This is a genomic window from Petroclostridium sp. X23, from assembly GCF_030013905.1.
GTDB lineage: Bacteria > Bacillota > Clostridia > SK-Y3 > SK-Y3 > X23.
In genome coordinates this window covers 4,440,700-4,498,370 of the sequence record NZ_CP124862.1, presented here as the reverse complement: position 1 = coordinate 4,498,370, position 57,671 = coordinate 4,440,700, and the positions used below count along the sequence as shown (strand labels likewise).

The window sequence follows — 57,671 nt, the reverse complement described above, 5'->3', positions numbered from 1 at the left end:
TTGAACTATATAGCTGATATTCACGCCCCATTGTCGGCCATTTCCAACATGCTGTATAACCTCACTTTTTACATCTCCCACTATGATCCCGATTTCTGATATGCCCGTTTTAGCCATTGCCTCTATCGCATAATAGATCACCGGCTTATTGGCCACAGGAATTAATTGTTTCGCTTTCGTAAATGTAATGGGCTGAAGCCTTGAACCTGTACCGCCACATAGAATCAGCGCTTTCATAAAACTCACCTTCTTCTACATTTTCTTTCATATTTATCATATGACAAAAAAAAAATTATGTTACCTTTACTTAAAATAAAAGATACCAGCCACGATCTCTGGTATCTCTCTTTCTAATATTCCATATATACTTTTTGCCCATTACTCATACTCTCTTTATATAATGCTTTTATTTTTATACCGTATTCTTCAGATACCTGTTTTACCTTGGATAACTTATGTTGTTTAAACCGGAGTGCATAGCTGCAGCCGCCCTTAGTAATAGATCTGGGTGTATGCACGACTCCTACGTACTCTCCATCTCTGGGCATATTTCTTTTGACCCTGTTAGCCAATGTCACTGATGAGTATATTGCCAGATAATAATCCATATAATTCACTCCTCTATAAATTGTTTATTATTTGAATGCAGAATATTCTATCTCATTTATTGATAATTCATATTATGTAATATCTATATAAAAGTGAACTGCAATTATCAAAGATTACAGCAAAAATAAACCTCTACCGGCTAACTGTAGAGGCAAATAATTATTGGGCAAAGCTTACTTTAGTTCTTTGCATCCTTTTGAGTATAGCAGATACCCTCCCATCTGTTCCATTATTCCACTTTGTTCTTGCTCATCCAGACTCTGTAGATATAATTGTACAGCCTGTGCCACATTATTACCCCCATTAAGATATACTAAAAAATCAAGTGATACCATATGGGCAATGGAATACTCCTTTTGGAGTGTAAAATCAGACTGCTCAAAAATATGTTTCATGGTTTTAACAGGATATTCGACCCCATACCGCCAGATGTTTGCAGATTCTGCAACCCATTTCCCTAACCGGTAAAAAAAGCTTTGTGCATTCGGATTAAATGTATGAAATTCTTTAGCAACCCGTGAGAATTCTTTTGTGATAGCAATTTGATCTTCCAACCGAAAGTGTTCCATGACCCCGCCATTCCAGACAATGTCAAAAGTACTCTCTTTAAAAGGCAATGGCTTTGTCAGGTCTGCTTTAATAAAATTCGCTGCAGCACCGTGTTGATTAAAATATTTCTGTGAAACCTCCAAAGCTTTATCTGAATAATCCAACAACGTAACCTCAGCACCTTCAAGAGCAAGTCTTAAAGAAATACGTCCTGAGCCTGACCCCGCATCTAAAATCCTTTTCCCGCTAAAATTCCCTATCTCTCTTTTTAGTACTCTATAAATCTCCGCCGAAAGATTATCCCACTCTACCAATTCCTGCTGCCAGATCTTATCCCATATTTCACTCATTAGACCCACCTTTCTTTCGGGCAATGCAAAATAACTCATGTCCCTGAAAATCCGACTGTAACCGAACCATTAAACTCATTGATTCCTCGAAACTTGTAGATTTAAGTGAACCCACTCGTTGATTGCTAACTGCTATATCCGTATTTAAGCGATTCAACTCTTCTCTTGAAAAAAGCGAAATAACTTTAAAAGAGGACTTATCCATTAACATTGACAGGTTATCAGCAGAGTAATGAAACAAATGGTCCGGCTCCGTAAATATGGGCGAAAAATGTTTGTAAAGACTATTGGTTAATGAATTTCTATTGGGTACACTAAACATAATGAGTCCATCAGAATTGAGCCGTGACCATAACTCCTTCAGAAAACTTACCGGGTTGGCTATATGTTCCAATACATGCCAAAACACGATTACATCAAATAATTCCGATTGCTCAAAAAGATTTGCATTCCAAAGATTATTGATCAAATGTAGTTCATATTTATCTTTCGCGTATTGACAAGCCTTCAGGGATGGTTCTAAGCCAATTGCGTCCCAACCGGCCTCTTGTGCCAAGAAAAGGAATTCTCCGGTACCGGCTCCGATTTCAAGAAGTTTTCCTTTCCTTTGGCAGAAGATTTCCAACAACATAGTATTAAAAGTGGCATGCTCAATAAAAGTATTTCTTAAATATTTATGGCGCATATTCACCCAGTTCAAATCATAAACTTCAGATATTAATTGATTAACATCGGCTTTATTACTGCAATTCTGAAAAACTAATCCACAATTATTACAGACTATCAATGAAAATTTTTCGTAATCATAAAAACCGGCTGTAAATTCTGAATTACATAGCGGACATGTATCTGTTCTTTTCATTTGGATGGTAGACGAACCTATCTTTTTATTCATTTCAGTATTATTTTCTTCCATTTCAACCACCTCAATTAAACGAAACCTCATTTAAAGTTTTCTATACTTTTTCATAATTTTTCACAATATCTCGAAAGAACGTCTCAAACGTTGAATCACTCTTGAAAATTTCGGATAGCTGTTTAAATCCATATCCACCATATTGGTAAAACAATCCATTTAAATTCAAATTAAAATCCTGCCCTCGATCAACAAGAGTTTTGCGTTGTACCATTGCCGCATGATATACCCATGATTTCAAGTACGCTTTTGGTTTCCAGTTCACACGCAATCCCATATAGTATATGTAACCCAAAATCAAACTCATATCCTCAAAGCATTGCTTCCCTCTAAAAAAACGGCAGTCGTATCCTCCAACCGCCTTTAATACATTTGATCTATGTATAACAGGGTGGACAAATCCTTCCCGAACCTCTTCTTTCTCCAGTTGTTTTAATAGAGAAAACAACTTTGCTTGTTCCTGTGGCACTGCTACTTTCTTTGTATCCCCATCTATTGGATATAATCCTCCGTCTTCTATTACAATACCCGGTGAGATCATAGGTTCATTATTACTTTTTAAATAATCGATTAAGGAATGGTGCCAATTCACAGGAAAAATCATATCAAGATGAATCTCCGCGATAAAAGGCACGTCACAATAATTATTCCAAATATATTCAAAGCAAATTTGCCTCGCTTGTGCTATTCCAATGTTTTCTCCTGAACCAAGGATAACCGATTTGAAGCGGTATGCAGACAAAAAATCCTTAAGATTTTCATTGGTTAGACATCCTTGGTTATACATTACAATAACCGTATCTTCCGACTGTTGAAGACTTGTAAAACAATCTTCTGCCATCTTTAAATCATAATCATAATATTCCGGTTCTTCCCGTATAAAAAAAGGAAGCGTATAAATCATTTCCATAAAAAGTATCCCTCACTTTATTGTATTACTCCCATTTTATAAGATTTGGATTCGGATCTAAAATCGTTCGATATTGGTTCATGTTTCCATACTTTCCTTCAGGATCAAGCTCCATATATCGTTTATATTTTTCTCTTCTTAACGCTTCCGTTGCCCACCCGTAATGTTTCAGCCTGATATTGCATTGACACCCTTCCAGCATATTGATATTATTGGGAAACCTGCCGCAGTGCTGGGGTGTTTCGTGCCATGTATAATTGAAGTTGGGCTGGTATCTCACTAAGAATGTCCTGTAGTATTTATGCGCTTGCCAGTAACTGTCTTCCCTATAGTGCAAATCATCCCAGAAATCATAAAGCCGGAAGGAGTAATAGTCAAAAGTAGGCTGATCAATTAATTGATGTATGAAATCAATGATGCTGTCTTCAAAAATTTCATCGGCATCCAGACATAAAATCCAATCAGGATTTGTACTAACCGTCATATCCCACAACTGTTTGCGCAGAGAAATTTCATTGCTGAAATTCGACCGTTTATTTGAAACAACATGCGAAGGTATGTCCTTGAGGATCTGTCTGCACACTTCTACCGTATTATCCTCACTTGCGTCATCTAGAATTACTATATTGTCAACATATTTCACTGCATGAGATAGTACTTTGTGGAGATATTTACCGGCCTCATTACGGACCAACATGGCGAGTGTCACTTTGTTGTTCAAACTTTTATTCGTTCGCTCCCGGTTTTCCAACAAGTCGGCAAGAGAAAGACCCAATAATCCAGCCCCTGTAGCATTTTTCAAAGATATAAAATCTATTTGCCATATAGACCTGTTTGATTCCTTTAAAATTAAATCACAAGAAAAACTTTTTTCTTTTTCACCTTGTTCTTCTATATATTTTATACTAAAATCCGCTGTTGCTTTTACCGTTCCTTCTGCTGCTTTCTCGACATCGACATCGATACTCAACGGAAAAGCTGCACACCTAATTCTATTCTTAATTAAGCAGCTGACATCTGCATCCTGTTTCTGCATCAATTTTCCAATATATTTTTGCGTGAAAAATCTATGACCTTCAAATCCGGTTACAATGCGACAATCACATGAAAAATATTTCTGAATAAAATCTTTAATTGTATTGGATATATCAGTCTGACTAACGGCCCTTATGGCTGATACCTGTCCAGGTTCAGAAGGTGAGCCGCTTTGCGGCGTATTTTCTTCTTGCTGTCCTTTTTTGTACCTCTCTATTCCATCAAGGTCACTCAGCCGGTAAATATGATATGCAGGATAGTTGGTATCTACAAATAATTCAAATCCCAGCGCTGCCGCTCTAATGCAAAAATGGCGGTCTTCTCCCCAGAAAGATACATTATGTATTTCTTGAAAACTCACCCCCTTTTGTATAGCTTTTTTGCTTATCAAAGTACAGGCACCTAAACCACCGACTTCATATATCCCCGGCTTTTTCAACTTTTGGAGAAATCCATTAACCCGTATACTGCTTTCTTCCTGTGTCAATTTCTCTCCTCTGCCTTGCGGTATTAATGAATATTGATCGTACAGCCATACCTGCGGTAATTCAGCTGAATCCGGCTGCCATTTTGTCCAAAAGATTTCAGATATAATATCTTTTTTAGCAGAAATCAGGCTTTTCAATGTTTTCGGATGTAAAACAAGATCAGAATCTACTAAAAATATATAATCGTAAAACTTTTTTTTACCATAATCAATAATTCTGTTCTTATAAACCGCTACCTTCCATATTAAATTCTCATTCCATTGATGGGTTTTTTCGGTACAAATATATTTATTACAGGTATCACCTTGTTCAATGATTACTTTTCTCTTGTCTTTTGAAGAAAGGATTCTTAAAGAAAGTGTTGTTGATGAAAAGTCTTTTAATACTTTCTTAGATAAGTCGTTATCATTATCATCTATAAAAAAATAATCTACATGAATATTATCTTTTTCCAGTTCATCTAAAGATTTTAGAAATTCCTTTAAAATGTCCGGTACTTGCCGTACAGGACTTCCGATCAATACTTTATATTTCATCCTCATCTTCACTACTCCCATTTTTTGTTCATTGTTAGGTGTTCTGCATTTGAGAATTCCTAACTTATATCTTTCTAGCCTATATGAACTAGAATTTTAATTCCGAACTATTTTAGTAATTTATCGGATTTCTTTATACAATATTTCCACGCCTGCCGGGTCAATTGCACTCAATTCTTTTATAGATCTTAAAATCTCGTTTACCGCCATTTGCTTAAATCCGTAATTGTAATATAATTTTCCCAGTTCCAGAAGTACCTTGTTAGAATTTATAACATTCAGCACATTCAATAATTTTTCAAATGTGTCAAACTCCTGAATTTTTAACAGTTCAGCTACTATCTCCAGTGTTGTTTTGAGAATCTTATCATGATCGTCTTCTTCTAACAGAATCACTTCTTCTTTACCTAAGAAAACATTGTATAGTTGAAGGTATATTCTATATAAAAAATCTTCACTGCTTTGTTTGATACGATTAATTACAGCTTGAATATGATTTAGATCATTGGTAAGGCTGGATATAAATATATATTTCAGGCTTTCTTGATATTCACTGCTTTTCTCAGGTAATTCAGTAAATATTTTAACCGCTTCTACACCCTTTTTTTGATAAAACAGATTGGTACCAAGCAAAAAATTTACTTGACTATTGTTTTTATCCAGGTCTCTTGCTTTCTCCAAATATCCCATTGCTATGTCATAGAGGCCTTCACTTATTAATACACCCGCAATTAATAATAGGTTAGGTACATATTCCAAATTGAAATATTGAGATAACCTATAAGATACATATCTTTTGTTTTCATATAATATATTCAGTATCTTACCAATTCTATAAACCGAACTTTGTAAGGATGGATTTATCCTTAATACATTTTCAAAGCATTCAAAAGCTTTTTGGTAATCCTCTATTTGTAAGTATACTTCACCTAATGCCTGATAAGGCCGGTAGGTCCCACACCCATCAAGAAACTCCAATTGTATAGGCGTAGGGCCAAGTTCTATACATTTTTTAAAACTTTCTATAGCAGAGATATACTGTTTATTTTTAAAATAAATATGTCCTCTTATTAACTCCAGATCTGTGAATTGAGGATACGCCTTTAGTCCTTCTTCTATAGCCTTTAAAGCATTGCTATACTCCCGCAGTTCATCAAAACACATGATACGTCTAATCACTAACTTGGATGAATACCCTGCATTAAAATTCAAGTTCCCATACACTCTGTCAAATAGTTCCAAAGCTTTTCTCTGATCTCCTAAAGCGAAGTATTCATTTCCCAGGTTAAATAGATGAAAACGGTTATAAGGGTCTTTTTTCAGTTCTTCTTCAATAATAGAAATATTCCTTTCCCGCTTGTTTTTCTCTACCGCTACATTGCTTAGATATCCGTAATGAAAAATCTCTATGTCTTCACTGGAAAAATCATTATAGTCCAATTTTCCATTTACCCGGGTCAACTGTTCGTGAATAGCACCTGCAAACCGGTATTTTTTATTATTTTTCAGCAGCCGCAAATTAAGATTTGAAACGATATCCTTTCCGGGCTTTTCTCCTGTAAAACTTAAAGTTTTAAAAAAATGCCCATCTTTTACCGAGGTATTAACAAGCCGGATAAACTTGTCATAGTGTTCTTTATTAAACTCGTCATCACCATCCATCAATAGTATCCAGTCTTTGCTGGCATGCTGCAGGGAAAAGTTTCTTGCATTGCTAAAACTATTATCCCATTTGTAATGCTTTATGATTGCATCCATTTTACCGGCAATTTCAACGGTTCGGTCTGTAGAACCTGTATCTACAATAATCATTTCGTCCACAAGTCCTTTTACACTTTTCAGACACTTTTCCAAATATCTTTCTTCATTTTTTACAATCATACATAAGCTGACAGTCTTTTTTCTTTCCATAATTCTCCCCTTCAATATCCCTCCGGATTGAATTTTCCTTTCTCTATGTTAATATATGAATATAGAGAGCATAACGTTCAATGAAAATAAATTAAGACATAAAACTAAGTTAAAAAAGCTCAGCCTTATGTCCTAACCCATTTACAGATTAATTAGTATGCTGACTGGCTAGACCTGTGCGTTATAGTATACATCGAATGTACAGGTTGCACCACTTGTTTCATAGAATAAGCGCGTATACTGCAAGAATCTTTGTGCTACAAGTGCAGCTTTATTTCCTGATGTTACAGCTACTGTACCGCTTGGATCATCTGCAAAATAGCTGTCAGTGGTTGTCGGGCTAATTTGTAATTGAACGGTTAGTGTATTCGATCCCGTATTATAGACATAGAAGGAATACATACTTTGCTCTCCGGTATTTTGTTCAAATATACCTGCTGAGTCGGTAACTCCCTCTATTGTAGTAGTGCTTTCAGTAAACAGACGCGAAGCCATCTTTATGCTATCTGTCGCTGCTGACAACGCTCTGATATCAAGATCTTCAGCAGTTACTGTTACCACCGTGTTCCAGATGGTAATACTGTCTGTTGTTCCCGTGATCGGTCTGATATCCAAATCTTCGGCTGTGACCGTTACCACCGTATTCCAGATGGTGATACTGTCTGTTGTTCCCGTGATCGGTCTGATATCCAAGTCCTCAGCTGTTACTGTTACCACAGAGTTCCAGATGGTGATGCTGTCTGTTGTTCCGGTAATCGGTCTGATATCCAAGTCTTCGGCTGTGACCGTTACCACGGTATTCCAGAGAGTAATACTGTCTGTTGTTCCCGTGATCGGTCTGATATCCAAGTCCTCAGCTGTTACTGTTACCACAGAATTCCAGATGGTGATACTGTCTGTTGTTCCCGTGATCGGTCTGATATCTAAGTTCTCAGCAGTAATTGTAACCGTTCCAAGATCCAACCTACCACTATCATCTGTAAGAATAGGTACAGTATTACCATTACCGTCCACACCGCTTATCTGGGTCTTAAGTTGATCGGCAGTTCCATTAAATACTATATTATTTGGCATTATTATTCACCTCCTTTCGGGGTGCAATAATCATTATCTGATATATTTTATGTAACTCGAGTCATATTTGTGATGATTTTCTATATCGTTTCACAAAAAAAGATGCTATAAAATCTATAACATCGTTTTTCATACTTTCCATATATGAAATAGTGCTACTGCTGTGCCTGATACCATATCTTTACTCTTGATAATTGGCTACTATCAGTATTTTTTACCGCTAAACGAGTATATTTTGAAAATACTGCGGGAATTGCATGCAGCATTTCACCTGGCTTTATATTGATCGCTACACCACCATAATCATTTGAATAATTAATTCCATCCGGGCTGATTTGGATTTTAGCAGTTACCGTATACATCCCTTCGTTCTTTATAAAAAAAGTAACCATTTTGGTTTTTGATGTATCTTTAGTCAGCGAATAACTATAAGAAGAATCCGTATCCATCTCCTCTACTGTTTCAATAAATTGTGTTGAAATTACTTTGCATTCACATTTGCATCTGAATATATATTTTATTTCTACAAGCGGCGCATATGATTTATGTAAATCAGTTAGCACCTTCGCATAGGTCGCATTTTTACTTTCGCGATTTTTTAAGATTAGTCCATAATTAACATGCGTTTCATCATACCATGCTTTGACAATAGAAGTGATATCAAAAGTATACTCACCACATGCTCCTATGTCTTCAGTGCTTCCTGATACAGACCCATCAAATGCAGGCTGATTATTCCATGTTACACTATCTATCAACCAATCATTTGACAATAGGTATGGAGTTACTAGATTTGACTGGCCTATTCCGCTAGCGGCAATATATATTTTAAGACTGGCCTGAACGATTGTTACATCATCCGGAATCGTCGTTATTGGAACTTTAAAAAGTATTCTATAAATATGGCTTGTATCAAATCTTCCTAAGCACATCGCAGCAACGTTACTGATATTTTTATCCGTATTATTTAAGTTTACCTGTGCAAGACCTAGTTGAGGTTTAATAGTGAGCGACTCCATCATGCATCACCTCCCTTTTTTATCATGTTGGTGTTCAGCAAAGCTGAACCCCTTGATTCAACTTGATTTTATCAACTGGAAACAATTTTCTTCACCTCACAGCCCTCAAACCTGCTAAAATAGAGAATATTTTAGAAAGGGGCTGATGTCATTGCTTCCACCAAACCAGAGTCACCTGGCTTATAAACTTAATTTATTTCTATCTGTCAGTGAGACTGACAGCATTGCTAAGATAATATCAAAGATTGATCTATCTCGTGTTTATGACTTCTGTTTACATTTTTATTCACAAAATCCTGCAGGACGTATTGCACTTTATCGCCCTCAAGATGCTTTAAGGTCTTTACTTGTGATGTACCTTGCTGGCTTTACATCCATTAATAAATGGGTCAAAGAACTTAGGGATACACCAAGATATGCTTATCTATCAGGTTTCTCTCCTGACAAGACGCCCTCTAAGGCTTATTTCTCTTGGTTTATCTCTAATCTTTTCGGCGATGAAAACGTTGAAGATGTCATGCTTCAAGGTTCTCTAATCCGTAAAATATTTGAATTGTTATTTGTCAAAGAATCTATCGAATTAGGAATCATTGATCCCCATGATAAAGTAATCTTTGACGGCTGCAAGGTAAAATCTTTTTGCAAACAAAAGTATGTTCCTGAAAAATATTGTAGATGCTATGCCAGTAATATAAAACCCTTTAAATGCTCTATGTGTACTGACTCCGAAGCCACAAAAGGTTATGATCATAATCTTGATGAATATCTAATGGGATACGGTCTGCATTTTGCAACAACTCCTATGATAGATAATCCATCTAAATGCCTACCACTAACATTCTTCGTCGAAGGTGCTGATGTCCACGATGTTAGAATGACACCACATCTAATAATGCATCTTTATCACAACTTGAAAGTTGACTTTCATTATGTCATTGCTGATTCGGGATACGACGCTTATTATGTTTACTGGTGGATTAGTTTACTAGGCGGTAAGCCTATTATTGCAATTAATCCAAGAAATTCTCAAACTCCAACACCTACTAATGAGTTTGGTTTGCCTGTTTGTGCTGCTGGTCATACATTTTACTATTGGGGTATTGATAAGAAAAAAAGACGACTAAAATGGCGGTGTCCAAGAAAAGCTTCTAAAAAATTGGCTGAAAAACTAAAGTGTGATCATCCATGTTGTGATTCTGGCTATGGCAAGACAGTCTATACTCACATTGAAGATGATATTCGTTGGTTTACCCAAGTTCCCAGAGGCTCACAACTCTGGAAAGACATCTATTCAAGAAGAGCACGTATAGAATCCGTTATTGGAGATATTGTACTCAACAACGGTCTTAAATCTCCATTATTTAGGGGTACCAAGAACTTCTTCGTGAGAACTGCCTTAGTTTGCATGCTCCAACATGCAAAAGCCATAGCCATAACCCTTGAGAATAAAGAATACCATAAGACTGCTGCATAAACTACAGGAAAAATATTCTTACTATTCTCTTGCATAGGGAATCTCCGACCATTTTTAGATACCAAATTATTCCTATCATCCATTCTTTAAATTTTCAAAGTACACATGAACATAGTTTATTGCTATAACCTAAAACTTTAACATTCTATACCATTTTGTTGTTATTTACTGAACATCTACTTATCATATAAGCCGATCTAATTTATGAATAGGTATGCTTCATTACCATAATATTGAACTAAAGATGTAAATATCCCTATTCAAATATTTTGTCTTTATATCTATTAGAAATTTTTGGTTAACAATTAATAATCTGCTTAATATATATACTATTAAACTTATAGAAGGATGTTGATTAAACATACTAAATATAATGACACAAAATAAAAAAAGTCGAAGGCATTCTCCTAATACCTTCGACTTTTTATCTCTTCCATCTAACTAAGGAATGACGAAATAATAATTTTTATCAAAAAATCTCTCGCTTGAAAATCGGGTATTATTATTCCGTCATTCCTAAATACTATTTTCCTATAAACATTTGCACATAAATTTTTCCGTATTTCGGACTATCTACAATACCAATACCTATATAATTGTAACTTGTATTAAGTATGTTCTTTCTATGTCCTTCAGAATTCATCAAAGCAGTATGTGCTTTTTCAACCGTACTATTTCCTGCAAGGTTTTCCCCGGCCGATTTATAACTGATTCCAAATTGTTTCAGCATATCAAACGGCGATCCGTAAGTAGGTGATTGGTGCGAGAAATAACCTTTATTTACCATATCCTGCGCTTTAAGCTCTGCTACCTTCAGCACTTCCATATCCATTTTTAAAGGCTGTGCTCCCACTTTTGCTCTTTCGGCATTGATCAATTCAAGCATTTTCTGCGCTTCCGGATCTATCTGTCCGGTAGTATCTCCTGTACCGGGAGCGGGTGTCTCCGGTGCCGGTTGTGGTGTCGGTTGTGGTGCCGGCTGGCTGGTCGGAGGATAATAAGGTTGTAAGTACTTACCTGAAGCGACGCCTACCACGTCATTATTAAGATGTATAATATACCAATCTCCAAGCTTGCCTATACAATCTACGATTTGATTTTTGTAAACAACACCTACTTTAGTAAAATACGTTGCAGGCCCGGATCTCACATTCAGCCCGGCTGCGGTAACCTTTAGCTGTGCCGGGATATTGGTTCTGCTGAATGGTGTTTTTGCAATTGCTGCTATGGTAGGCGATGCACTGCCTACAAATATGGCGCACAGCAATGTTAGAATCACTAAACATGTTAGTGCTCTTTTCATTCCAAATCACTCCTTAACATATATTGTTAACTCATCATTAGTTTGAACAAAATTTAACTTTTTATTATTTTTTTTATTGCTAAATTATTGAAGAATCCAACAACGTAAATTAAACAGTGATTAAAAAATAAAAAAAGAAGCCCTCATGTAGGCTTCTTAAATGAATATCAATATTAAATTTAATATGCTTTTCCCCAGTAGACCATGTGTTTCGCAGGTTTTCCGCAGCATACGCAGTGTTCTGAAATCTGTTCTTGCTCAAACGGGATGCATCGTGCTGTTGCACTTGTTTCTTCCTTGATTTTATCCTCACATGCTCTATCGCCGCACCACATTGCTTTGACGAATCCTGTTTTTTCCTGCAATATGGATTTGAATTCTTCCATATTGGCAGCAATATAGGTTTTTTCATCTCTCATTGTTCTTGCTTTCTCCAATAAGTCCTTCTGCATTTGCTCTAATAACTGCAATAGTTTTTCTTCAATCTCATCCAACGATACAAAGATTTTCTCTCTTGTATCTCTTCTCACTAAAACAGCTTGATTCTTTTCAATATCTTTAGGTCCTATTTCAAGCCGAACAGGTACACCCTTCATTTCATATTCACTGAACTTCCAACCCGGCATTTTATCACTATCATCAATTTTTACTCTTGCCACTTTTGCCAGTCTATCCTTCAGTTCGTAGGCTTTTTCTTTCACACCTTCTTTATGTGCGGCAATGGGGATAATAACTAATTGAGTAGGCGCAATTACCGGAGGAAGTACTAATCCGCTGTCATCTCCATGTACCATAATTACAGCTCCTATCAACCGTGTGGTCATTCCCCAGGAAGTTTGATGAACATATTGAAGCTGATTATTCTGATCCGTATATTGGATCTCAAAAGCTTTTGCGAATCCGTCTCCAAAATTATGAGAAGTCCCGCTCTGCAATGCTTTCCCGTCATGCATCAAACTTTCAATCGTATAAGTAGCTTTTGCGCCGGCGAACTTTTCTTTTTCCGTTTTTTGACCTTTCACCACGGGAATAGCTAAAGCATTTTCGCAAAAATCCGCATATACATTCAACATTTTAATGGTTTCTTCCTGCGCTTCTTCAGCCGTGGCATGAGCCGTGTGACCTTCCTGCCATAAAAATTCCAATGTTCTTAAAAAAGGACGCGTGGTCTTTTCCCAACGCACAACTGAACACCATTGATTATATAATTTCGGAAGATCTCTGTATGAGTGTATGATATTCGCGTAATGATCGCAGAATAATGTCTCGGAGGTTGGACGTACACAGAGTTTTTCTGCCAACTCCTCACTTCCTCCATGGGTCACCCAAGCAACTTCAGGCGCAAAACCCTCAACATGATCCTTTTCTTTTTGAAGCAGACTCTCAGGAATAAACATAGGCATATATACATTCTCATGCCCTGTCTCCTTAAATTTATTATCGAGAATTCTTTGAATATTTTCCCATATTGCATATCCATAAGGACGAATAATCATACATCCTCGAACGGTTGAATAGTCTACTAGGTCTGCTTTTTTTACAATATCCGTATACCACTGCGCAAAATCTTCTTCCATTGACGTAATCGCTTCCACCAGTTTCTTTTCCTTCGCCATCATACCATCCCTTTCATAAATTCATAAATTGATCATTAAAAAACCTCGCATCCCAAAAAAGGGACCGAGGTTAACGGTGGTACCACCCTGATTGACACAATAATATGTATCCTCTCAAACCTATAACGGCAGGATACCGCTGCAGCCTACTCATCATTTCGGTGCAGTACTCCGGGGCGGGTTCAAAATGCTCTTATGGAAATCTTTCAGCAGTGATTCCCTCTCTGTAATAAGATCATACTTTTACTATTCCCCATCATAGTAATTTTTTTATAAAGACATTTTCCTCTATTAAATATAAAATAAAAGCCATAAGCTGTCAAGGGGTTAATTTAGGGTGAAGATTCTAGTGTGCCCCATAACCGCCCTCTAGTCTTTTGGAACATAAAAGGGATTGAGTCATAAATAATTATGTTCTCAATCCCTCTACTCTTGAAGTTTAATTTGACTTAATCCTTAAAGTTAGTTATTACACCCTTAGAATAACTCTAATCTTATTTTTGCTTTTCTACGACCTTGTATACTTATTAATACAATAGCTTGTAAATCAAGTATAATACTCTCGCTGCCTCAGCACGCGTCAGGTTGTCTTGCGGTCTTAACTTGCCGTTACTTCCCTGAATTATACCTGCTGCTACTAATTCTGCCACACTGTCTTTAGCATAAGCGGCAACACCTTCTGCATCTGCATAAGTTGATAAATCCGCTTTCTTAGTCAGCGTCTTTCCGGATATAGAAAGTGCCCGGTCCATTAAAACCATCATATCCTGTCTGGTAATTTGCCCTTTAGGATTAAATTGATTTTGCCCTGTTCCAGTTGCAAGCCCTAATGCTTTTGCCGTGTTCACCGCTTGATAATAATAATCAGAAAGTGCAATATCATTAAATCCTGCCTCTGATTTTGCGGTCTTATTAAGTACACCCACCAGAAGCTTTGTAAAATCTGCCCTTATAATTTTGGCATCGGGTGAATAAGTCTTTTCAGATGTACCGTTGATGATTCCTCTTACTGCAAGTGCTTCTATCTCTTTCTTTGCCCAAGATCCTTGGATATCATCAAAACTCTTTACTGCATAAGCTACACCATATTGACTGAAATGAGTAACTGAAAATGTCACCGTTCCTGTAGCTGCATCATATCTTCCGCTTGGAACTGCATGCAGCTCTCCTTTTCCATCAACATAGTAAACTATAATATTATCGGGACTTTTCAATTCTTCTGCAGTTGGCGTGTATGGAATAGATATGGAAACTGGTGCCTCTTCATTACTCCATTCTATACGATTGCCATCCAATGCGATATTTATTTCAATGACGGGATGATTGCCTATGGTCTCTTTAACCTCTGCGGGTAATTGAGACACATCTACGCCGGACACATTGATTTCAACGTTTTTTGCATTCCCGAGCTGGTCTTTCGGAATCATATTGACCGGAAGCCTAACCGCTGCGGTAGGCATATTTATCTTAATCAGCTTATCTTTTTCTCCGGCACTAAATATCTGTGCAGGAATTTCAGTAGAAAATTCCTTCGCGTTACCGGACGATTTAACATCTATTTCAATGGTTTTCATACCGTTCTCGTCGCTTTTTGCCTGCGCAAATGCCTTATTTATGGCAGCATTATCAAGCTTAACGGTTGCTTTTCCATTGCTGATTTGGGGCGTTGCTGAAATTGTCCCATTGACAGGCTGCGTTTGAGTTGTTACGGCTGTGCCAGAACTATGACCCGACCCACCGGTAGGTTCTTCCTCTTCTTGTTCCTCTCCCGAGTTTTTGCGTTGTACAGTAACTTCAGAATTAGGATTGAAAGGGGTTTCCGCCGCGTCATGCGCACTAACATAGGTTGTAATACTTGCTTCTTCCATCGTAATGGATACAGCTGCGCTGCCGGTATATTGAAAATGTACTGTACAAATATCTATATTTCCGCTGAATTTGTTTTCAGATGTGTAAAAACCAAAGTAATGGATTCCGTTTTTCTTATAGATCTGTACTTTATTAAGGGTTTTATCTTCTATTGTATCACTATACTCAATAGATTTTATTTCTAATCCATCTTCTAGCCCAAGCCCGAAAAGTGCACCATTAAACAGTTCATCTTTTTCCAATAATATATCCACCGAAAATTCATTTGAATTGGCATCTAATGTAATACTGTTTGTTGAGAATTCAACCTTTGATAATGCTTCTGCTGCTGCACATGTACTGAAACAAAAACTTAACAATAATATTACTGCTAAAATTGCTTTCCTCACAATAAAATCACCTCATTTTATACTTTGAACAAACAATGAAATATAGCAATACAGGAAAGAGCCAAATACTCTTCCCTGTATTTGCTTAAACTTAATGTTAACGTAAAATATTTGCAATAATAATCGAGAAATCTGTGATATTAACCACACCGTCAAAGTTTACATCGGCACGTTCAGCATCGCCACTCCAGTTTTGGTCGTTTGAATCTGCCATAAAGTATTCCAATGCTTTGGAAAGGTCGCTGCTGCCTAACTTTCCATCCTTTATGATATCGCAGATTATTTTATATGCTCTGACGGTAACGGCTGCTTCTGCTGCATCGATATTTGATGTAATTTCTTCATTAACTCCGGCTGATGCGGTTATTGGTTTTTCAATGCGCAAAACAGCTTGTGTTACCCCACTCTGCAAATCTGCAAGTTCAAAAGTTAATTTCAGTACATCCTCATATTGGGCAGCAGAAACCGGCGTTACGGATCCCGCTACTATTCTTACCTTATTATCCTCTACCGCTGCATCAATCACCGTACCTTCCGATGCAGGCCATTCCGCCTTTTTAAATGTCATAATACTGCTATCAAAGCTGAAAGTAACATCCAGCGTATTTAAGCTCTCTACATCAGTAATGGCAAAATAGTATTCTATTTCATTAGTATCTTCCTTTATTACCAATTGGTTTTTGGTATGAACCTTAACGCTGGGTGCCGGTTGAGGTTGAGTTTGATCTTCCCCGTCCTTGTAAACGACATGAAGGGTTGGTGCCTGTTCCTGTCCGCCGCCCTCATAGGATTCAGCGCATCTTGCACCGGTTCCGCTTAATATAAAGCTGAGTGCATTTCCTGCATTCCATCCATCCTTGTCTACAATTTCCTGTACTAGAGATGCAAGGTTCGGCGTTCTTTGGTCTTCGCCGGCCGCTTGCACTTCTGTCCACTTGGGAATACCTGACCAGGTTACAGCAGTCTGCGTTCTGGTGCGTGAAGAAACTGTGAAGTTTTCATTTGCAAAACCGGCTGAGTTTGCAGTGTCTTCCGCTTGGATAGTAATATTAAACGGATCTTTATTCTTCTTGTCAGAAACTTCGTCTACCGTAAACTGGATATATGCATTAACAATTTCTGATCCTTTCGGAATGGAAAGATCGGCAAACCGAATTCCTATCAATTGATTTGAATCTTCGTCTACGATTTCCAGATCCGAACTGTCGTAATCCAATGAACCGTCCGCACGTTCTTCCATATCGTCCATGCTGTTTTGGATGCGTGCCATGATATAGTTGCTTTCTAATTCATATACTACATGAAGGGTCGGTGCTTCTGCTGCTCCACCTCCCTCATAAGACTCAGCGGATCTTGTACCGGTACCGCTAAAGATGAAGCTAATTGCATTTCCTTCATTCCATCCTTCCATATCTACAACTTCCTGTACCAAAGCCGCAAGATTAGGTGTTCTCTGGTCTTCGCCTGCTACTTGAGCCTGTGTCCACATGGGAATATCTTTCCAGTTCACAACACTAGTTGTGTTGGTGCGGGAAGAGATATTATATGCGGTATTTGTGAAAACAGGTGAATTAGGCACCGCTTCCGCGTGGATATTTACATTAAACGGATCAGCGCTCTTGTCCGGTTCGTCCACTGTAAACTGGATATACGCGTCAATGATTTTTGCTCCTTTTGGAATGGAAAGATTAGCAAATCTGGTTCCGATCAACTGATTGGCTTTCTCTGTTACGATTTCCAGATCAGAACTTCCATCGTCCATTTCTCCTGTTGAGACATTTTCTTCATAGTCATCGGATCCGTCGGTGATTTGAGCCATAATATAGTGATCTTCCGATTGTCCTTCTACCTGTATAGCAACCTTGTCGCTAATCACTGTTTTACCGTTTAGATTCACTTCAGCCCAAACTTTTACAGGCATATTCGCGATCGGTGCATTTGCAAGTGTAACGGTTCCGCCCTGAGTGATGGAAAGTACATCTGCAACATCTGTTTTATATGTAACGGTTGCAGATGATAAGTCCATATCAGCATAAAACTCATCTTGTCCGGCTATCTCAAGCTGAATGCTTCCATCGGCTGCTAATTCTTCCCCGTCAGCTGTCAATGTAACCTGTGATAATTGCGGTTCAGGCTGATAACCGCCAACAATACCGAATGGCTGTGTGAAACTGATTCCACCGTCACCCTTCAGCTGTGCACGGATATAAGTGCTGATCTCTTGTTCATGGTCGTTCAAGTCAATGGTATTTCCGGCAGCTATAATCTCTCCATCTGCAATCCATTCGATGGTTGTATAGTTTTCACCTTCAATTGCAATACTGTTTTCTTGTTGATCAACTACTATATTAGTGATTTTAGGCGTAGGTCCATTGGCTGTAAAATCAGAACCAAGTTCCCTTTTTGCAACTTTTGCAACTGCATAGAATGTACCATTTTCCATAGAATTTCGTACATTTTCCAATGTATTTTCAGGCATGAGCATTATGTTATAGCTAAATCCGGTATTGGCCAAAGCATGGGTATCATCATTGGAGAATCCCCATACCGGACGTTCCGGCATTGTTTGTTTTAAAATATTATCCCACAATATTCTGTCACTATAGGAATCTCCATCCTTTTTGTTGATGATTTCCATCCCTACGCATGAGGAATATTTCCTGAACAGGTTTACATACTTTGCAACATTATGAAGATCATTGGATGCAGCTTTACCGTCCGCACCATCATTAGCTGTACTGCTGCCGCCGGTGTATCTGCCTGGGTGGTTGATATGGGAAATACCGCCTAATGTTTCACATTGGGCGATATTGCCTTCTAACGTTGCACCGGATTCGTTATTGAAATTTGCCCAAAATGTATTAACATGGTCAGATCTAGACTGTTCATCAGAATAAGGAATCCCTATCATGCCTCTGCCGTTCCTGTCGGTACCTGCATTCATTTGTGCAGCACGTTCGGAAGTAAGGTAAGTCCTTTCCGGTCTATCGCTTCTATCCCACGTGGTACTGACGAAGTTATGATCGGTCATAGCTAAAATATCATAGCCTTTTGAATAATGTTCTTCAATCATGTCAGCTGGTTCATCAGCCCCGTCACTTTCTACAGAATGTGCATGAAAATCTGCTTTATACTGCCCAAAAGTTGACCAATTTACTGTTTCATACGGATTATTTATTTCATAATCTGTTGTATAGGTGGAATCTTTTATCAATGAATGCGTATCGGTCATTTCCATTGTATCGGTTCTATAGGTAGAAATAGTAAGACTATCTTCTGTTACACTGATATGTGAGAAAGTCGGGACTCTCAGCTGTTCTCTGACAGCAGCATATTCTTCGGGAATTGACTTTAGCGTATAATACTTGCTGCCAGAACCAGAGTTAGCTGTAATATAGAGTATACCCATAGGGTTGATGGCTGAACCGTTCTCATCCATAGGCTGATCTAGGATAGGTTGGTCACCCTTCATTTGATGAGATCTTGTATAGCAGTGATCATGACCCATTAAAACCACATCTATTCCCAGTTCATCAAATACTGGAAAAAGTGCTGCTCTTCTACTGACTATTGAACTTTCTGCTGAATGGCTTGCAGAACTATAAATTGAATGATGGAATACAACCATTTTCCACTTTGCGTTTGGATTTGCAGCAACAGCAGCCTCCATAAATGCCGCATGGGATGCTCCGCTGGTATTATTGGAATTCAGTCCTATGAACAGCGTGTCGCCATAAGTATAATAGTAGTCGCCACCGGCACTTGTAATGCCGTATTCTGTTGATTCATTAGGATTATTAAAATGATATGTATAATTTGCAGCATTATCATGATTTCCCTGTACCGATGCAACCGGCAGGCTTCTTAACTCTTCCGGCGCAAAAAATCCGTCATATTCTGTTTCATCAGTGGCGGTATTTACCTGGTCTCCTGCAGATACTAAAAAACTCACTTCAGGAAACGTATTAACTGCTTTTCCCATCGTATCTTCCCAACCGGCCGTATCGGCGGTCACATTGCTGGAACCGATCTGCGGGTCACCTACAAATAAAAAGCTGTATTCATCTGTTTTCCTGCTAGTATAATTATAAACCGGGCTCCAATTGACGCCGTCACCTAAACGATAGACATATTGGGTAGATTCTTCAATACCCGTTACGATGACTTTGTTTGAAGAAAACCCTGTTACCCCATCGGATACGGCACCGTTAAACGTATCTGCGATGCTTTCCGGAAATTCCGTACCGGACATATCCGCTTTTTTTGCAATTTGCACGACACAATTTGCAGAACCGCTTTCGCTGTACCATGCAAAATTCAACTCGGAAGCATTTTTCCCAGGTGTGAGCACGATACCGGAAATAGCATAAACACTCTGTGTCACTGCCGAACCTCCACCGCTTCCTTCAGATTGCAGCTCCAGACTCCCCTCACCTGCATCAGCTGTATTTTCCCCGCCATAGACAAATTCAGCAACTGTTGTTGGCACTTCGGTGCTTGCTTGGCTTTCACTTGCAGTTACTGTGACGAATCCTGATAACATCATTGCTATTGCCGTTACCATTGACAGGATTCGAATAGATAGCTTTCCTGACGTCAGTTTTCTAAGCATTTGTCAACCTCCATAAGTTTATTAATTGCCTCCATTTATACTTTTCTTCTTGGATATATATAAATTCCCATTTGAGGCTTCCATTACTTTATAATTAATTAATATAAAGTCCATATTAATTATCAGTTAATTCTATGTAAACTAATAAAGACGATGTAATAATATGAAAGATTCACTAATTACTTTAAATAAACATTATGATTTTAACCTTAATTTAACATGATTGTGCTAGTCTGATTACGTCATGATATATATACTGAAAGTTATGTTATTCTGTTTAAAAGGAGACTGGTTATGTTAAACTCTAAAACATTAAGAGCTGTTCTTTGGACAATCACACTAATATCGTTCTCGCTTTTCTTATATTTTTTTAACAAAGGTACACACATTTCATTTAATAAGCAGGGCGGGATTTCTTATGTACGATATGAAAAGGCAAAAGTATTGAGGGTAGTCAGCGAATCTTCCGAAAAAGATGAAGCCATCAACGGATTATACCGTGGCTTCCAGCAATTAGAGGTGCAAATTCTTACAGGAGAACACAAAGGGGAACTCCACATAATTAAAAACTATTTAAGCAATCTCTTAAACGTTTATGGCAAAGCAGGACAGAATATTATTGTTTGTGTAGATACGGCCAATCCGGAAAAATATTTGGTATCTGTATACAATTATGATAGATCTCCCGTTTTATATATATTTATTCTTCTATTTTTAGCTGCTTTGTGGGGTATTGGAGGAAAGAAAGGATTTAAATCTATGGTGGGTCTCTTATTTACTTTTATTTGTATTATTTTTTTATTTATCCCCATGCTCTACAGAGGGTATTCACCAATATTTGCATCGGTGCTCATCGTAATTATTACAACCTGTATCACATTACTCACGCTTAACGGGTGGAGTTTCAAAACCTTGTCAGCTGTATTAGGCACTACATTAGGAGTTGTAATTGCCGGTACCGCTTCCAGTATAGCCGGCCATTTCGCCCATATTACCGGGTTTCAAACTGAAGAAGTAGAAACATTAATCGTCATTGCCAGGGATCATGGTATGCAAGTTGGAGGGCTGTTATTTGCAGGAATTCTCATCGCTTCCCTTGGCGCCATCATGGACGTAGCTATGTCTATTGCCTCTTCGGTACAGGAGGTATATATTGCAAATCACAACCTTAGCAAAAATGCGTTGTTTATGTCAGGTATCAATGTTGGCCGCGACATGATGGGAACCATGGCCAATACTCTTCTGCTTGCCTTCACAGGCACTTCACTTAATTCACTGATACTGATTTACTCTTATAACGTACCTTATAATGAATTAATCAATATGAATATGTTAGGCATAGAAATTATTCAAGGATTATCCGGAAGTACTGCTGTCATCCTCACTGTTCCCATTATTGCTTTTATTTCATCACGGCTTATCCCTATGCGGAGAGTTGAAAATAGTTATAGGGTGTCTGCAACAAAAAAGCATAACAAAGCAAATCACTTGTAAAAAACTAATATTATGATTATCGCAAAGATACTATGCCAACAGATTTTACTCTTTTTTATATTCAGGGGTGCAGGAGAAAATCTCATAACATTCTTATTTGAAGATAAAGTATATATTCTCAAGATCTCCTTTATGAAATTGCCGTAAAAATACCTTTTTTGTCTCCAAGATAAGCTTTCCATTATTAATCACCTTGTTATCTATCTCCTCCTATAGGAATCCTAGATATGCTGAATGGTTGGTAATACTTCTTATATATTGACCATTATTTTTACCATTTTAAATGTTTATCTGCTCTTTATACCATCCCCTGTCACTCCACCCCTTGTCACGTGTCTGTCTTTTTATTTATCAATCATGATCTTAATATTTACATTGAAATTAGGCAGTAAAAAATTATCAATCTCATCAATAGAAATTTCAACAGGTATTACTGTTTCCCCATTTTCATTTATCGCCATACTCGATATTCTGGTAACCGTTCCATGATATTCTTTGTCCGAGTCTGCCAACGGGATTATACTCGTTTTATTTCCCACTTTTATATCTTTTATAAAGTCTTCAGCCACATTGGCTTGCACAATCAATGTATTGGTATCCAAAATACTCATTATTTGTTTTTCATCATTTAATCGGTCACCTGCAGAAATATTAATCTTCTCAATAGTCCCGTTTTCGATATCACATACAATCTTGTTTCCTTGAATTCCGCTTTCTTTAATCTTATCCTTTAGTGTTTCAAGCCCATAATCCAAAGACGCAATATTTTGCCTTTTGATGGTTATATCCAATGTGTCTTTTGTATTTGCAATCATCTTCTGTTTTTTTAAATCTTCCAGTTTTATCTCCTCATTTTCCACTTCTTTTTGTTTTTGCATAACTGTTATTTTAAAAGTGTCATAATCATTTTGAGTAATCGCGCCTTCTTTTAATAAAGATTCTTGTTTAGCCAAATCCTTTTTCAATTTTTCATGCTCTGTCCGTCCTGTTTCCAAATTATTTCTCGCTAGCATGATATCAGGATTGTATTCTATATTTCTATCGGCTTCATCGTTTACGTCTTCCAGAAGCTTTTGAAGCTCCAATTGAGCGATTTTCAAAGAATCTTCTTTTTCTTTTATTTGCTCTTGTATTTCCTTTAAGCTAAGGGTGATTAGCGTATCCCCTTTTTTTACCTTTTGGCCTTCCTGTACATGAACTTTTTCAACCGCAGCAGGCAAATCAATCATAATGCCTTTAATTTGCTTTGTCTTAATGATACCGAATGCCTGCACGGTTTGCTGCACCGGTTCTTCTGCTTGGTCTTGATCAGACTGTGTATTCACAATGCCGGTTTGAGATTTTTTTGTGCAACTTACAGTTGACATCATTATGCCTAATAAGCAAACAATTATAAATAGTTTCTTCAACATTCACACATCCTTCCGTCTCGCACGTTTATTATCCTTGTTCCATATTTCGCGGCTTCATTTGAATGGGTAACCTGTATGATGGTCTTGTCTTTCTCTGTATTAATCTTTTTAAACAATTCCATTATTTCCGTGCCTGTTTTACTATCCAAATTCCCAATAGGCTCATCCGCCAAAATAATATCCGGCTCGTTTACCAATGCTCTTGCAATTGCAACTCTTTGTTGTTGACCGCCTGACAATTCCCTTGGAGTATGCTTTCTTCTATCTGAAAGGCCTACAAGCTCCAAAATTTCTTCCAATCTATTTCCATACTGCTTCAGCTTTTTTCCATCTAACAATATAGGCAACATTATATTTTCTTCTACATTTAGATTAGGAACCAAGTTATAAAATTGGAACACAAATCCTATATCTCTCCTGCGCATCGTGCTTTCTTCTTTGTCCTTCATTACCGACAATTCTTTGCCATTCAGCTTTACACTTCCCGAAGTAGGTTTATCCAAGCCTCCCAGCAAATACAGCAAAGTACTTTTCCCCGATCCTGACGGCCCCATAATAGAAGCAAACTCTCCCCTTTTAATAACGAGTGTGATATTTTTCAGTACTTCCACATTTATTTCACCCAATTTATATGTCTTACATAAATCATGCGCCTCAATAATATTTTCCATATGACCACCTCTATTCATATTTGATAGATTCTATTATATTAAGCTTGGACGACTTTAAAGCAGGTCCGACAGATGCGACAATGGTAATAATAATTCCTGCAAGCAAGGAACCGAGCAGCGTAAGCCATGAGATTTGAATAAAACCATTCATGTTTCCTCCTAGTGCCTCCATCAGTTTGCATACTCCCCAAATTAATAGTAATCCGGTAATAATCCCCACTGTTCCTCCAATTAAACCACCGGTAAGCGCCTCTATAAAAACCATTTTAAGCGTTTGCGCTTTATTCATTCCAACAGAGCGCAAGATAGCTAATGACCGCTTCCGGTCAATAAAACTGATAATCAAATTGTTAAAAACACCAAATATCCCTATAATCATTGTCATAATACCAAAACCTTTAAAAATATTCAGTATCCTGCTGTTTCCTTCCATATTTTCTTTTATCCTTTGTTTCAGCGTTCTGACCCATGGGTTTCGTCGCTTGAATTTCTCCTGGATCTCTTTTGCTACATACTCAGGGTCTTTATTGGTCTTTATATATATATCACTGTAGCTTTTCAATGACATATCGCTTTTTAAATACCGCTCATCAACAAACGCATAACTGCCGTCATACCGATCCGAATCAAAAAAGCCCACTACCATATAAGGAAATACACCTCTATCAGTTTTTAACTTCAAGTGATCCCCTATGGCAATTTGATGCTCTTCTTTAAAAAGGTTGGAAACGATGATATTTCTTCCTTCCTCTAACTCTTCAAGCAATCTTTCAGGCTTGTCATCGGTATTTAAAAGCATATAGTCCAATGTTTTGTTTTTATTTGTGCCTTGGATACAGGTAATTTGTGTATCTTTACCGACAACCTCGGTACTCCATTTCTGATATATACCGAATGTATCTTTCACACCGTCAATAGCAATCAATCTGCTTTCTGTAGAGCGGTCCATAGGCCATACCCAGATATTAATATCATATTTGTAGTCCTTGTAATAGTTCACTAGCTCTTGAGCCATACTTTCACTCATAATATTAATCATTAACAATACCGCAATAGAAATGCCCAGCAGAACAATATTGTTTAAAATATTTTTATTATCTCTAAGGTTCTGAGCAGCTAAGATTCCTTCATTGCCGAAAACCCCTGAGTATATCCTTTTAAATACTGCTAGAAATCCATTTGTAATATGGGGTACAAGCAGTACCACAGCAGGTATCAGTAAGAACATGCATATCATGTCTACAGCAACTGCCATATCTTTGGGTACGAAAAACGGGCCTGCGATTCCTAAAACAAAAAAGCAGATACCCAACACCGTTTTCCATCTTTTCTTTTTTACTTTTTTCTCCATCGTATTAAGCACAATATCTTTTACCGGCATTTTTGAGACTTTTCGGATAGGAAGAATTGAACTGATAAGTGCAAGTGCAACACCGATACCGAACGCCATTAACAATTGCTCGGTCGTAAAGTATCCCTGTGCTTTGATATTTGACATCCATGAAGGCATAATCTGCTTTATCATGAGCTGCAAAATACCTATTCCTAAAATATCACCAAGCACACCTCCTATAATGCCATACACCAAGCTTTCAACCATCAAAACCCTATTGGTTATTTTCTTGGTTGCGCCAATGCTTCGAAAGGTTCCGATTACCGGAAGACGTTCAGCCATAATCACTTTAAAAGAAGTATAAATGATAAACATACTTAAAATCACAACAAATGCAACCATCACAAGAAAAACTGCGGAAATTTCCTGTGTCTGGCTTTTTATCATTGCTTTTGAGATCGTATCCCTAACGCTGTACATGGGATATGCCTGTGAAAGTTCCTGTACCATCATATCTTGAGCAGCAGAGTCCTCCAGCCCTACATATAATACGGATACCTTCCCTCTTACACCATAAAATCCTGCCAAAGTTTCCCGGGGTATCACAATATATGTACTTTCTCCATCCTCTGTAAATGGGCCGACAGGTTGCGACACAGCAGAAACGATGAACCATCGTTTGGTACCGTTCATGTTAATTCCCATTGGATCGCCTGGTTTTAAATGATATTTTTCAGCCATTCCTTTTCCGATAATCGCTTTATTTCCTTTAAACGGCTCTAAATTGAACTGCTGCTCCAGTATAATCGGGTTCATTTTTCCCATATCTTCCAGTTCTATTCCCTGTATATCTACCTGAACCGTTTCGTTCTCTGCTTTATACTCCCCGCTTCCTGTCATCATTCCAACAATATATTTCACATGGCTGCCATAGGAGTCCAACAAAGAAACAGGAATAAAGCCTGTTCTTGACTGCTCCCCTGCGCTTACCATGATATCCGCACTGCCGAAATATTTTTTCATTTGTTCCATGATCATCTTTTCTACCGTCGTAGAAATTGCTGTAGATGCAAAAAACAGAGCTGAAGACAGGATAATAGAAATTACTATTAAAAATGTTCTAAGCTTCTTTTCTTTAATATTGCGAAGCGTAAATTTTACAATAATAGACACTTATTCACCCCCTAATCATTTCCACAACCAATAAGATTGACGTGTAGGCTTCCAAAAAAGTTTCAAATATTACAATTTTTTTTCATTTTTTTCACAACCTTTTCATATATGAGTTAATTTCATAATTTCTAATCCTTGAAAACACAAGGTTAGAAAAAAGCATAAAAAATAGTTTACCCCAATCCGATAAATAATTCGTCCAAACAATCCACAGAAAGGAGTAAACGTTGTACGAATTATGAATCGGCAAACAACATTATTTACTTTAGAGCAAATTATAGAAATTCAACCATTAACAAAATTACAAGCTGTTTTAACATTTATTGATTATTCAATTATGCTTGAAACTTTTAAAATTGATGTCAGCAAACGTGGTCCTAAAGGATTTGCGTATACCAGCTTGCTCAATGCTTTACTTGCAATGCAAATAGATCAAATACCTACTATTAAAGCATTAGTTAAAAGGTTGAAAACAGACCCCGTTTTAAGAGTAACCTGCGGGTTTGATACTATTGGCAAAACGCCTAGTGCTTCAACTTTCTCTAGGTTTATAGAAAAGCTCTCTAAAACCGATGTACTTGAAAAAACTTTTCAGAGAATGGTTCGTAGAGCCAAAACCTTGGGACTTATTAATGGTTCCCATGTCTCAATAGATGCATCGAAAATTGATGCCTTTGAGCATGCTGTACCAAAATCAAAAATACCAGAAAACAATCCAGAGTTTCCTCACTGGGGTGCCAAGCAAGATACCAATGGCAATATGATAAAATGGTTTGGTTGGAAGATGCATGCTGTAGTAGATACAACAAGCGGAATCCCATTAGGGTACATCATAACCCCTGCAAATGTTGCAGATATGGTAATGGCAATACCACTAATGAATAAGCTTAAGGCAGATTATGAAGACTTATTCAAACCATCTTACTACATTATGGATACAGGCTATGATATACCATCTATCTATCAACATGCTGTATCATTTGGTGCTCAAGCTATTATGCCAATTAACTGGAGAAATACGAAAACTCCACCTGAAGGCATTAACTGGGAAGGTCAACTTGTTTGCACCATGAATTATCCGTATGTGAATGGTGGAAATGATAATGGAACCATTCGGTTATTATGTCCCCACGCTTGCGGAAAAGCCAATTGTCCTATGGGTTCAAGTTGGTGTACGAGTACAAAATCAGGATACATTGGCAAAGTTAAAATTAAGGATAATCCACGGTTTATATCTTATCCATTACGAGGAACAGAAGCATGGGACAATCTATATGATGAAAGAACATCCGTTGAACGCTTTTTTGGTGATGGAAAAGAAAACTATGCTTTAAACAATCTGCGTGTAGCAGGGCTAAAAAAAGCAAAAGTATTCATGGATTTAGCCTGCATTGCAATTATTGCTACAAGAATTACAAAAGCAGAACAATCAAAAAATATTGCAGCTTAGTATTTTAATTATCAAGGAACAGGAGATGATATTTCTTAATTTCAAAACTATATAGTTGTGGATAACTATCTATTGTAAGGATAGTCTAACCTTTTTTTGCACAATTTCAAAAATATCAGTAGGAATTATCCACATTCTTGATTTTTGAATTATGAAATATCCTCACATATGTAACGCATTAAAGTTTTTACATTGGTAAACGGTTTGTGGTGGTGTATGTGTCCTTCAGAGACGCGCCCAAACTCACTTCGTTCAAACAGTGGACGGTCTCTTACGGAAACATACACCACTCCAAACCTATCGTTACTGTAATTTCTTTAATGCGTTATATATAGAAGGATGTTGTAGCAAAAATTATCATTCCCATTATTAAGGACACCACCGACGAGATATATTTTGACAAAATGATATGCAAGTGACAGGGGACGGTTCTGTATCACCTTTTAAAATTGATCATTAAAAAACCTCGCATCCCAAAATAGGGACTGAGGTTAATAGTGGTACCATCCTGATTGACACAATAATATGTATCTTCTCAAACTTATAACGGCAGGATACTGCTGCTGCCTATTTATCACTTCGGTGCAGTTCTCCAAGGCGGGTTCAAAACGCTCTTATGGAAATCTTTCAGCAGTGATTCCCTCTCTGTAATAAGATCATACTTTTACTATTCCTCATCATTGTAATGCTCTATATTTATACATTTTATTAAATAATAAAATAAAAGAGTTATACTGCCAAGGGATTTAATTCGTTATAGATAAGCTATATATAACGAATTAAAGTTTTTACATTGGCAAACGGTTTCAAGGTGGTGTATGTGTCCTTCAGAGACGGGCCCAAACTCACTTCGTTCAAACAGTGGACGGTCTCTTACGGAAACACACACCACCCCAAACCTACCGTTACTGCAATTTCTTTAATGTGCTATATATAGCATAACAGATTAAACTAACGCTAAAACAATCCCCCGAACTTCAGGATCAACGGGCCGAAAACAAGGGACACAATGGTCATAAGCTTAATCAATATGTTGATGGATGGGCCTGCCGTATCTTTAAAAGGATCTCCTACCGTATCGCCTACTACAGCCGCCTTATGGGCATCACTGCCTTTATGGCTGTGTTTCCCTTCTTCAATATATTTTTTAGCATTATCCCAGGCACCCCCTGCGTTTGCCATCATAATGGCCAGCAGTACTCCGGTCACAAGGGCTCCGGCCAACAGTCCGCCTAATGCTTCCGCTCCCAGTATGAAGCCTGCGGCTAACGGTGCCGCTACGGCTAACAGTCCCGGCAGCAGCATTTCTTTTAATGCAGCTTTGGTACTGATGTCTACGCATTTGGTGTACTCGGGTTTTGCTTTTCCTTCCAATATTCCGTCAATCTCTCTAAACTGCCTTCTTACTTCTTCACACATCTGAAATGCCGCTTTTCCGACAGACTCCATGGTCATTGCGGAAAATAGAAACGGCAGCATTCCGCCCAACAGCAATCCGATGACTACCAGCGGATTCATGATGTCAATTTTCTGTAAACCCACAGCTTGGGAATAAGAAGCAAATAAAGCCAATGCCGTTAATGCCGCAGAACCGATGGCAAATCCTTTTCCTATGGCGGCTGTGGTATTCCCTACCGAATCCAGTTTGTCGGTAATCTTACGTACCTCTTTTGGCAGCTCCGACATTTCGGCTATACCGCCGGCATTATCGGCAATAGGTCCGTATGCGTCCACCGCCACCGTAATCCCTGCCGTGGAAAGCATGCCTACCGCTGCCAGGGCGATGCCGTATAACCCCATAAATTTAAATGCGACCAGAATCCCTGCCGAGATTAATAATAACGGCCACATTGTCGAATACATACCTACTGCCAGTCCGCTGATAATGGTGGTAGCGGCTCCGGTATCCGATTGTTTTGCGATCTTTATGACATGCTTGTAGTCTCCCGAGGTATATATCTCAGTAACCTTTCCGATCCCTATTCCTGTCACCAATCCCGAGGCGATTGCCCAAAACGCATTTAAGTCACCAAATATATGCCTGCTTAATAAAAAAGCAATCACAATCAATACAGCCCCGCTTATATATGTCCCTCTTTCTAACGCTTTTGCCGGATTAGCACTTTTGCTTCCCTGAACCAACAATATTCCGATGATGGAAGCTGCAACTCCTCCCGAAGCCATGAGAAGGGGAAATATCACCCCATTTACAGGATCGATTTGGGGAATGGCTACGGCCAGCGTCATGGCGGATATAATGGAACCTACATAAGATTCGAATAAATCCGCTCCCATCCCTGCTACATCCCCTACGTTATCCCCTACATTATCGGCGATGACAGCCGGGTTTCTCGGATCATCTTCAGGAATATTAGCTTCTATTTTCCCTACCAGATCGGCGCCTACATCCGCCGCTTTGGTATAAATACCGCCGCCGACACGCCCGAAAAGCGCAATGGACGATGCACCCAATCCAAATCCCGTAATCATCTGAATCTGTTCTTGCCCAAGAAAGATATAAAGAATGCCTATGCCTAATACGCCTAATCCCGCTACCGACATTCCCATGACCGCTCCGCCTTTAAAAGCAACTCCGAGGGCCTTATTCATCCCTCCCTGCCGGGCCGCGTTTGCTGTTCTGACATTGGCTTTGGTGGCTACTTTCATACCAAAGAAACCTGCCAGCGCAGAGAAAAAAGCTCCCAATAAGAAACAGTGCGCAGTAATCCAGCCTATTCCCAAGCCTAAGATAACATACAAAATACCGGTAAAAATGATCAGCGTTTTATATTGCCTTGATAAAAACGCCATGGCTCCTTGTTGAATGTACGTGGATATTTCTTTCATTCTTTCTGTACCGATATCCAGCTTATTAATGGTTATCGAAAGGAAATAAGCAAACAACAATGCTGTGATCCCCAGCATCGGAGCAGTAACATAATAATAGTTCATTAATAATCCCCCTGTATAATTGATATATTGAAAATATAATAAAGGATTGAAAACTATATTACTAAACCATTTTCTCAGGCCTAACAAGTTTATCGAAATCTTCTTCACTTAAGATATTTAGTTTTCTGGCAGCCTGCTTCAAAGAAATACCTTCCGCAAAAGCTTTTTTAGCAATTTGCGCGGCTTTATCATATCCGATATGTGGATTGAGACTTGTTACAAGCATTAAGGAGTGTTCTAAATAATATTGCATCTGGTTGCGATCAGGTTTGATGCCACAAACACAATGATCATTAAAGGACTTGATACTATCAGAAAGTAATCGTACAGATTGTAGAAAATTGTAAATACATACAGGCATAAACACATTTAATTCAAAATTGCCTTGAGAAGCTGCCATTCCGACGGCCACGTCGTTAGCTATTACCTGCACTGCTACCATCGTTATAGCTTCGCACTGAGTTGGATTAACTTTACCAGGCATAATTGAACTCCCTGGCTCATTCTCGGGAATGCTAATTTCTCCTAATCCGCACCGAGGACCACTTGCCAACCAGCGCACATCGTTTGCAATCTTCATTAGATTCGCAGCTAATGCTTTGAGTGCCCCATGAGCAAATACCAGGTCATCCTTGCTGGTTAGCGCATGAAATTTATTAGGGTTAGTTTCAAAATTTCTTCCTGAATTCAAGGATATTGCTTCTGCTACAACTTTATCAAAATTTCCAGGAGCATTCAACCCTGTTCCTACCGCTGTACCACCTAGCGCAAGCTTTCGTAATCCTATGAGTGACATATTAATCACCCTTAGAGAATTTTCCAACATACCACGCCAACCGCTGATTTCTTGAGAGAATTTGATAGGCGTCGCATCTTGGAGGTGGGTCCTACCAACTTTAATAATATCACTACTTTCACTTTCCAACACCTCAAGTGTTTGAATCATACTTTTAATATTACAAATAAGCTTATCCTCAATTTCAGTAACTGCTGCAATATGCATTGCAGTAGGAAACGTATCATTTGAACTCTGCGACATATTGACATGGTCATTTGAATGCAGTAATTTCTCCCCAGCAAGAGTATTTCCGCGATTTGCTATAACTTCATTGACATTCATATTCGTTTGCGTACCACTTCCCGTTTGCCAAACAGAAAGGGGAAAATTGTCGTTCAACTTACCGGCTAAAATCTCATCACATACCTGCTGAATAAGTTCTGTTTTCCTAATATCCAATTTTCCAAGCTGATGATTTGCCATAGCTGCAGATTTTTTCAATATTGCAAATGCATAAATGATTTCTATCGGAATCTTCTCGGTGCCAATGGCAAAATTATTAAAGCTTCGTTGAGTTTGCGCCCCCCAGCATCTGTTATTAGGTACCATTACTTCTCCCATCGTATCATATTCAATACGCATATCCATAAAAATCTCCTCCTTTAACAAGGTTGATATCTGCTTCTAATAAGAATGATATCAAAAACAATCATAAAGATAAAATATTATTTATCTATATTTCAATAGATTTTAGTTATTAAAACCAGGCGTGCTACGGTATAATTAACTTATCAAGCAACATGTTTTCAGCAGTAATCTTCCGTATATACGAGGATTCTATAAAAACTTTATAGTTTTTCAATGACATATCGCTTTTAAATAAACGCTCAACTGTTCAGAAATCACACAAGGGGACAGGGCCGCAGTCAGGCCAAAAATCAAGCCTGCCAGCAGACCAGTCCCCTTGTGTGGTTTCTTCTGCTCAAAAAATTCCGTCCCTTGTCACTTGTTTCTTCCTAGATAATGGTGCAAACTGCGTGGGCAGCAATCCCTTCACCTGCTCCGACAAACCCTAGTCCTTCCGTTGTAGTCGCCTTTATATTGACTTGGTCAACGGCAATGTCTAAATGATCCGCAATGTTATCCCTCATTGTCTGTATGTGAGGTGCCATTTTAGGGCGCTGCACAATAATGGTTGCATCTATATTATTCACTTTATAGCCTTTTGCATCCAGTACCTTTTTTACTTCCCTCAAAAGCAGTATGCTTGATATTCCTTTGTATTTATCATCTGTATCCGGAAAATGCTTTCCAATATCCCCCAAAGCCGCTGCCCCTAATAATGCATCCATAATAGCATGGAGAAGTACATCGGCATCCGAATGCCCTAATAAGCCTTTTTCATAAGGAATTTCCACACCACCTATAATAAGTGCTCTATCTTCAACCAATCTGTGTACATCATATCCATGTCCGATTCTCATTCAAAATCCTCCTCGTCCGGCACTCTTCCATCTATAATTGCTTCTGCCAAAAATATGTCTTCGGGAGTAGTAATCTTAATATTTTCATAACTTCCCTCCACCATCTTTACCCTCTTCCCCGTTTGTTCCACCAGCATGCAATCATCAGTTGCCTGAATATTTTCTTCAATTGCCCTTTGATATGCCTCCATCAGCAGTTCTTTCCTAAATACCTGTGGTGTCTGAACCGCCCAAAGTTTGCTTCTATCCAGCGTATTTACGATATTATTATTATCATCGACCAGCTTAATTGTATCTTTTACTCTTACACCCACCGCAGCAGCACCATTTTCTATTGCTGCTTCTACTGCTTCCTCAATATGTTCAGGTAGAATCAAAGGCCTTGCGCCATCATGGACAGCTACGATAGTAGCTTCGGTACTTATTTCTTTAAGTCCGTTATATACCGAATCCTGTCTTTCCCCACCGCCGACGATAATTTTTGATACTTTGTTGAGTTCCGATATATCTACGATTTCTTTACACAGCATGATATCTTCTTGACGGGTAACAATGATGATCTCGTCTATCACACTACAATCATCAAAGGCTTCTAAAGTGTATGCAAGTACCGGTTTATCCAAGATGTCAATAAATTGCTTGTTCTTTGCAGATTGCATACGCGTTCCTTTACCCGCGGCAACAATGATGGCAGAGCAAAACTCTCCCTTTCTTTTTATTTGCGCTTCCTTGAATATATTTTTTATCTTTTTTAACACACTATCCCTCCAGCAAAAGCAATTTAATCATGATTCACTCCGTTTAATATTTAGTCTGCCACACCTAACGACACTAAAATTATTTTACATTAAAACATAGCAAAAGCCAACCTAAGGTTAGTTGAATTTTTATGCTTTTATCAAATAAATCTTCATTTTAAATTTTACTTGGACACCAGATTTTATGGTATAATTAACTTATTGAGCGATGTGTTTTTAGAAGTTATCTTCCGTACACACGAGAATTGTGTAAAAACTTTATGCAATAAATATTTTACGGCTTGTACAGACACAGCAGAATTGGAGATTCTCCAACCTTTGCATACATAATACAGTACTATTATATTGATAAAAAAGGAGTTGCGGTTTATGAAAATTTCTCAAATGCAGCACTTTCAAGCTGTATGTAAATATAATAACATCACAAAAGCAGCTGCAGAACTCCACTTATCTCAACCTTCCATCTCCAGCTCTATTAAAGAATTAGAAACCGAATTTGGAATCAATTTGTTTCATCGCATTAACAAGCGCCTGAAATTAACACAGGAAGGATCTTTTTTTTTAGAAAGGGTCAATGAGATTTTAGAATCAATTGATACCCTTTCTCAACAGATGAAAGATCTTGGTCAAACAAAAAACCATATTAAAATTGGCGTACCACCAATGATTGGTACATTCCTGTTTCCAGCTATTTTTAATGACTTTCGCAATATTTATCCTGAAATACAAATAGAAATATTTGAGTACGGCTCTCTACAGACTCAACAGTTATTAGAGGATGATGTACTAGATATTGCATTAGTCGTCGCAGATGACAATATCGGAGATCAGTTACATGTTTTAAATATACTTAGTACGCAATTGCTGTTTTGTGTCCGTCCTGACCATCGATTAGCAAAGTGTACCTCTGTTGATATTAAGATGCTTAAAGATGAACCCTTAATTCTTTTTAAAGCTGATTCTTTTCAAAATGCTACTGTTAAAAAACGTTTTGCTGATTTAGGGTTGCAACCGAAAGTTCTATTATATTCCAGCCAGCTTTATACAATTAAAAAGTTCATTTCCAGCTGTAATGCAGGTGCATTTCTTTTTCAGGAAATTGCTTTCATGGAAAAAGATATTGTCGGTATACCATTGAGCGATCCTATAGAGATGAACATAGCTTTAATTTGGAAAAAAAATAAACATATTTATAGCGATGTTGCTAAACTAATAGCATTTACAAAGGAATACTGCTTCAAATAATCATTGTATCCGTTTATAAATCACATGCTTATCCATTTATGATGAATCTATGGTTCCATATATTTTCCATCTTCAACTGGCATAGATATTATCATAGATATTATCTATGATAATAAAAAAAATCTATATTTTACAAATTAGTACTTGCCAGCTATAATGTAGTTACAACTCAGGCCTGATATATCTGTTTATTTTGGGAGGTTAATCATGAATTACTCAATGGAATCTTTGAAGAAACATTATCAATGGAGAGGTAAGCTGGAAGTTACTTCAAAAGTATCTGTAGCCAGCAAGGAAGATTTATCCTTGGCATATACTCCAGGCGTAGCACAGCCATGCTTAGAAATTCAGAAGGATAATAACAAAAGTTATGAATTAACTGGGCGTTGGAATACAGTGGCAGTTGTAACCGATGGTACAGCTGTTCTTGGTTTAGGTGATATCGGTCCTGAGGCCGGTATGCCGGTAATGGAAGGCAAGTGTGTTCTATTTAAGGAGTTCGGAGGCGTTGACGCTGTTCCATTATGCATACGTTCCAAAGACGTAGATGATATTGTAAATACGGTTGCGCTGCTGGCAGGTAGTTTTGGAGGCATAAACCTGGAGGATATTTCAGCGCCACGCTGCTTCGAAATAGAACATAAGTTGAAAGAACGCTGTGATATTCCGATTTTTCATGATGATCAGCATGGTACAGCTGTAGTCACACTGGCAGCATTAATCAATGCTTTGAAACTGACCGGTAAAAAAATTGATGAAATTAGCGTAGTAATCAATGGTGCGGGAGCAGCAGGCGTTGCCATTATCAAACTGTTAATTGCAATGGGACTCAAGGATGTCGTAATGTGTGACCGAAAGGGTGCAATTTCTAAAGACCGCGATGACCTTAATCTTGTGAAAACTGAAATAGCCGCTATTTCCAACATACATATGAAAAAAGGAACACTAAGCGATGTACTCAGAGGAGCAGATGTTTTTATCGGTGTGTCAGCCCCAGGTACAGTTACTCCTGAAATGGTAAGATCTATGGCTCCTCGCCCAATCATATTCGCAATGGCAAATCCTACACCGGAGATCATGCCTGATGAAGCAATTGCTGCAGGAGCCGGCGTCATAGGAACAGGTCGTTCAGATTTTGCTAATCAGATAAACAATGTGCTGGCATTCCCCGGCATCTTTCGTGGTGCCCTTGATGTGCGGGCCAGTGATATAAATGATGATATGAAAATTGCAGCAGCTTATGCTATAGCAGGACTCATTTCTGATGAAGAACTGAAAGCTGACTATATCATTCCGATTGCCTTTGATTCGCGTGTTAAGGATTCAGTAGCTTCCGCTGTTGCAGCAGCCGCCCGCAAAAGTGGTGTTGCTCGTATTTAATCCTTTTTCTTTCATCTATAAACTCATATTTTATTTTGTAAAACTAAAAGACAGGAGATAACTGTTCATCTAAATTTTCCTGTCTTTTAGTTTTACGCTCACCTTATTTTGAAATCAATTTTTCAGATATGTTAATACCTTTCTCCTAATAGTACAAGATAATAAACAAAGCTGGAGATACCGAGGTAAACTTTTTTATTTTCCAGTCTCCACTCAATAATAGTCTCAATCCACAATCTGTAACTTACATTTATCTGATCTGACCAAACTTTTAGTCAATATTACCGGCCTATCCTGATTTGTATAACAAATTCTAGATAACAGCAATACAGGTGAAGTGGGGGTAGTACCAAGTATAGCAGCTTCATTTACCGTTAACATAACCGGTTCAATCAGTGTTTTAGCCTTTATTAGTTTAGTATTGAATTTGTTTTCGATGATATCATATATTCTTCCACTAAAATCTTCTTTTTCCAGCCCCGAAAAGAGAGCACTTTCATAATAAGACTTTTCCAGTATAGCGGGTTCTTTCTCATCTCTGAGGTATCTAAGTCTGCAAATTTCCGTTAGCCTACTACCCAATTTTAACTCCAAGCTATGAGCAATTGAAGATGAGCAATCTATATGATTAATCTTTAACAATCTATGGAAATTACCTACTTCCTCAGGAAAATAAGATTTAATATAATCTCCCTTAAAAGGCGGCTCTGCCACATAAGTACCGGAACCTTGTTTTCGTATCAGCAAACCTTGAACAACAAGATCCGATATTGCCTGACGTATCGTAGAGCGGCTAACCTTGAAATAATCAGAAAGTTCAGGCTCTGAGGGAATCTGATACCCCTTTGGCCATTCATCATTCTCAATTTTTTCACGTATATATTCTTCGATTTGATAGTATAAGGCAATACCTTTTTGTTTTAGATTATGCATATTATTGCAGTCTCCTTAATTAGTAATTATTTGATTCACCTTTTTATGAAGCCTATCATATAATTGCTTCAACGCATTAACTGTTAACTATATTTGATACGCTTCCTCGTTTCCAACTAACTAGTTATTTAAGTTCTCAATCATATTCTGGCATTCTTCCGGAGCAGATAAACTTGTACTTAACTTATTACTTCTAGTATACAATTCAAACGCTCCTAAGTACAAGAAAATTTTTGATTATTATTACATACTTTCCATAAAATAAACAGAGTTTTATAGCCTATTTATCAACAGCAGTACTAGTATAAAACTCAATCTCATATGATTTATATCGTTATATCATTATACATGGGGGTTAAAAACATCTTTTTTGCTTCTGCGATATTCTGCGTTTGTCCTAATACCCACATTAATTTTGTTACAGCAGCTTCTGAATTCATATCATGTGCTGATATTATTGGATACTGGGCTGTCGCTTTACCAACTTTATAGATTGTAAGATCACAACCTTCCTCAAGGCATTGTGTTGTAATTACCACAACCACTCCCGCATCTATCATATCCTTAATTTTAACTAATAAATTTCTTTTTTCACCGAAAGGCATTCCACCACACCCAAAGGTCTCAATAACTACACCCTTATATATTGTTTTTAGGTAGTCAAACAGTTGAGGTTTAGTTCCTGGAATAAGCTTTAGCAAAAAGACATCCGTGCAAAGTGAAGTTTTAAAATTTGTCTCCTCCTGACACTTTTTAAGCCCTGTGCCATTAAGCAATTTTATATTTCCATCCTGTATTGCAGCTATATAAGGATAATTTATACTATGGAAAGCGTCATAACTTTTTGATCTTATCTTAACTGCCCGGGTTCCATTAATCACCCTTCTATTAAAGACAATAAATACACCCCCTATTCCCTCACAGGCAAATCTTATTGAATCTATTAGGTTGCTTACTGCATCCGTTCCTTCTGCTTCTATTGGCTTTTGAGCTCCTGTGATCACAACCGGTTTATTAAGATACTGAAACATATATGATAATGCAGCTGAAGTGTATGCCATTGTATCTGTCCCATGAGTAATAACAAAGCCATCATATTTACTATAGTATTTCTCTACAGTCTTTCCAATTTCTATCCAATGTTCAGGTTGCATACTAGTACTGCCAATATTAAATATTTGGACTGCATCTATTTCACAAAAGTCTTTATATTCCGGAATATACTTTAAAAATGAATTGGCATCTACTAAAGGTGTTAGAACACCGTCATCCATTGCACAAGCTAAAGTTCCGCCAGTAGCAAGTAGCATAATTTTTTTCATCTAACACATCCTCCTATAACACGCTTTAAGGTCATTTGCTTTATCATCACTTTATAAAGAAATATCATAGGCTGTAAATTTACAGTCTATGACATTTCTTGCCGGTAATATATTCATAAAATTATTTTACTTGCGTCCATACCGTTACTTTAAACTCTTAACGATGCTGTCAAATAATTCTTCACCATAATCTGATCTAACCTTAGGCCATACTTCTTCTCTAACTTTTTTAGCAAATGCCGCTATCTCTTCATCAGTATAACTATATACTGTTATACCTTCTTCTTTTAGCTTCTCTTCATATTTAGCTTGCTGTTCTTTTGCTTTCTTAAAGGCACCGTCCACTAATTCACTTGCAATATCACTAATTACTTTCTGCTCATCCTCAGTAAGTTCATTCCACAAATCCATATTCATAGTTAGATACCATACTTCAAAATGGTCATTATTAGGAAGATAGTACTTGACCAGATCTTTAAAATTCGTATAATATCCTTCGGCTCCTGAACCGATGGCTCCTTCAATAATACCCGTTTGCATAGAGGTAAATACCTCTGCAAAAGGTAGTGGAGTAGCCATGTACCCTAATGCTACAGCAGTTTGTTCAAATGATTTAATAGTGGGAACTCTTATCTTTAATCCTTGCGCAACATTAGCATCCTTGTAGTCTTTAGGTTCTTTAATTAATGCAATCCCGCCAAAATACTTGGGATAAACAGCAATCAGTTTTATTCCTTGCTTCTCATATAGTTTAGCAACAGCTTTTGTCAGCTCACTCTCTAAACCATACACCTGTTCAGCCTCTTCCCAAGTATTCACCAGATATGGAGCCGTAACAATTCCAAAACTTTTATCTGCCGTTGTTGCTGGATAAGCTAATTGCATTTGGACATCACCCATTCCTACACGTTCTTGCACGACAAAAGCATCTCCGAGTTGATTTGCAGGGTATAGATCTATCTTTATACTTCCATTTGTTTTCTCATTAACCTGTTCTGCAAAATTTTCCATTGCTATATCATCTTCTGTCCCCTCAGGCCTTGTATGCGCAAGCTTCAATACTTTAGCTTTTACCTTCTTTGTCGGATTATCATTTGTTGGATTAGTCGCACCGGAATCAGATGCACCACATCCTATAAGACTAGAAATCAATGTAACCGTTATACAAAAAATCAATGCAATTCTTATCTTTTTCATTGCAATCCCTCCTCAATCTCAATAAAATATGTACATTGTACCTGTAACTTTCCTAAACTTATACGTGACGAACTTGTGTAGTAACAAAACCCTATTGAGCCTTGTATTTTTATGTCCCTTTGGTTTTAATCATTCATCCCCCCTATCTAACATTTTTAGTAGCGTAGATTTACAACTATTCACCCAAGTTGGCTTATGCTTGCCTCCCTTCTTCATAAAATAGATGTTAGTTTTGATATATTATATTTAAAGCCTTTATAATGGCTTATACGAAACCAAATAGTCTTGGAATAAATAATGATAGTTCCGGCCAAAAAGTTGTTACAAAAATTATTGGTATATATGCCCCTAAGAATACCATCGTCGGTTTAAAAATCTCATGGAACTCACACTTTCCTATACGCATTCCAAGGTATAGAATACTAGCATATGGCGGTGTTACACCTCCTGCTGCAAGGTTAACTCCCAGTATTGATGCAAAATGGATTGGACTCATCCCCAGTTTTTGTACAAGAGGAAGCAATAGTGGCGCAACCAGAATTACACCTGTTGTATCATTAACTATCATACCAACAATGAATAAGAAAACATTGATGATTAAAAGCATGATAACCTTGCTCTGAGTAATGCTGAAAAACATCTCTATGATGGCTTGAGGCACGTGCAGCAGAACATAAGTCTGACTTAGCATTAAGCAAAAAATAATCATGGTCATAATGGCACCAATTGAAGTAGCCGATTCTAAGACAGTAGTATAAAACTTATTAAAATTTAATCCTCTATAGATAAAAAATCCGATGGGAACAGTAAAAATCAAAGACACTGCAGCAGCTTCTGTTGGAGTAAAAACTCCCCCATATATCCCGCCTAGTATAATCACAGGTAATAAAAGAGCAGGTATACCTTTCCATGTACAGTCAACAAACTTTCTTCCTCTTTGTTTTAGAGTTAGCACATCATCTAATACGATATTAGGGAATTTTCTTGACCAAATAAGATTGATAACACTAAATACTACAACTGTAAGAATCCCCGGCCCTATCGTAGAGAGAAAACTTGCCAAAATCGAAGTCCCTGTAACCCACCCGTACATAATCATTACTACACTTGGAGGAATTAATAGTCCTAATATTGAAGATATAGTAACAAGCGCTGTGGCATATCCCTTTGGATATCCTTGTTTAACCATCCTTGGTATCATAATCGGACCGGTAGCCGCTATACCGGTAAATCCACTACCGGAAATTGCACCTAATAGAGCACATGTAACTATACTTACAACGCCGATTCCACCCTTAACTCTTCCTACGAATACGTCCGCAAAATCCAGGAGTCTTTTTGCTACACCACTTTGGCCTATGAGCGTTCCTGCTAAAATAAAAATAGGACTTGCAAGTAAAACCGGACTAATCATCTGGTTAAATCCCCATAGCATCATACTTTTCATAGAAACGTCACCGAATAGCACCATAAACAGAAGCGCCCCTCCAAAACAAAAAGGCAAAGGTATACTCATCATTAAAAGCGCTATTAATAAAATAACATCGATAAGTACAATAGTAAGCATTAATTATTCCTCCTCAGCATTCTTTAATTTTAATCCGCTGTAGTCTTTGATATGATCTATTAACTCAGATACAGTATAAATAGTCATTAAGACTAATCCTATGAATATAGCGCTTTCCGCAAAAAACAAAGGTATATAAAGAATATCGCTTAGTTTCCATATCTTATATGAATATGCAAAGTACCATCCAGCCCAGTATGTTAACCAACCACTAATTATTAATGAGATTATAGATTTTAGGATATTAAATATTGATGTTGAGACAGGACGTTTAATATAAAGTTTGAGCATACCACACTCTATATGGCTTCGCGCATTTGATGCATATGCGCCTCCAAGAAAATACAACCATATAGTTGGAAAAGTTATTAGTTCTTCAATACCCATTAGTGGAGCGTTAAATACGTATCTAAGAAGAACCTGAAGAAAAATCAAAGTAGGTATCAGTATAGATAGAATAGTAATTATAACTCTTATGAGGTTTTTTATGGCTACCGCAGACCATCTTAAAGAATTATTTCTCATTTTCCTCCCCCTTTTATCTTTAAATATAGTTACATTGTTGTTGTTGCATAAAAGCTTTTCTTAAAGCTCAGCTGTAATGACTCCTGACGGACGTGGCTCTATTAAAACGTATTGTTTTATTTGATAATATAAAGAGTTACCGTTATTCTTTATATCCAGTTATATGTATCTCATCCCTTCATAATTATATCAACATCGTTAATTAGATTCTTGTCGGCAAGAACTAATTTTTCAACTATATTATCGTATTTTCCCCAATCTTTTTTTAGTTTCTCTTTTTCTTTCGCAAGCATTCTACTACATTCTTCAGGAGCGGGGCCTCCGATACTATTCTTTTTATTTATCGCATTTCCGGCATTCAGAATAAATCTCACTGTTTGATCAGTTATACTTAATTTTTCTATACCGAATTCTCTTGATTTTTCAACTAACATTTCATATGTTATTTGCTCTGCTGAAATACCTAGATCTATACAATCTGAGACAAGGCTTCCTACTATTCCGTGTGCCTTTCTGAAAGTAATTTTATCCTTCCTAACAAGTTCATCAGCTAGCTCTGTTACTGTACTGAAATTTTTATTAACTTTAGTTTTCATATTTTCTTTATTAACACTTAAATGGTTTATCGTTTCATTCAATAACTCAAGAATGATTTCGAATTGCTCAACTCCATCCCAAAACTCTCTTGGTGCTTCACTACTTATATCTCGACAATGGGAATAGAGTACATTTTTCAAACAACAAAATATAGAAACAAAAGAACTTAGAAGATGTGATGTTTTTGCTTTAATATGCTCTAGCGCAATAGGATTCTTCTTTTGAGGCATAATACTACTGCATGCAGCCATTGAATTGTCTACTTCTATATATCGAAATTCATCAGATGTCCAAATATATAGATCATTTGCCAATCTACTAATGGTAGTCCCACATATTGCCATTCCAGACATAATCTCCATCAAATAATCTCTTGAAGCTACTGCATCCAATGAATTTTCTACTAATCCATCAAATCCTAAAATATCCCTGGTATAGCTTCTATCAATATCAAAACTTGTACCTGCAAAGGCTGCACCTCCTAAGGGACTTATGTTTAAACTATTGTAAGCATTCATCAATCGTTGAAAATCTCGCTGGAGTGCTTCAATAATTCCAATAAGGTAATGAGCAAAGGTTATGGGCTGAGCCGGTTGCATATGTGTATATCCTGTCATAACTGTTGAAACATTTTCCTCAGCAACCTTAATTAGACTCTCCTTTACATTTAGAAATAGTATAAAGATATTGATTATGCTTTCTCTTACATTCATTCTAATTACAGTTGAATTCAGATCATTCCTACTTCTTGCAGTATGCATTATTCCGCCGATATCAGGCCCAGTTTCATGCATAATGTACTCCTCAATATTAAAATATAGATCTTCATATTCTGGGTTAAGTTCTAGAATATCTGGCCCTTTGTCACTTAGTTTCATCAATGCGTTTAATAGAACCTTTGCATCTTGGGTACTGAGTAGATTTTTTTTGTGGAGCATTAGTACATGAGCCATATTTACTTTCATCATATTAGCAAAAGATCTTTTGCTATCATCTATGATGGCTGGCCTAAATATGTACTTTGAAATAACATCATTTGGTTTAGCGTTTAGTCTTTCTCTCATAAATCCACACCTTTCTAGAATATTGTATGATAAATTTGCTGCATACCTGACATATATCATTACACTTATACACGAGCTTTTAATATCTGAATCTTATAACAATGATGGTCGCTATTAGCTATCTTTCTATAATTATTGCGCATACCAATCCTCGTTAAGATATCTAACTTTTCATTCATTTTCAACACTTCACTAGTAAATTTCATACCGTCTTTTACAATCACACGCAGTTAATCTCTTCATGTAGTCTTACAATTCTGTTATTAGGCTTTAGCAGGTTGATCATTTTTTCTGCTTGTGGTCCTGATAACGACAATTGACTCACTATATATTTACTTTTAATAATATTATCTGGGTGTAAATTCGTGATAAAAGCAAGAATGAATATTATACCACGGTATAATTAACAGCTTAGACCTTTAATGCTTATGTATTAATATATTGTCTTTAGAAATTAATATATATGATATTAAAATTACGATTATGAAGGCATTATACCCTGAGATTCCACTCTAATTTTAAGACTTTAGAGTTTCAAAAAGTACATTATACTTTTCCATCTTTACAGTGTCACTGTTTAATTTATATATTAGATTACACATATACATCTGCACATCCAGTTGTCCGTACAAGTTAATTTAAGTTTAACATGAATAAATCTAAATGTCAATATATACGAATATCTTTTTATTATTAAATTTGGGGCAACACTAAATTTTGTGGAACAATAAAATTACAGCACCATGCGACTGATAAAAAAGATACAAAAAGTCTGATATACTGTTTATTATAACATACGAGACTAAAACAAAATTCCTAAGTAACTTTTGTATATTCATCAACAATACATTTACACTCATCATAATCTATTAAAATAATTCAACCTCAAAGCATGATAAAAGCCAACCTAAAGTTGGCTTAATATTTATACTTCCTTTCTACTCCCTCTGCCTTATATCTTGTAAAATCTTCGGTAACTTCATATCACAATATTTTCCAGTAGCTCACCATTGAACATCTTCACTACATTTCTCGCACATATCAAACTTACAGCATTGATTGCCTCTTTTGAATACATGCCGATATGTGGAAGGATAGTTACATTGTGTAACTTTAGAAGAGGACTTCCGGTTGGTGGCTCTTTCTCAGTTACATCAAGTCCTGCTCCTGCTAAATGCCCATTTGTCAAATAGGTATATAAGTCTTCTTCATTTACAATACCTCCTCTGGAAGTATTGATAATAAAGCTTCCTTTTTTCATCATATCTAATTGCTGCTGCGCTATTAGATTTCTGGTGTTCTTATTCAATGGGACGTGGATGGATAGAAAGTCAGCCTGCATTATTACTTCTTCAAAGGATACAAGCTTTACATATGAAAATCCATCGGAAAGATTATTCACAAAGGGATCATAGGCTAGTACATTCATACCAAAACCAGCCGCTCTTTTGGCCACATTTCTCGCAATAGCTCCAAAGCCTATAAGTCCAAGTGTTTTATTGCATACATCGGTACCTATGATTCTGTCCCATGACCCTTGTTTTACCCTTCCCGCTCCATAAGAGATCTGCCTTGCTATATCTAACATCAGTCCAAAAGCTATATCTGCTACAGCATTGGAGTTTGTTGCAGGTACATTGGTTACCATAATGTTATGTTGTCTAGCTGCTTCTAAATCGATATTGTCTAATCCTGCCCCGTGTTTGCATACGATTTTTAATCTTCGAGCTCTTTCTATGGCTTTTCGACAGAATTCATGGGCACCGATAATAAGAGCATCATAATTGCGTATCATATTTATAAATTTCTCTTCATCATAGGTTTGATTGTAAAAATTTACTTCAAAATTGTTTTTCTTCAAGAGATTTAATGGCTCCTCAGATACTTGTCCGAAAGACCTTGAAGTAATTAAAACTGTTTTTGACATGGTTGACCCCCTATTTTTAATAACTCGATAAACCCATTTACTGCATAGCTTTGTTTTCCAGATGCCATAAAGGTCATAACTTCATATTGATTTTGCATTTCTTTTAACAGAAGCTCATATATTCTCGTAATATTATTGCTGCCAGCGATAAGCACTCTTTCTAAGCCATTCCATTTATTTTCTATCGTTTTTTCGAATCCCAATATAACTCCTCCGGTAATGACACCTTCAAGATAAGACTTTCTTTCCAGATTATCAGAAGCATTAAATATCTTCATAGCATGGCCGATATATAACGCCCTATTTAATCCATATTCTCTTAAACTTCTATATCCTTGTATAACCATTCCTTCATCTAATCGACCAATATCACACTGAATGGAATTTGACAGTATGGTACTGGTAGAAATGGCATGGTACAACTCTCCTGAGAAAGTAGATAAAATGTCATATAAAACGCCTTGCTTCATATGGACAATATGTGTGTGCGAGCCGGGTAAAAAAACTGCTGTATTCCCATTTTTCCATTCATCAGGAAGTTTAGAAATCATGCCAAAGATTTCTATCTCTTCTCCCCTCATGTTATTCACGGTAGAAATGTTGTATTTATCTACCTTAAAATCATCACTGATGGTCTTTACTCCTCTTATGAGATATAAATCCCTTTTAAAGAATTGAGATTCATAGTGTGTATAAATCCCTGTATAAAGCTTTTCCAGTGAAACAGGAGTGGAAAGATGAGGCACTTCCTTGATTCCAAAGGGGCAAGTGACCATCCCTGAGGCATAAATATTACTTATTTGCCCATCTTCCAGTTGATTATTGTCAAGAAGTTTATCATACAACTCCTTTAAGCCTTTTATCAACCCTATATTGCTGCCGGCAATGGAGGAATCTTTTGAGCCTATATTCTTCTTCTCAATATCAATAATATCCTCACCTTTTAATAGATAGGCCCTTGTATTGGATGTGCCGGAATCAAAATAAACATGATACATCATCATTACCCCTTAATCTTATTCACATAGTCTTGTGCTACCTGGATGATTTTATCGTATTCTCCTGCATAGATTGCTTTCTTATCTACAAGATTGCCTCCAACCCCAACACCTTTTGCCCCCGCACTGATAAAATCATTCACATTTTCTACAGTTACGCCGCCGACTGCAACCACAGGGATATGGCTAAGTGGTGCTAAAAACGCCTTTATATAATCGGTGCCCAGTATGCCTGCCGGAAAAAGTTTTACAATATCTGCTCCGGCATTGTATGCTGTTACAGCTTCTGAGGGTGTAAAAGACCCAGGTATGGAGATTTTGCCCATCTCTTTTGTTTTTTGTATCACTTTTACATCGGTATTAGGTGATATTATGTATTCCGCTCCTGCCTCTACTGATTTTTCAACTTGCTCAAGTGTTAATACTGTACCTGCACCCAAGCACACCCTATCACCATATTCTTTCTTAATGAGTTTAAGACATTTTAGTGTGTCTGCTGATTTTTCTTGACTTTCTTGATTAAAGGTTACTTCAAGAAGATTTATGCCGCCTTCTAGAAGAGCCCCAACCGTATCGATGATTCTATCCGACCCAATTCCTCTTATAATGGCTACAATCTTGTTTTGAAAAATTTGATTTAGTATCATATTTGACATAATTTAACCTCCTTGTAAGATATCGTTGCAATAATTGCAAATTCTTTATTTGCCTTTTATATTCATGGTTAATACCTCTCGGAAGAGATTATCTTACGAATTTACAACTTCGATATAAGTTTGTTATTAAATTTTTATTCCTAAACTTTTTACTTAATGAATGAAGGCAGCCATAAAACCGTAAAAGGTGCATAGGTAATGAGTAATAATACTACAAATAGTACTGCATACATCGGTACCATTTCTTTAATCAATCTTTCCAGCTTAAGCTTTGAGATTGAGGTAGTAACGTATAACACCGTCCCTACCGGCGGAGTAATCAAACCAATACAAAGATTCGCTACCATGATTACGCCAAAATGTATAGGGTCAATTCCATACACACCGCTAATTGGCATTAGAATAGGTGTTAGTAAAAACAATGCAGGAGTCAAATCGATTACCATCCCAATCAGAAACAATAAAATGTTTAGTATAAGAAGAAAGATCCATTTGTTATCTGTAATTCCCATCAGAACCCCTGTTAATGTCTGTGGAAGTTTTGCTACCGCAAGAAACCATGTCAGAGACATGGCACTGGCACAAACCAGCATAACCACTCCGGTATTCAAAGCTGCTCCTTTTAGTATATCAACATAGTCTCTAATCTTAACTTTGTAAACTGCAAAAGAAATAATAACAGCATAGATTACAGCAATTGCACCCGCTTCGGTAGCCGTAAAAAAACCGCTTAAAATTCCTCCTAGTATTATAAACGGTAAGATCAGTGCCCAAATCGTATTCTTAAATACCTGAATAAACTCTCCAAAGCTAATTGCTTGGCTTACAGGATACTGTCTTTTCTTAGCAATAAATAAAGAATACACAAGCAGTGATAAAGCTATCAAAATGCCCGGAATGGCCCCTCCTAAAAACAACTTGGCAATGGAGACCTGTGCTAGTGATCCGAATATAATCATAGGAATACTGGGCGGAATAATGGGACCGATTACTGATGAAGCCGCTGTAATCGCTGAAGAAAAAGGCTTGTCATAACCATCCTTCTCCATCATTGGTATTTCCAACGAGCCTAAAGCTGCCGTATCTGCCACTGCAGAACCACTGATTCCGGCAAAAAGCATGCTGCCTACTACATTTACAGCAGCCAGCCCGCCTCTAACTCTGCCTACTACTGCTGTAGAGAATTTTAAAATATCATTTACCAATCCTATCTTATTCATGATTTCGCCTGCCAGCATAAAGAAGGGAATGGCCAACAAAGTAAATATATCTACTCCTGTAACTAAACGTCTTGCAAGTACCATTGCATCTGTCATCCCTAATGAAAACATTACAATGATAGATGTTATCCCTATCGCAAAGCCTATTGGCACTCCTAAAGCAGTAAAACCAAGTAAAGATCCTAAAAAAATCAAGATGGATCCCATTTATATCACCTCACTATTTGTTGATTTGATTTGAATAACATCTTTTTTCCAAATTAGGATCAGTTTTCTTAGTGTTTCCAAAATCATAAAAAATGCCGAAAAAGGAACTGCCGCATATTTCCACGAAACGGAGATACTTAAGATAGCAGTCTTTTGAATTGAAGATTTCATCGTATAATCCATACCGCCTTTGAATGTATATACAAGAAAAACTAAAATGATAATATTTATAAGTGTCATTAACAGTTTTTTATTTATACCGCTGGTTCTTTCTACCAGCACTTCGAAGCCGGGATGCATATTATATCGAAACCCCATAATAATCGCTGTAAATGCCATCCATACAAAAGCCAAACCGCTCACCTCTTCAATCCAAGTAAAACCTCTGCCAAAATAGCGGGCAATAACATTGGTCGAGACTGAAGCAACCATGGTTATAAGCATGATGAGCATAAATACCAATATAAATTTATAAATCCAATCAAAAATTCTGCTCATTCATATACTCCCTCCTAAAATAAAATTTTTATATTTTTCAAAAATCAGGTGGCAGATTATACGACCACCTGACACTACATATGGCAATTTATTTTTTCAAATATTCTTGTCCAAGTTTATTAATTTCATCTACAATATCTTTCATCTCCGGCTGCTCTTTAACATATTCTGCTACGATGGGCTCTACTTTCTCTATGAAAGGCTTAAGATCAGGATATGTTACTTCCACACCTTTTCCGGTAATATCTTTAATAATATCATCCTGCTGCTTTTTAACTGCATTTAATATTGCAGTAGTTGTTTCATGTGCAGCTTCAGTTAAAACCTTTTGAGCGTTATCAGAAAGCTTATTATAAATATCATTATTGATTACAATATATCCGGGACTGTACATATGGTTTGTAATAGCTACATATTTTTGCACTTCATACATACCTGCGTAATATGATGTGGAAAGAGGATTATCCTGTCCATCTACTACTTTTTGTTGTAAAGCTGTAAAAACTTCACTAAGCGGCATAACCACCGTATCAAACCCTAAAGCTTTCATTTCGGCGATAATGGTCTTACCTTCAAAAACGCGCAGCTTGATTCCCTTAGTATCTTCAATGGAATTGATAGGTTTTTTGTTGTTGGATACAACTCTGAATCCATTAGGGAAAGAAGCCAATACTTTAACATTTAATTTTTCTAAATAATTGAATATTTTTTCACCTATCGGCCCATTCAATACCGCATCTGCGTGATCATAATTAACAAACATATACGGCATCTGCATTAATCTGAATTGTGGAATGGTATTTTCCCACATATTCCCTGTTGCTCCCATTTCAACAGTACCTAATTGAATTCCTTCAATATATTCTTGCTCATTTCCTAATTGGTTGTTAGGATAAACTTCAACTTTCACTTCACCATTAGTTTCTTTTTCTACCTTGTTCTTGAAGTTATTAAGTAATGCTTGATTTACCGGATGTTCAGGCGCATAATAATGTGCTATCTTTAAAGTTACGGTATTCGCCGGCTTATCTTCTTGTTTCTCAGGAGTCTCTGTCTGATCTGTTTTTTGTTCTTTTTTTGTTTCACCTGAATTTTGACTATCCTTTTTTGTCCCTGTACAACCAACAAACAACGAAAAAATAAGAGTAACTACACAAATAAGACTAACTAACTTTCTAAGTTTAAACATTTCAAAGTCCTCCCTAATCAATTTTCTGGTTTTACTTGTTTTTAACAATAGGCAGCTGAATGATTTATCAATTCATAGAACGCCATCTCCCTTCCGCATCATAATTAGATGTTTTGTACAAAACCCATAATATTATCAAATGATTTTTTGTACAACTTGCAGTCATTTTAGCAAATACCATAGCAACTGTAAATTAACATTTATTTATAACATTAAAGATCTATATACTAACCTCTGTATTAGTTATAGTGTTTTCTTATATAATCAGCGTTTGCTCTTCCTAAAATTATGCCTATGAACAATTTTTTATAAAATTAACAAATGCTTTAGGAATACGTAATCTTTATTAATAACAGCAATAATACCAATATTTTGGATTCTTTGAGCACAAAAATATAGAGCAGTGTCTATATAAATTAGTAATTTATATAAACGCTGCTCTACATTTTTGTTAAGTTACATCTTATCCCTATACTGCCCCGGAGTAACACCTTCATATTTCTTAAAAATCCTCATAAAAGATTGTATAGTATTAAATCCTACTCTAAAACCCACTTCTTTAACTGATAGCCTAGTATTCTTCAGAAGTTGTTTTGCTTTTTCGATCCTGCTCCAATTCAGGTAATCAGTACAGTTTTTCCCAAAGTTTTCTTTGAATACCCTACTAACATATGCAGGACTAAAGCCTATCCAATCCGCAATTGCATTCACTGAAATGTCGGTATTTAAGTTCTGCTCCATATATTCCAATATCTTTTGCGCATTCTTCTTACTTTGCGATAGATTAACATGATTAACACTGCTAATAGTGGTATAACAAATATCGGTAAACCAAATTTTAATCTCGTCAATAGTTTCTTTAGACAAAAATTCTTCATATAGATTATACCCTGGCCCAAATACTTCTTCTACAGTTAATCCCGTATTAATAATCAATTCTATAATAGAGCTAATAATTCTTATGAACATCTGCTGTATGTAAGTATGACTCGTAGTTTGATTGCTTAAAATTTCCTGCATTAATTGTTCAATAAGCCGGTCCACTTCTTTCTGGTGTCCCACTTTAATATTATTAATAAGCAACTTTTCTTTCTCAGAATCATAATAATACAGTTCTTCTGATAATGCATCTACATCATCAATATCATCAATACTAATGATTTGGTTCTTTCCCTGATATATCTTATACATTAGCGCATTGACAGCCTCATTATATGATAGCTTGATATTAACAATATCTCTATACATTCGCCCGATTCCTAAAGTAACTGTATATGGTAAATATTTTTCTACTGCATCCTTTATTTTAACCGCAATTGTTGATGAATGTTCTTTGGCATCTACTAGGGTGATATTATCCGCAAAATTAATAATAGCAGCTACCCTATCCGATCCTATTTCCATACAAATACCTTTATGTAAGCTAGAAATTAATTCTTCTATAATATTTATTAATTGAATCTTATAAATATTTCTTTCTTTCTCATTAAACCTGCTGCAAAATGCCCTATATCCGTCTATTTGTATCACAAGCACGACATAGTTGCTTTTACCTAGGTCAATTTCCAAGAAATCAATCTTATCATAGATTTCCGGCACATTATCCGTGATACCCATCATCAAATTTGTAAACAACTTCTCTTTCATAACCGGTTTCATATTTTCTATAGTCTTTTTCATATTTCTATTAGCATTTACAACATTATTGTAAGCATATCCTAAAAAGTCATATTCATTCTTTATATAGGAATTTCTTTGATCAAACATACTTTTAGATGTCATTGAAACTAAATTGATTAGCCTTTCTAGAGGATGATACATTCCTTTTGAAATAATAAAAGACAAGATAAGACTTAGCAAGGTACATATAAGCGTTATGATCCAAATAAGTCCTGAAACAATCTTTGAATCCTTATGCAATATTTCCAAAGGAATTGTATATATATACTTCCAGCCATATTCATAAGAAGTTACATAGGTAAACAACATTTTTTGCCCTTCTACTTTTTCTATAAAAAATCCTTTATCATTCTCTAATATATCTTTTGTATGCGCATAACTATTTAGCCTAACATTTATTCGACTTTCATCTCGATGTAATAATATGCGCCCGCTGCTATTTATTGCAAAAATCTGTCTTTCATCTTTAATATTAGACCCATTTATAGTATTATATAAAGCTTCTTTATCGACATTTATTACAATGGCACCCAGACTGCTTGATGATGCATACGGCAGATTTATTATAAGTGTAATACAATCCTTCTTTTTTCCATACTCATCTATGACTTTTCTTACTCTCATCTCTTGTGGCTTCAAAAATATATTTTTGTACTCTTGTAACCATTCTTTATCTTTAAATTCTTTTAACTTATAAGCTCCTCCGCTGGAACTTAGAATAGTGTCATTATAATTTGAATAAATATAAATTGAATGTATGTAATTATTTACATAAGATATGCTTTTTAAAATATTCACGATTTTACTATTTCTTTCAGTTTTACGAATATCAGGATTGATCATATAGTTTACTACGTTAGAGTGATTTGCTAACTGCTGTGCCTCTTGCTCGATTTGTCTAAATATTAGATCCACAGTTTCACTTGTTTTCTCCAACATGTTTATATTAGTATTGCAGATGTGCCGTTGTATCCTTGACATGGACTGTTGATCAATAATATAATTTGCAGCTAATATTGGTAATATTGAGAACAGAATAAGAACTATAAAAGTTTTGATAAAAACACTATTATACTTGTAATTATTTACATATAATTGTTTCATAAAAATGCTTTTCTCCTTTACCATAGCGAATAGGAACAATAAATCAATAGTGTTAGCTATATTTTATTATCATGCAGTTCTCTTTGTCAAATTTTATTATTGAAAATAATTTATCTTACTCCTTAAGTGAGTAAAACTCTGCAACATCAAAAGAGTCAATATTAGCAGTTCAAGCTAATGCTGACTCTTTATATCCTGTATATGCAAAACTTCCAATTTATATCAAAGGCGTATTATCTGTTGCGCTTTATAAAAATCCTCTTTTTTTACCAAAACCTCATATTTTGTAAGCATTCTGGCACTTTGACGGTATCCTGTACCTCCCCAATCGGATACTTTCTGATTAATAAATTTGGTTCGTGCAGCAATATTGTTTTCTATAAGTTTACCTCTAACTTTTGAATATTTCTCTATATCTTGTGTCATGCAAATAGTCTCCCATTTTTCCCACGTAAATAACTTAGACAAAAAACTTCTCAACATGATTTTAACCTCACTTCGAATATCAGATGATTCTATTACGTATGACTCATTAGTGCTGCATAAAAAAGTTTAACAAAAATCAATAGCAATAATTTACTGGTATAACCTGAATTTATAAGAAAATTATGGATATAGTTAGAGGAAAGGAAGTGACCACCTAAACCTAACCAATATAAAATTTTAAAAAACTTAATATAACGAAACTTTACCAAACATATACCGGATATAGAAAGCTACGTACTCTTTTTCCCATTTGAACCGTTTTCTCTTAGGGCCAGGGGGTTTTACAGGGGATAATGTCTCTTTTAGATAAGCAATCGAGTTCCAAAGTCCACCTGCAATAAGCCTCATTAAATCTAAGAAGTTATTGTTAGTTCCAACCAGTATGTACATTAATTTTAAAAGGCAAAACAGAGTTAGTGCTGTATAAATCTGATTTAAAACTGCATTGAAGCTGGTACCATAAAAAATGCTTTATTTTAAGGTGCTGCTTTATCCACTTGAAGAACAGCTCTATCTGCCATCTTAAGCGGTAGATTTCAGCTATTTCCTCAGCACAAAGGTCAAAGCGGTTGGTAGCAATGTAAAATGATTCACCCGTAGAGGAATCAGTGACTTCTACAATCCTTAAGGGGTGTGCTGCATCTTGGTATAGAAACCTCCGAGGATTACTTCCCTGTCACATAAAACGGAACTGCCCTTAGCATAGTGTTTTCGCTAATAATCTCTATAACGGCATTCCTTTTTAGCCTTGTGTGATGAAGAAGGTACCCTCTTTGCAATACCTGTCGTATTCTTTGTAGTCATTGTAGCCCCGGTCAAATATATAAGTAATGCCCGGTTTGGTGACAAAAGAAGCCATCTTATCTTTATCATGTATGACGCCTTCAGTCACAACAATATTCTCTGGGTAACCTACAAGAATATCATACAGAACATGAACCTTAATTGCAGCCTTGGTACTCCGGTAATTTGCCCAAGGGAAAAGTGAAATGCATAGCCGTATTAATGTAGCGTCAAGAGCTTTGAGAATACCCCAAGAGCCAGGAATGTTACGAATTCCATGATGTTTCTTTAGCTCTGCAAGGGCTACCTCGAACATTCTCTTGAATATTTCTGGCTCCCGATCACTATTCTTTCGGCATAGTTGGGAATAACTTATGGTTCCGGTGTGCTGCTGAAGGTTTTTATCAGCTTCTATACCTTTCACAATGTATTAAATTGTCGAAGAGCAGTAAACTTCTTGGTTCCGTGGTCGGTATTTGTTTCGTCAATGGCTTTTTCCAATAAATTCTTTGGTAAAAAGCCTTTTAAAGTTTCAAAAACTGATATTAATAGTAAAAAGTTTCATGTTCTTCACTCCTTCTACGTGCTATACCGGACTTCTTCAGTAGCTTCGAATAGTAACTGAGCTGATACTCTCGTTGTAAATACTAAGTTTCTGTCGTCAAAGTCCCCGTCATGCGAGCTTCTCTATGCCGTCTCCTTTGCCTCCTTCTTTACTTTTTCTCTTAGTAATGTAACAATAATTACAAGAGAGCATGCGATGACACCAATGGTATCGGTCATAATCCCCGGCTTGATTAACAGTAAAGAGCTAGCAGTAATAATAACACTTCCAATAGTATTTAATTCTATTTTGAAAGCTCTTTTCTGCAAGCCAAAGGAAAGCATTGTCACCCCGATAGTAGCTGAAATAGCCGAAGATAGAATCCTATTTAAGGACGTCCCCCATAATAGAGATGGCCCATAGGCAAACATAAAAGGTATAATAAAAGCTGATATGCCTATCTTACAGGCTGTAAAGGCTACATCAATCGGCTTTGCTTTGGCGATTCCTGCCCCGGCAAATGCAGCTAAGGCTACCGGTGGAGTAATTGCAGAGATACAAGCAAAATAGAACACAAACATATGTGCAGCCAATGGTGAAAGTCCCATCTGAACAAGCGCAGGAGCCGTTACTGCTGCACATATAAGATAAGAAGCTGTTGTAGGCAAACCCATCCCCAACACAATACTTGCCAGCATTGTCAAAAATAGCGCCAATGGCAAAATCCCCATAGATAGTGAGATAACTGCAGAAGCAAATTTCAATCCTGCACCTGTCATATTCAGTACACCAACTACGATTCCCGCAGTTGCACAGGCTGAAATAATACCAACGGAAGAATATGCGCCTTGGGCCAATGCAGTCAATATGCCTTTAATACCCATTCTGGTTTCTTTTCTGATATAGGTTACAGCTATTGCAGTTATTATTGCATATATGGATGAACGGATGGGGGTCATATTTAAAACAGACAGCGAGATAATTAATACAAGTAAGGGTAAAATTAAGTATCCCTGGTGGGTAGCAACATATTTGAATGAAGGCAAATTTTCCTTTGGCATTCCTTTTAAATTATATTTGATTGCTTCAAGGTCAACCATCAAATATACGGTATAAAAATATAAGAATGCCGGAATGATTGAAGCCAAGACAATCTTGGTATAAGGTTCTCCAATCAATTGAGCCATAATAAAAGCTGCAGATCCAAGAATCGGAGGCATAATTTGACCGCCGGTAGACGCACATGCTTCTACCGCTCCGGCAAAAGCCGGCCGGTAACCGATAGATTTCATCATTGGAATAGTAAAAGAACCTGTAGAAGCGACGTTTGCCACTGAATTACCTGAGACAGATCCAAAGAGAGCACTGGATAGGATAGCCACTTTAGCAGGCCCTCCACGTTGTGAGCCTGATACACTTAAAGCAAGATCAATAAAAAATTTTCCCGAACCGGATGCACCCAGAAAGGCACCAAATACAATGAAAAGAAATACCATATTTGCAGAAGCTCCTATGGGCGTACTGAATATTGCATCCATACCAATTAAATAACTGAGTATCTTGGACCAGGAATATCCCCTATGCCCTAATATTCCGGGAAGATATTTGCCGAAATGGGCATAAAATATAAATACAACTGCAATGAAAGGCAGAATATTTCCACATGTTCTTCTGGTGATTTCAAGTACAAGCACTACAATGATGATGCTGACTACCAAATCCAGCGGTGTAGGAGATACTCCTATCCTATGTATAATTGTATCTCTTTGTGTAATCATATACAGTACTGAGAAAATTGATAATACCATTAAAATCAGATCATAAATTGGAATGGCTATTTTTGTAGCTCTTTTTGTTCCACAATACAGCGCCAAAGTCAATATAAATCCAAACCCTATATGTGCTGAGTAAAGAACCCAAGGATTAATGGGATGTATTGCCAGGCTATATATATGGAAAAGTGACATGAACACACCTACTATGAAGATAACCTTACTCCATCCGCCTACCAATTCGCGCTTTGGCAGACCTTCATTTTCAAGCTCCTGAATATCAATATCATCTTTTTTTTTCAATATACTGACCTCCACTCTGAACGCAGCCTTGATGAGGTTGCGCATTCTATTATCCATACACTTTATTTGGTTTAACGAATAGACAGGAGAAGTAGTAGTTCGTCCATATCCAGCTTCTCCTGCCTATTAATTACAATGTCATCTTATTTCGAAATCAATTTTTCAGGCACGTTAATACCTTTCTCCTTATAATACTTTAAAGCACCCGGATGCAGAGGTATCGTGCAGTTTGCAACATTCTCGGGAATTGTGCTCTTGGATGTAGGGTCGATGGCAACCAACTCCTCCAAACTCTCGAAGGTTGTCTTC

The 57,671-nt window shown here is 36.9% G+C and carries 43 protein-coding genes and 1 other annotated feature (2 of these 44 only partly in view); of the genes, 5 read left to right on the top strand and 38 right to left on the bottom strand.

Translation table 11 applies throughout. From position 1 onward, the window contains the following. The 9 genes from QKW49_RS21005 to QKW49_RS20965 form a co-directional block, all read right to left on the bottom strand. A protein-coding gene (locus QKW49_RS21005) for a glucose-1-phosphate thymidylyltransferase (RefSeq protein WP_282864597.1) crosses the window boundary here: on the bottom strand, nucleotides 1–237 show its start. 828 nt of this gene lie to the left of the window's left edge; only the first 237 of its 1,065 coding nucleotides appear in the window; the start codon lies at nucleotides 235–237; the stop codon falls past the left edge of the window. Nucleotides 238–350: 113 nt separating this feature from the next. Beyond that, on the bottom strand, nucleotides 351–608 hold the full coding sequence (locus tag QKW49_RS21000) for a putative Se/S carrier-like protein (RefSeq protein ID WP_282864596.1): 258 nt from the start codon (nucleotides 606–608) through the stop codon (nucleotides 351–353). A 174-nt stretch (nucleotides 609–782) separates the two neighbouring features. Further along, the gene (locus QKW49_RS20995; protein ID WP_282864595.1) at nucleotides 783–1,508 is read right to left on the bottom strand and encodes a class I SAM-dependent methyltransferase; all 726 of its coding nucleotides are present in this window, start codon (nucleotides 1,506–1,508) and stop codon (nucleotides 783–785) included. Continuing rightward, nucleotides 1,501–2,424: a class I SAM-dependent methyltransferase gene (locus QKW49_RS20990; RefSeq protein WP_282864594.1), complete on the bottom strand. Its 924-nt coding sequence runs from the start codon at nucleotides 2,422–2,424 to the stop codon at nucleotides 1,501–1,503. The genes QKW49_RS20995 and QKW49_RS20990 overlap by 8 nt, the downstream gene beginning before the upstream one ends. Before the next feature lie 40 nt (nucleotides 2,425–2,464). Beyond that, nucleotides 2,465–3,334, bottom strand: coding sequence for a hypothetical protein (locus QKW49_RS20985; protein WP_282864593.1), 870 nt, complete (start codon nucleotides 3,332–3,334; stop codon nucleotides 2,465–2,467). 25 nt (nucleotides 3,335–3,359) lie between these two features. Beyond that, a complete protein-coding gene (locus QKW49_RS20980) occupies nucleotides 3,360–5,399 on the bottom strand; it encodes a glycosyltransferase (RefSeq protein ID WP_282864592.1) in 2,040 nt (679 codons plus the stop codon). Between the two features lie 114 nt (nucleotides 5,400–5,513). Beyond that, nucleotides 5,514–7,304: a TPR domain-containing glycosyltransferase gene (locus QKW49_RS20975; protein WP_282864591.1), complete on the bottom strand. Its 1,791-nt coding sequence runs from the start codon at nucleotides 7,302–7,304 to the stop codon at nucleotides 5,514–5,516. A 168-nt stretch (nucleotides 7,305–7,472) separates the two neighbouring features. Further along, nucleotides 7,473–8,378, bottom strand: coding sequence for a DUF6385 domain-containing protein (locus tag QKW49_RS20970; protein ID WP_282864590.1), 906 nt, complete (start codon nucleotides 8,376–8,378; stop codon nucleotides 7,473–7,475). Nucleotides 8,379–8,533: 155 nt separating this feature from the next. Next, nucleotides 8,534–9,400: a DUF6385 domain-containing protein gene (locus QKW49_RS20965; RefSeq protein ID WP_282864589.1), complete on the bottom strand. Its 867-nt coding sequence runs from the start codon at nucleotides 9,398–9,400 to the stop codon at nucleotides 8,534–8,536. Between the two features lie 142 nt (nucleotides 9,401–9,542). On the opposite strand from QKW49_RS20965, the gene QKW49_RS20960 reads away from it, so the two are divergent. After that, nucleotides 9,543–10,871 (top strand): transposase, encoded by a 1,329-nt coding sequence (locus QKW49_RS20960; protein ID WP_282863714.1) that lies wholly within the window; start codon nucleotides 9,543–9,545, stop codon nucleotides 10,869–10,871. Nucleotides 10,872–11,394: 523 nt separating this feature from the next. Here the strand turns inward: QKW49_RS20960 and QKW49_RS20955 are convergent. From QKW49_RS20955 to QKW49_RS20940, 4 genes are all read right to left on the bottom strand, one after another. Then, entirely contained in the window at nucleotides 11,395–12,174 is a 780-nt protein-coding gene (locus tag QKW49_RS20955; RefSeq protein ID WP_282864588.1) for a CAP domain-containing protein, read from the bottom strand. 179 nt (nucleotides 12,175–12,353) lie between these two features. Next, nucleotides 12,354–13,790 carry a proline--tRNA ligase gene (proS, locus tag QKW49_RS20950; protein WP_282868204.1) on the bottom strand — a complete coding sequence of 479 codons (1,437 nt, stop codon included), beginning with the start codon at nucleotides 13,788–13,790 and terminating at the stop codon, nucleotides 12,354–12,356. 56 nt (nucleotides 13,791–13,846) lie between these two features. Then, nucleotides 13,847–14,059 (bottom strand) — a binding site (T-box leader). Between the two features lie 258 nt (nucleotides 14,060–14,317). Next, nucleotides 14,318–16,048: an S-layer homology domain-containing protein gene (locus QKW49_RS20945; protein WP_282864587.1), complete on the bottom strand. Its 1,731-nt coding sequence runs from the start codon at nucleotides 16,046–16,048 to the stop codon at nucleotides 14,318–14,320. A 97-nt stretch (nucleotides 16,049–16,145) separates the two neighbouring features. Further along, nucleotides 16,146–20,660, bottom strand: coding sequence for a metallophosphoesterase (locus tag QKW49_RS20940; RefSeq protein ID WP_282864586.1), 4,515 nt, complete (start codon nucleotides 20,658–20,660; stop codon nucleotides 16,146–16,148). Nucleotides 20,661–20,954: 294 nt separating this feature from the next. Here QKW49_RS20940 and QKW49_RS20935 point away from each other — a divergent pair, with 294 nt between their 5' ends. Next, nucleotides 20,955–22,154, top strand: coding sequence for a YibE/F family protein (locus QKW49_RS20935; protein WP_282864585.1), 1,200 nt, complete (start codon nucleotides 20,955–20,957; stop codon nucleotides 22,152–22,154). A gap of 344 nt (nucleotides 22,155–22,498) precedes the next feature. Here the strand turns inward: QKW49_RS20935 and QKW49_RS20930 are convergent, their stop codons facing one another. From QKW49_RS20930 to QKW49_RS20920, 3 genes are read right to left on the bottom strand one after another with little or no spacing between them, the layout of a single operon-like run. Next, the gene (locus tag QKW49_RS20930; RefSeq protein ID WP_282864584.1) at nucleotides 22,499–23,566 is read right to left on the bottom strand and encodes an HlyD family efflux transporter periplasmic adaptor subunit; all 1,068 of its coding nucleotides are present in this window, start codon (nucleotides 23,564–23,566) and stop codon (nucleotides 22,499–22,501) included. Beyond that, nucleotides 23,560–24,237: an ABC transporter ATP-binding protein gene (locus QKW49_RS20925; protein WP_282864583.1), complete on the bottom strand. Its 678-nt coding sequence runs from the start codon at nucleotides 24,235–24,237 to the stop codon at nucleotides 23,560–23,562. Before QKW49_RS20925 ends, QKW49_RS20930 begins: the two co-directional genes overlap by 7 nt. 10 nt (nucleotides 24,238–24,247) lie before the next feature. Continuing rightward, nucleotides 24,248–26,743, bottom strand: coding sequence for an FtsX-like permease family protein (locus QKW49_RS20920; protein ID WP_282864582.1), 2,496 nt, complete (start codon nucleotides 26,741–26,743; stop codon nucleotides 24,248–24,250). A 238-nt stretch (nucleotides 26,744–26,981) separates the two neighbouring features. Here QKW49_RS20920 and QKW49_RS20915 point away from each other — a divergent pair, with 238 nt between their 5' ends. After that, nucleotides 26,982–28,193, top strand: a complete 1,212-nt coding sequence (locus QKW49_RS20915; RefSeq protein ID WP_282863267.1) for a transposase — start codon at nucleotides 26,982–26,984, stop codon at nucleotides 28,191–28,193. Nucleotides 28,194–29,150: 957 nt separating this feature from the next. Here the strand turns inward: QKW49_RS20915 and QKW49_RS20910 are convergent. The 4 genes from QKW49_RS20910 to ispD form a co-directional block, all read right to left on the bottom strand. Beyond that, nucleotides 29,151–31,145 carry a sodium-translocating pyrophosphatase gene (locus QKW49_RS20910; RefSeq protein ID WP_282864581.1) on the bottom strand — a complete coding sequence of 665 codons (1,995 nt, stop codon included), beginning with the start codon at nucleotides 31,143–31,145 and terminating at the stop codon, nucleotides 29,151–29,153. 61 nt (nucleotides 31,146–31,206) lie between these two features. Then, nucleotides 31,207–32,571: a class II fumarate hydratase gene (fumC, locus tag QKW49_RS20905; protein ID WP_282864580.1), complete on the bottom strand. Its 1,365-nt coding sequence runs from the start codon at nucleotides 32,569–32,571 to the stop codon at nucleotides 31,207–31,209. Nucleotides 32,572–32,939: 368 nt separating this feature from the next. Next, nucleotides 32,940–33,407 (bottom strand): 2-C-methyl-D-erythritol 2,4-cyclodiphosphate synthase, encoded by a 468-nt coding sequence (gene ispF, locus QKW49_RS20900; RefSeq protein WP_282864579.1) that lies wholly within the window; start codon nucleotides 33,405–33,407, stop codon nucleotides 32,940–32,942. Then, on the bottom strand, nucleotides 33,404–34,165 hold the full coding sequence (gene ispD, locus QKW49_RS20895; RefSeq protein WP_282864577.1) for a 2-C-methyl-D-erythritol 4-phosphate cytidylyltransferase: 762 nt from the start codon (nucleotides 34,163–34,165) through the stop codon (nucleotides 33,404–33,406). The genes ispF and ispD overlap by 4 nt, the downstream gene beginning before the upstream one ends. 369 nt (nucleotides 34,166–34,534) lie before the next feature. Here ispD and QKW49_RS20890 point away from each other — a divergent pair, with 369 nt between their 5' ends. Both QKW49_RS20890 and QKW49_RS20885 read left to right on the top strand, forming a co-directional pair. Continuing rightward, the gene (locus tag QKW49_RS20890; RefSeq protein ID WP_282864575.1) at nucleotides 34,535–35,410 is read left to right on the top strand and encodes a LysR family transcriptional regulator; all 876 of its coding nucleotides are present in this window, start codon (nucleotides 34,535–34,537) and stop codon (nucleotides 35,408–35,410) included. A gap of 207 nt (nucleotides 35,411–35,617) precedes the next feature. After that, complete coding sequence (locus QKW49_RS20885; protein ID WP_282864573.1) at nucleotides 35,618–36,790, top strand: NADP-dependent malic enzyme; 1,173 nt, start codon at nucleotides 35,618–35,620, stop codon at nucleotides 36,788–36,790. A gap of 225 nt (nucleotides 36,791–37,015) precedes the next feature. On the opposite strand, the gene QKW49_RS20880 is transcribed toward QKW49_RS20885, so the two are convergent. The 18 genes from QKW49_RS20880 to QKW49_RS20795 all read right to left on the bottom strand — a co-directional run. After that, the gene (locus QKW49_RS20880; RefSeq protein WP_282864571.1) at nucleotides 37,016–37,723 is read right to left on the bottom strand and encodes a GntR family transcriptional regulator; all 708 of its coding nucleotides are present in this window, start codon (nucleotides 37,721–37,723) and stop codon (nucleotides 37,016–37,018) included. A gap of 326 nt (nucleotides 37,724–38,049) precedes the next feature. Continuing rightward, nucleotides 38,050–39,045, bottom strand: coding sequence for an asparaginase (locus tag QKW49_RS20875; protein WP_282864570.1), 996 nt, complete (start codon nucleotides 39,043–39,045; stop codon nucleotides 38,050–38,052). 144 nt (nucleotides 39,046–39,189) lie between these two features. Further along, nucleotides 39,190–40,242: a TRAP transporter substrate-binding protein DctP gene (gene dctP, locus QKW49_RS20870; RefSeq protein ID WP_282864569.1), complete on the bottom strand. Its 1,053-nt coding sequence runs from the start codon at nucleotides 40,240–40,242 to the stop codon at nucleotides 39,190–39,192. Nucleotides 40,243–40,507: 265 nt separating this feature from the next. After that, entirely contained in the window at nucleotides 40,508–41,809 is a 1,302-nt protein-coding gene (locus QKW49_RS20865; RefSeq protein WP_282864568.1) for a TRAP transporter large permease, read from the bottom strand. Nucleotides 41,810–41,812: 3 nt separating this feature from the next. Beyond that, complete coding sequence (locus QKW49_RS20860) at nucleotides 41,813–42,334, bottom strand: TRAP transporter small permease (RefSeq protein ID WP_282864567.1); 522 nt, start codon at nucleotides 42,332–42,334, stop codon at nucleotides 41,813–41,815. Nucleotides 42,335–42,504: 170 nt separating this feature from the next. Continuing rightward, on the bottom strand, nucleotides 42,505–43,995 hold the full coding sequence (argH, locus tag QKW49_RS20855) for an argininosuccinate lyase (protein ID WP_282864566.1): 1,491 nt from the start codon (nucleotides 43,993–43,995) through the stop codon (nucleotides 42,505–42,507). Nucleotides 43,996–44,974: 979 nt separating this feature from the next. After that, the gene (locus tag QKW49_RS20850; RefSeq protein ID WP_282864565.1) at nucleotides 44,975–45,922 is read right to left on the bottom strand and encodes a phosphoglycerate dehydrogenase; all 948 of its coding nucleotides are present in this window, start codon (nucleotides 45,920–45,922) and stop codon (nucleotides 44,975–44,977) included. After that, nucleotides 45,904–46,920, bottom strand: a complete 1,017-nt coding sequence (locus tag QKW49_RS20845) for a 2-dehydro-3-deoxygalactonokinase (RefSeq protein ID WP_282864564.1) — start codon at nucleotides 46,918–46,920, stop codon at nucleotides 45,904–45,906. Before QKW49_RS20845 ends, QKW49_RS20850 begins: the two co-directional genes overlap by 19 nt. A 5-nt stretch (nucleotides 46,921–46,925) precedes the next feature. Then, on the bottom strand, nucleotides 46,926–47,576 hold the full coding sequence (locus QKW49_RS20840) for a bifunctional 4-hydroxy-2-oxoglutarate aldolase/2-dehydro-3-deoxy-phosphogluconate aldolase (protein ID WP_282864563.1): 651 nt from the start codon (nucleotides 47,574–47,576) through the stop codon (nucleotides 46,926–46,928). Nucleotides 47,577–47,725: 149 nt separating this feature from the next. Continuing rightward, entirely contained in the window at nucleotides 47,726–49,003 is a 1,278-nt protein-coding gene (locus tag QKW49_RS20835; RefSeq protein WP_282864562.1) for a TRAP transporter large permease, read from the bottom strand. Then, complete coding sequence (locus QKW49_RS20830; protein ID WP_282864561.1) at nucleotides 49,004–49,501, bottom strand: TRAP transporter small permease; 498 nt, start codon at nucleotides 49,499–49,501, stop codon at nucleotides 49,004–49,006. An 88-nt stretch (nucleotides 49,502–49,589) separates the two neighbouring features. After that, nucleotides 49,590–50,690: a TRAP transporter substrate-binding protein gene (locus QKW49_RS20825; protein ID WP_282864560.1), complete on the bottom strand. Its 1,101-nt coding sequence runs from the start codon at nucleotides 50,688–50,690 to the stop codon at nucleotides 49,590–49,592. Between the two features lie 456 nt (nucleotides 50,691–51,146). After that, nucleotides 51,147–53,474 carry a helix-turn-helix domain-containing protein gene (locus QKW49_RS20820; RefSeq protein ID WP_282864559.1) on the bottom strand — a complete coding sequence of 776 codons (2,328 nt, stop codon included), beginning with the start codon at nucleotides 53,472–53,474 and terminating at the stop codon, nucleotides 51,147–51,149. Between the two features lie 222 nt (nucleotides 53,475–53,696). Next, nucleotides 53,697–53,900, bottom strand: coding sequence for a hypothetical protein (locus QKW49_RS20815; RefSeq protein WP_282864558.1), 204 nt, complete (start codon nucleotides 53,898–53,900; stop codon nucleotides 53,697–53,699). 427 nt (nucleotides 53,901–54,327) lie between these two features. Then, the gene (locus QKW49_RS20810) at nucleotides 54,328–54,495 is read right to left on the bottom strand and encodes a transposase (protein ID WP_282868203.1); all 168 of its coding nucleotides are present in this window, start codon (nucleotides 54,493–54,495) and stop codon (nucleotides 54,328–54,330) included. 207 nt (nucleotides 54,496–54,702) lie between these two features. After that, nucleotides 54,703–55,167 (bottom strand): transposase, encoded by a 465-nt coding sequence (locus QKW49_RS20805; protein ID WP_282864557.1) that lies wholly within the window; start codon nucleotides 55,165–55,167, stop codon nucleotides 54,703–54,705. Between the two features lie 263 nt (nucleotides 55,168–55,430). Then, nucleotides 55,431–57,362 (bottom strand): TRAP transporter permease, encoded by a 1,932-nt coding sequence (locus QKW49_RS20800; RefSeq protein ID WP_282864556.1) that lies wholly within the window; start codon nucleotides 57,360–57,362, stop codon nucleotides 55,431–55,433. A 143-nt stretch (nucleotides 57,363–57,505) separates the two neighbouring features. Further along, nucleotides 57,506–57,671, bottom strand: partial view of a TAXI family TRAP transporter solute-binding subunit gene (locus tag QKW49_RS20795; RefSeq protein WP_282864555.1) — the final stretch only. The gene runs 878 nt beyond the window's last position; only the last 166 of its 1,044 coding nucleotides appear in the window; its start codon lies beyond the right edge, outside the window; its stop codon occupies nucleotides 57,506–57,508.

What these genes read in the sequence shown, in the direction of transcription:
- QKW49_RS20910 (WP_282864581.1), bottom strand. Translation starts at nt 31,145, where the DNA reads ATGAACTATTATTATGTTACTGCTCCGATGCTGGGGATCACAGCATTG.
- QKW49_RS20890 (WP_282864575.1), top strand. Translation starts at nt 34,535, where the DNA reads ATGAAAATTTCTCAAATGCAGCACTTTCAAGCTGTATGTAAATATAAT.
- QKW49_RS20830 (WP_282864561.1), bottom strand. Translation starts at nt 49,501, where the DNA reads ATGAGCAGAATTTTTGATTGGATTTATAAATTTATATTGGTATTTATG.
- QKW49_RS20975 (WP_282864591.1), bottom strand. Translation starts at nt 7,304, where the DNA reads ATGGAAAGAAAAAAGACTGTCAGCTTATGTATGATTGTAAAAAATGAA.
- ispF (WP_282864579.1), bottom strand. Translation starts at nt 33,407, where the DNA reads ATGAGAATCGGACATGGATATGATGTACACAGATTGGTTGAAGATAGA.
- QKW49_RS20980 (WP_282864592.1), bottom strand. Translation starts at nt 5,399, where the DNA reads ATGAGGATGAAATATAAAGTATTGATCGGAAGTCCTGTACGGCAAGTA.
- QKW49_RS20815 (WP_282864558.1), bottom strand. Translation starts at nt 53,900, where the DNA reads ATGACACAAGATATAGAGAAATATTCAAAAGTTAGAGGTAAACTTATA.
- QKW49_RS20990 (WP_282864594.1), bottom strand. Translation starts at nt 2,424, where the DNA reads ATGGAAGAAAATAATACTGAAATGAATAAAAAGATAGGTTCGTCTACC.
- QKW49_RS21000 (WP_282864596.1), bottom strand. Translation starts at nt 608, where the DNA reads ATGGATTATTATCTGGCAATATACTCATCAGTGACATTGGCTAACAGG.
- QKW49_RS20940 (WP_282864586.1), bottom strand. Translation starts at nt 20,660, where the DNA reads ATGCTTAGAAAACTGACGTCAGGAAAGCTATCTATTCGAATCCTGTCA.
- dctP (WP_282864569.1), bottom strand. Translation starts at nt 40,242, where the DNA reads ATGAAAAAGATAAGAATTGCATTGATTTTTTGTATAACGGTTACATTG.
- QKW49_RS20925 (WP_282864583.1), bottom strand. Translation starts at nt 24,237, where the DNA reads ATGGAAAATATTATTGAGGCGCATGATTTATGTAAGACATATAAATTG.
- QKW49_RS20840 (WP_282864563.1), bottom strand. Translation starts at nt 47,576, where the DNA reads ATGTCAAATATGATACTAAATCAAATTTTTCAAAACAAGATTGTAGCC.
- fumC (WP_282864580.1), bottom strand. Translation starts at nt 32,571, where the DNA reads ATGGATATGCGTATTGAATATGATACGATGGGAGAAGTAATGGTACCT.
- QKW49_RS20930 (WP_282864584.1), bottom strand. Translation starts at nt 23,566, where the DNA reads ATGTTGAAGAAACTATTTATAATTGTTTGCTTATTAGGCATAATGATG.
- QKW49_RS20970 (WP_282864590.1), bottom strand. Translation starts at nt 8,378, where the DNA reads ATGCCAAATAATATAGTATTTAATGGAACTGCCGATCAACTTAAGACC.
- QKW49_RS20935 (WP_282864585.1), top strand. Translation starts at nt 20,955, where the DNA reads ATGTTAAACTCTAAAACATTAAGAGCTGTTCTTTGGACAATCACACTA.
- QKW49_RS20985 (WP_282864593.1), bottom strand. Translation starts at nt 3,334, where the DNA reads ATGGAAATGATTTATACGCTTCCTTTTTTTATACGGGAAGAACCGGAA.
- QKW49_RS20835 (WP_282864562.1), bottom strand. Translation starts at nt 49,003, where the DNA reads ATGGGATCCATCTTGATTTTTTTAGGATCTTTACTTGGTTTTACTGCT.
- QKW49_RS20865 (WP_282864568.1), bottom strand. Translation starts at nt 41,809, where the DNA reads ATGCTTACTATTGTACTTATCGATGTTATTTTATTAATAGCGCTTTTA.
- QKW49_RS20880 (WP_282864571.1), bottom strand. Translation starts at nt 37,723, where the DNA reads ATGCATAATCTAAAACAAAAAGGTATTGCCTTATACTATCAAATCGAA.
- QKW49_RS20885 (WP_282864573.1), top strand. Translation starts at nt 35,618, where the DNA reads ATGAATTACTCAATGGAATCTTTGAAGAAACATTATCAATGGAGAGGT.
- QKW49_RS20915 (WP_282863267.1), top strand. Translation starts at nt 26,982, where the DNA reads ATGAATCGGCAAACAACATTATTTACTTTAGAGCAAATTATAGAAATT.
- QKW49_RS20860 (WP_282864567.1), bottom strand. Translation starts at nt 42,334, where the DNA reads ATGAGAAATAATTCTTTAAGATGGTCTGCGGTAGCCATAAAAAACCTC.
- QKW49_RS20850 (WP_282864565.1), bottom strand. Translation starts at nt 45,922, where the DNA reads ATGTCAAAAACAGTTTTAATTACTTCAAGGTCTTTCGGACAAGTATCT.
- proS (WP_282868204.1), bottom strand. Translation starts at nt 13,790, where the DNA reads ATGGCGAAGGAAAAGAAACTGGTGGAAGCGATTACGTCAATGGAAGAA.
- QKW49_RS20960 (WP_282863714.1), top strand. Translation starts at nt 9,543, where the DNA reads ATGTCATTGCTTCCACCAAACCAGAGTCACCTGGCTTATAAACTTAAT.
- QKW49_RS20965 (WP_282864589.1), bottom strand. Translation starts at nt 9,400, where the DNA reads ATGATGGAGTCGCTCACTATTAAACCTCAACTAGGTCTTGCACAGGTA.
- QKW49_RS20875 (WP_282864570.1), bottom strand. Translation starts at nt 39,045, where the DNA reads ATGAAAAAAATTATGCTACTTGCTACTGGCGGAACTTTAGCTTGTGCA.
- QKW49_RS20995 (WP_282864595.1), bottom strand. Translation starts at nt 1,508, where the DNA reads ATGAGTGAAATATGGGATAAGATCTGGCAGCAGGAATTGGTAGAGTGG.
- argH (WP_282864566.1), bottom strand. Translation starts at nt 43,995, where the DNA reads ATGAGAGAAAGACTAAACGCTAAACCAAATGATGTTATTTCAAAGTAC.
- QKW49_RS20825 (WP_282864560.1), bottom strand. Translation starts at nt 50,690, where the DNA reads ATGTTTAAACTTAGAAAGTTAGTTAGTCTTATTTGTGTAGTTACTCTT.
- QKW49_RS20955 (WP_282864588.1), bottom strand. Translation starts at nt 12,174, where the DNA reads ATGAAAAGAGCACTAACATGTTTAGTGATTCTAACATTGCTGTGCGCC.
- QKW49_RS20820 (WP_282864559.1), bottom strand. Translation starts at nt 53,474, where the DNA reads ATGAAACAATTATATGTAAATAATTACAAGTATAATAGTGTTTTTATC.
- QKW49_RS20845 (WP_282864564.1), bottom strand. Translation starts at nt 46,920, where the DNA reads ATGTATCATGTTTATTTTGATTCCGGCACATCCAATACAAGGGCCTAT.